The sequence below is a fragment of the Mesorhizobium sp. ISC25 genome, assembly GCF_042295465.1.
Taxonomy (GTDB): Bacteria; Pseudomonadota; Alphaproteobacteria; order Rhizobiales; family Rhizobiaceae; genus Mesorhizobium.
Window position 1 is genome coordinate 731206 of record NZ_CP135441.1, and the last position, 54798, is coordinate 786003.

Below are 54798 nucleotides of genomic sequence, written 5' to 3' on the forward strand. Positions count from 1 at the left end.
GATCGGTGACGCTGCGCGCGTCGAAGCCGAGATCGGTCAGCATCTTGGCGATGTCGCGGGCGTCGTTGGCGGGATTGGGAAGAGCCGCTATGTGCTGGTATTTCGACTGGCCGACAATCAGCGCCACGCCCTTGAGGCTTGTTGGCTCCGCACGAAGCAAGGTCGTGACCAGGCAGAGCAGGGCGGCTACGAAAGCCGTCCGCCACGCCTGCTTGAAGAAGTGCCGATTTCCGACAGCGCCCATTCGCCGCGTGTCCCCCTGACAGCCCTGTATAGCGCGGGCATCCAACCATGAGCAAATTCGGGCAAGAGCCGAGCGGCCGGATTGTTGGCCGGTACATTCGTCAGGGAAGGGCGATTGCGCCGCCGCCGGGGCTCGCCTATCACGGGAAAAATGTCTCCGCTTACCGAAACCGTCCTCTTCGTCTTCTGTCTTGTCGGGCTCGGCTATCTTGCCGGGTTCACCGGCTATCTGAAGCCGGCGAGCGGCGAGGGCGTATCCGAATTCGCCATCAACGTGGCAATGCCGCTTTTGCTGTTCCAGACCATGGTAAAGGCCGATTTCCACGGCGTGGCGCCGTGGTCGCTATGGGGCGCTTATTTCGCGGCGGTCGCGCTCACCTGGGCCGCCGGCCATCTGGTCATTACCCGCATCTTCGCACGAGACGCCCGCGCCGGGGTCGTCGGCGGCGTGTCGTCGTCCTACTCCAACGTCGTCCTGCTCGGCGCGCCCTTCATCATCGGCGTGTTCGGGCCGGCCGGGTTCGAGGTGCTGTCACTGCTCGTTTCCATTCACCTGCCGGTGATGATGATGGCCTCGATCATCCTGTTCGAGATGTTCGGCCGCGGCGGCAGCGAGCCTGTGCATCCGCTCCGCGTCGTCAGGAGCTTTCTCAGGAGGGTATTCATCAATCCGCTGATCATCGGCATACTGGCCGGGCTGGCGTGGCGCTTCACCGGTGCGCCGCTGCCGGTGCTTGCGACGCGGCTGAGCGACGCGCTGGCCGGCACGGCCGCCCCGGTGGCGCTGTTTGCCATGGGGCTCAGCCTGCGCCGCTTCGGCATCTCCGGCAATGTAAGGCCGGCGCTGGCGCTGTCGGCGCTGAAACTGTTCCTGATGCCGGCGCTGGTTCTCGGCCTGGTCTGGCTGATCGGCCTGCCGCCATTGACGGCCAAGGTGGCGGTCATGGTTGCGGCGTTGCCGTCCGGCATCAATTCCTATCTCATCGCGGTGCAGTTCAACACCGGCCAGGCGCTGGCATCGAACCAGATGACCATAGCCACCGCCTGTGCGGTCGTGACCACTGCGTTTTGGCTGACAGTGGTCGTCCATGTTTTTGGATAGGAGCCCGGCTGCATCCCTCTCGCTTTGGCTGGCCCAAACCCTATATGCCATCTTGTGATTGCTTGCGGGGCTTGCCCTGGGCTAAGAGCAGTGGCTCTAGCGATGCTATCGCGCACGTCCATTCACGAAATCAGCGACCGGCCCGCCAGGTGCCGAACGGAGGCGAGATCATGCTTCAGAAAACCAGCCATTTCATGCGGCAGGCCAATCTCATCAATGGCGAATGGGTGCAGGCCGATTCAGGCCAGACGGTCGACGTCAACAATCCTGCCACCGGCCTCAAGATCGGCACCGTGCCGAAATCGGGCAAGGCCGAGACCCGCCGCGCCATCGAAGCCGCGGACACAGCCTTCCAGACATGGCGCAAGACCACCGCGCTCGAACGCTCGAAGCTGTTGCGCAAGCTGCACGACGCAATGATGGACAATCAGGACGTGCTGGCCGAACTGCTGACTATCGAGCAGGGCAAGTCGCTGTTCGAATCGAAGGGCGAGATCGGTTCGGCCGCGTCCTACATATTGTGGTTCGCCGAAGAAGGCCGCCGCACCTATGGCGACGTCGTGCCGTCGCCCTGGGCGGACCGCCGTATCCTGGTGACCAAGGAACCGGTCGGCGTCATCGCCGCCATCACGCCGTGGAATTTCCCATCCTCGATGCTGGCCCGCAAGCTCGGTCCGGCGCTTGCCGCCGGCTGTACCGCCGTGGTCAAGCCGGCGTCGCAGACGCCTTATTCTGGCCTTGCCTGGGGCGCCCTTGCCGAGGAAGTCGGCTTCCCGAAGGGCGTGATCAACATCCTGACCGGTGCCGCCGGCGAGATCGGCGACGAGATCTGTGCCAACCCGCTGGTCAAGAAGATCACCTTCACCGGCTCGACCGAGGTCGGCAAGATCCTGATCCAGAAGTCGTCGGTCACCGTCAAGAAAGTGTCGATGGAGCTGGGCGGCAATGCGCCGTTCATCGTCTTCGACGACGCCGACATCGACCGCGCCGTCGCTGGTGCCATCACCGCCAAATACCGCAATTCCGGCCAGACTTGTGTCTGCACCAACCGCTTCCTGGTGCAGGCCGGCATCTATGACCAGTTCGTCGAAAAGCTGGCCACTGCGAGCAACGGGCTGAAGGTCGGTTCCGGCCTCGAGGACGGCGTCCAGCAGGGGCCGCTGATCGACGAGAAGGCGGTGGAGAAGGTCGAGGAGCTGATTGCCGACGCTACCGCCAAGGGCGGCAAGGTCGTCGCCGGCGGCAAGCGCCACGCGCTCGGCGGCTCGTTCTTCCAGCCGACGGTGATCGCCGATGCGACGCCGAAGATGCGCTTCATGAAGGAAGAGATCTTTGGCCCGGTAGCGCCGGTGTTCAAGTTCGAGACCGAGGAAGAGGCCGTGGCACTCGCCAACGACACTGAGTTCGGCCTGGCCTGCTATTTCTACACCGGCGATCTCGGCCGCGCCTTCCGGGTCATGGAAGGGCTCAAATACGGCATGGTCGGCGTCAATGAAGGGCTCATCACCACCCCTGAGGCGCCGTTCGGCGGCGTCAAGGAATCGGGCCTCGGCAAGGAAGGCGGCCATCAGGGCATCGAGGATTATCTCGACACCAAATATGTCTGCATCGGCGGACTTGGTCTCTAGAAACCGAAAACGATCCTGGGCCGCTTCGGAAGGCCAGGCTGGCATCGAGCAACGAACTTGCGAGCATGGCGATGAAGGACGGCGAGGTTTTCGGCACGACGCAGGCGGGCGAGGAAGTCCGCCGCTTCACCATCCGTGGCGGCGGCCTTACCGCCAACATCATCGGGCTGGGCGCGATCATCCAGGATCTGCACCTGGCCGGGCACGAGGCGCCATTGGTGCTCGGCTATGATCGTTTCGAGCACTATGAGACGGATACCGCCTTCTTCGGCACTGTCGTCGGGCGCTACGCCAACCGTATCCGCGACGGCCGCTTCACGCTTGCCGGCAAACGCTACCAGACCGAGCGTAATTTCCTCGAAAAGCACACGCTGCATGGCGGTTCGCAAGGTTTTTCGCGCCGTGCCTGGGCGGTTTCGCTGCATGGCAGGGATTTTGTCACGCTGACCCTGCATGACCCGGATGGCACGATGGGCTTTCCCGGCGCGCTCGACGTGACCTGCACCTACCGGCTGAAGATCCCCGGCACACTCAGCGTCGAACTGACTGCCACCTGCGAGGAGCCGACGCTCTGCAATCTCACTCAGCATTCCTATTTCAACCTGGATGACGGCGGCACCGGCGACATTCTCGACCACCGGCTGATGCTGAATGCCGGCGCCTATCTGCCGGTCGACGCCGATCTGATCCCGACAGGCACGGTCAAGCCGGTCGACGGCACCCCCTTCGATTTTCGCCAGGCGCGGCCGCTGCGCATGGAGACCGAGGGCGAGCAGCTCCCCTACGACCAGAATTTCTGCCTCGCGTCGACGCGCGGGCCGCTGAAGCAGGCGTCGTGGGCGCAGGGCGCGAATTCCGGCGTCGAGATGGAACTCTGGACCACCGAGCCGGGCGTCCAGCTCTATACCGGCCAGTATCTGGCGCCGTCCTCGCCTGGATTGGGCGGACGCCAATACAGGGCGTTTTCAGGCTTCTGCCTGGAACCGCAAATCTGGCCGGATGCGCCGAACCGGCCGTATTTCCCGCAAGCCACGCTATGGCCGGGCCAGATCTACCACCATGTGACGGAATACCGGTTCAGGCTGCCTTAGGGCGGGAGAGCCGCTGCCGAAGCGTACAACTCGACCGTCGCGAGGAGGCCGAGATGACGCAGGCCATCCAAGGAACTTACCAAGGGCAATCAGTAACGCACTTCGTCGACCCGCAAACCGGCTTGAGTGTCATTCGCGACAGTTCAGGAAATCTCCTGTCTGGATGGAAGCTCAGTCCCAAGCAGCTAGAATAGTCTTGACGACCGGAAAAATGCGAGGCGGACTATGAGCGGCGTATCTGGCGAATACCGTGCGTTGGTTGAAACCTTTCTCGCAGGGGAAGTAGATGCTCCTAAGCTGGTAGAAATTTACTTAAAAAAATTTAAGGATGAGACGCGAGCCATCCCAGATCAGGAGTTTAGGGTGCTAGATGAGATCTTTGCTGACATTGACTCATACACTTCCGATATCAGCTTGATCAGAGAGAATCCTAGATTCTATCTTGACGAAGCACAACTGAGAGTAAAAGTCGCGGAGGCCCTAAACCGGCTCCCATGAGGCTTACCGGGATAACCGAAAGCAATTATCTCAATCCCGCTCTACAGCGGCGCGAGTTCGTGACAGAGCTCAAGCGGGCTCGCCGGCGTCGAGTTCGTCGTCTCCGACGACCATCCGGGGCTCAGGGCGGCGATGCGCGAAGTGCTGCCCGAACGGCCTGGCAGCGCTGCTACGTGCACTTCCTCAGAGACGCGCTCGACTACGTGCCGCGCAAGGTCGACGACGATTGCCTGATGGAGCTGCGATGGTTCTATGACCGGCGCGATCTAGTCTGCGGCAGAGCTTCAGCTATCGGGCGGGTTATCTCAGAACCGGCTGGAGCGTTCTTTCGGCTGAGGCGACTTCAAGCCCTGACACGAGCATTCCGGGTCAGCGGGAAGTCGCGCTGCGGTCTCCAGCGCGACCCGCGAGGCTGTCATGGAGAGATTGGGCAGCACGTCCTCCTGCAGCAATTTCTGGCGGTTGCGATCCATATAGTCGTTGAAGCCCGCCGTCACGAATGCGCAAGGCACGAAACATGCGCCGATCTCGCGCGACAAGGTCGCCTCGGGGGCGATGGAATGGTTGAGTACATCCGCCCCCATGCCCCGATACGCCAAGGCTTCGGCAGGCGTTGTCAGCCGGGGCCCATAACAATGGGCAGCCACCAACTGCTGTTCGATGCCATAAACGCGGCATTCGGCTGGCCAATGACGGCGGGCCGTTTCGACCAGAACCGCCGCACATCTTGGACACACGATTTGCTTGCCCGAACAGTCAAAGCTCTGGCGGTCAGGAAGCAGTGAAAACGGGGTCTGCGTCAGTTCGATGATATCGGCGGCCACCACCATGTCGCCCGGCTGGATCGCCTTGTTGACGGCGCCCACAGTCGAGCAGGCGAGAACTTGCCGTACACCCGCCCGCATCAACACCCAGAACGCGCGGCGATGGCAGGAATGGTCGATACGGTCGCGGGGATTGCCGTGCGAATACATGCACAGAGCGCGCTTCGCTCTCCCTTCGGCTGTGATCGACGCATCGAACTCGAGCAGCTTCCAGTTGTCGGTACGACCGAAAGGTGTTTCAAAACTCATGTCGCGCCGCAACGTGCGCACGCCATCGAATTCGACATCTTCGGGGAAGGCAAGCCCCCAATTTGCCGACCCGGTGATGATGGCCAACCCTACCTGAGGGATGTCCGTCGAATGATCCGTCAGATCGTCGGCCGCGTGGTAATTGGTGGGCATGTTTCCAGTCTCGGTCAGGATTTTTGCCGAAGGGTCACAATCAGGACCACGGCCACGACGATGACGGTCCACAATGTCGAGATCGCCGCAATGGTCGGATCGATCTGATCGCGCAGCGACAGGAACATAAGCTTCGGCATTGTGCTGTTGCGACCGCTTGCGACGAAGATCGAAATCACAGACTCGTCGAGCGAAGTCAGGAACGCCATCAATGTCGCCGACAGCAAGCTGATCCGAAGTTGCGGAACGATTATTTCGCCAATGGCCCTGGCCCAGTTTGCACCGAGGCTGCGCGCCGCCTGAACCTGGTTCCAGTCAAAGCGGGCGAGCGCGGGTAGCAACACAATGCAGGCGACCGGAACGGCCAGCACCACATGTCCGACCAGCACACCGAATAGCGTTCCGATCAGATGTTGTGCGGCCAACACAAAGAAGAGACCGATCGCAAGCAGGATCCCTGGGGTGATCGAGGGGGTCAGCAGGACGCTCTGGATCGTCGCAGCGGTCTTTCCGCCCAGCCGATTCATCGAAATGCAGGCGAGCAGCGCAAATGGCACCGCGATCAACGCCGTCAACGTCCCAAGGATCAAACTCGTTCTGAGCGCGGCCATCCACGTTGCCGAGCCGAAGAAGTTCTCGTACCAGCGCAACGAGTAGGCGTGCGGCGGAAACTCAAGGAGATTCGACGCCGAAAAGGAAAGCGGCACCACCACGAGCGTCGGCAACATCAGAAATGCCATGACAAGAGCGGCAAAGCTCCAGAGCAAAATGCGGGCGAGCCTGTTTTGCGGATAGGCTTCAAGCATGGGAGGCTTCCACCGTGTTCTGGGCCACCAGGCGGCGTGCCGCCAGCAACATCACACCGATCAGCGCCATAAGAACGAGGAGCAGAATGCCCAGGACGCTCGCCGACCCCCAGTCCTGAAAGGTCGATAGTGTACGCTCGATCCGGGTAGACAGAGGATTTACCTTGCCGCCGCCAAGCACCGCCGGCGTGATGAAAAAACCTATGGCGTAGATGAGGACGATGATCGAACCCGAGAAGATGCCGCTCGCCGAAAGCGGCATAATGACTGTGCGGACGACCTGCCTGAGAGTGGCTCCCATGCTCGCAGCCGCGCGAATGAGATTTGGGTCGATATCGCGCATCGCAGCATAAACAGGCAGCAGGAAGAGTGGCAGCATGTAGTGCACCATGCCGATGAGCGTTCCCGTGAAGTTGTACACGAGCGGCAATGGCTCCGCCGTCAGGCCTGAACCGGTCAAAGCCGCGTTGATCAGGCCATCGCGCCGCAAGAGCACGAGCCAACCATAGGTACGCACCAGAATGGAGGTCCACAGCGGCAGCATGACGAACGCCATGAGCACGTTGGCCAGCCTTGGTCTGACGCTGGCCAGCGCCAGCGCCAGAGGGGTGCCGAGAAGAATGCAGGCCGCCAGCGTACCCAAGGATAGTTCGAGGGTCGTGACGAGCGCCGACCACGTCAGTCCGCTCGAAAGGACCTTCTGGTAATTGCCGACGGTGTACTCACCCGCGGTGGTCAGGAAGGATTGCCGGATGATCCAAAGGATGGGCAGTATCGCCGCCAGCCCAACGATGAACAGCGCCGGGAGCGAAAGTGAAAGAAAAAACCGCCGCTCGCGCCGCGCATCCGCCGCGAGCGCCGGATCCCGGACGACGGTCACGCCATCGCTCCCGGTATCGCGTGAACCTTCGCTGCTGGGGCATATGCGGTCATCCGCTGACCGGCGGCAAGCTCGGCGCAGCCGCCGGCCAGCGCTGCCGGAATGCAGACAAGAACCTCTTGCCCACCGTCAAGCGCCAGCGTCAAAAGCCAGTTCTCGCCGCGGAACGCTTTGGCGCGCAGTATTCCTTCGAGAGCCACTCCGTCTCCCCCGACGAGCTTCGCATCAAGATGGAAACTTTCGGCGCGGATCATCAGAGTTTCGCGTGATGCTTCGGCGCCGTCGATTCTGCGTGCCGAGCCCGGGGCCACAATGTTGGCCTCGCCCATGAACTCCGCGACGAAGCGGGTCGATGGACGATCATAAATCCGCTGCGGCGTATCTATCTGCTGGATGCGGCCAGAATTCATCACCGCAATCCGGTCAGACATAATCAGCGCTTCGCGCTGGTCGTGGGTTACATAGATTGTGGTGATCCGTAGATGATCATGCAGACGCCGGATCTCATACTGCATGGTCTCGCGCAGGTTCTTGTCGAGCGCCGACAGCGGCTCGTCCATCAACATCACGCGCGGTTCGAAGACGATAGCCCGCGCCAATGCCACCCGTTGACGTTGGCCGCCGGATAGTGCGGCAACATTGCGCTCCGCCAGACCATCCAGCTTCACGCGGGCCAAGGTATCAAGCGCCCGCTGACGCGCCTCCGCTCTCGGTACCTTGCGCAGCACCAGCGGGTACGCGACGTTCGCCAGGACATTCATGTGCGGAAACAAGGCGTAATTCTGGAATACTATGCCAATGTCTCGTTTGTTGGGCGGCAGGCGGGTGATGTCTCGATCACCCAAGAAAAGTTTACCGGAATCCGGCCGGACAAAACCGGCCAGAGCCATGAGTAAAGTGGTCTTGCCCGATCCCGATGGCCCTAGCAGCGTGAGGAATTCGCCAGCCTGAATGTCGAGCGAAACATTGTCCAGCGCGACGTAGGACCCATAAGCCTTGTGCACGCTTTCGATGGTGATCGCGAGCGACTTCATCATGTGCTCCAGCCTTGAAGCCCGTCGCGTTCGACCGGCTTCACGCGACGCGCTTTAGGTTCTTGTTTTCATGCATGTCGTTGTCGCGCGCTGCACATTTTTGCGCGACATGCGTCAGAGCTGAAAGTCAGCGGGCCATCATTTCATCGAAGGCTCTTTGGGCAGCCTCGCCATTCTTGACCCACCATTCTGAATTGGAAAACACCGAAGTGCCAGCATTTTCAGGCGCGGTCGCAAGGGTCTTCAGACGGTCCGCGGGAATAAGGCCACCCTCATATGCCGCAGGATTGACTGGGCCGTAGGCAATGAAATCGGTCAGCTTGGCAACGCGCGCGGGTTGCGTCATCGCTGCGATGAGCTTCATCGCGGCTTCCTTGTTCGGCGCTCCCTTCGGCACCCCAAGGCAGTCCGTGCCGATGACCGAACCCTTGAACGTGTAGTCAGCCGCGCCGCCATCTGCTTTCACGGTTTGGGCGCGTCCGTTCCAGGTAATGACCAAATCCGCTTCACCGTCTTTCAGCAACTGCGCGGATTGAGCGCCCGAAGTCCACCACACGGCGACGTTTGGTTTGATCGCTTCAAGCCGCTTGATGGCGCGCTCTAGCCCTTCCGGCGTGCTGAGCACGGAATAGACGTCCGCCGGTGCCACGCCGTCGGAGAGAAGCGCGATCTCGATCGAGTCTTGCGCATTGGCGCGCAACGCGCGACGGCCAGAAAATTTGGCAACATCCCAGAATTCCGCCCACGTCTTCGGCGGGTTCTCGCCATAGGTCTTGGTGTTCCACGACATGACCGTGCCATAGGAGTCGAACGGATAGCAGTAGTCGGACTTTGCACCCTCCGGCACGGATTTCGGATCGATGATCTTGTAGTCGAGTGGCTCAAGCAGCGACTGTGCGGCAGCCTGCGCGCCTTCCGGTGAGCCCAGGTGAATGACGTCGGTCGTGACCGCACCCGAGGTGACCTGCATCTTCAAGGCGGCCAGGCCGTCGCTTAGGGTCTCCTCGCGGACATCATAGCCAAGCTCTTTTGCAGCAGGGCCCCACATGGCTTCCTTCATGGCATTGCCATAATCGCCACCTGCGGTCGTGATGGTGACTGTTTGCGCATGGACGGGCAGGGCAGCCGAGATTGCGAATGCTGTTAAGGAAATGCGTAGCCAGGACATAGGTTCTCCTCCCAACTTTATCAAATATCGCTCAAAAGAGCCATTATTTTGTAATCGTAACGTTACGATTGCATCTCAATGCGCTGGAGTCAAGCTGCTTCCTACGGGAGTTTCGATTGACCGGGATGTCGAATTCGGCAACGTTATGGCGGTCAGCAAATCAGCCGGCGCTTTCGCAAATGAAGTCGGGCGAACAATGGCCAATCTAAAGCAGATCGCCGCGGAACTTTCCCTCTCGGTGACCACGGTATCCCGCGCTCTGAAGGATGGGCCGGAAGTGCAGCCCTCGACCATAGCCCGCGTCAAGGAGGCGGCTAAGCGGGTCGGCTATTTACCAAATCATCATGGTCGCGCGCTCAAAACCGGTCGAACGCAGACGCTGACGGCCGTACTCCCGATGGAAACCCGAGACCATCTGTCCGATCTGTTGAAGCTTCCTTTAATCGAAGGCATGACGCTGGCGGCGCGGCAAGCCGGTTATAGTCTGTCCATCTATTCCACCACTCCCGACGACGATCCCGTTGAGAGCGTGCAGCGGCAGCTTCAGGCGCGCAGCGCAGACGGCCTGGTCATCACGCGCCTGGTGTCGGCTGATCCGCGCGTCAAGCTGCTGCTCGATAAACGCATGCCATTCGTCGCGTTTGGAAGAACCGACCTGGATATCGCGTATCCCTATGTCGATGTCGACAATGAACAGATTGCTTACGAGGCGACCCGGCGGCTGATGGATAAGGGCTGTCGACGCATTGCGCTGCAACTTCTCGTTCCGGAGGACCAGGCGAGTGCCATGCGTCTTTCCGGGTATGGAAGGGCAATGGCCGAGGCCGGTATTCCGATCGACCAATCGTTGATCGGTCATGGCATGTTCACCATGGAATCGAGCGCAGGCTGGTTCGATCGCCTGCTGGCGTCGTCGGATCCGCCGACGGGCTTGGCGTGCGCCAACGAACTGGGCCTTCTGGGAGCATTGCACGCTCTCGGCAAGCGGGGTCTTACACCAGGCCACGACGTCCACATCGTCACCCGTGACAGCACGCGGCTGGCACGCTTCCTGCCGGCAAAGATCGGAGTTCATTCCGTGGATATGGCGGGTGTTGGACGCAAACTTATCGAAGTCCTGGAGAGCCGGATCATCAATCCGCTTGGGCCGGTGGAGACAGTCTTGGTGCAAGGCAGATTCGAGCCGGCCGAATAGTCCGGGCTGCCCTCAGGAGGCCACCTCGTCTTGAACCGGCCGGATCAGCGCCTTTGCGGCAGCAGCTCCCGCCGCTAGGATGCGATCCGATAATTCCGTCCCTTCCACGGCGCGCGCGAGTTGAAGCGTGCCGATGAGCGTTGCAAACATGCCCAACGCAGCGCCTTCTGGATCATTGGTCTGCGGCAGAGCTTCAGCTATCTGGCGCACCAGGGATTGAACGCGCTCGGCGTAGAGGGCCCGCGTTTCAGGCGGCTGCCGCGCTATTTCCGGCAACAACGCGGCCGAAGCGCAGCCCTTTCCAGGATTGTCCCGGTGCTCGGCCGATAGATAGGCCTCTATGGCCATTTCCGGGCCGCCGGCGTCCAACGCTTCCTGCACTTGATGCGACTGCGCGTCCAACGCCGCCGCCACGCTTTCACGGACGAGCTCCGCCTTGGACTGGAAGTGCGGATAGAAGGCGCCGTTCGTCAGCCCGGCGTCGCTCATGATGGTCGCCAGGCCGGACGCCGCGATGCCGTCAGATCGAAAACGTTCGGCGGCGACCTCCATGATCCGGCTGCGTGACGCGTCTTTTCGGCCCTTTTCGTAGCGCATGGTCTTTCTTTCCTGTCCTGCTATTGCATTATGCCCATAATCTGATATTACGACCATAATTCAATTCGTGGAAATAAGCTAGACCTCTCGAACCTGGAACATCAAAAATGAATGGGAATTCTGAAAAAACCGCAATCGTGACCGGAGCCTCCTCCGGCATCGGCCGCGCCAGCGCCGAGGCCTTGGCGCGGGCGGGGTTCACTGTCTTCGGGACAAGTCGCCGCAAGACCAGTAATAGCCCAAATGGAGTGACCATGCTGGCATGCGACGTGACCGATGATGCGGCCGTCAATGCGCTCGTTGCCACCGTGCTCGCGCAGACCGGCCGGATCGACCTCCTGGTCAACAATGCCGGTGTCGGCCTGCTAGGAGGCGCCGAGGAATCCTCCGTCGCACAGGTACAAGCGCTGTTCGACGTCAATCTGTTCGGCGTCATGCGGATGACCAATGCGGTATTGCCGTCGATGCGGCGGGCGGCGAAGGGCGCATCATCAATATCGGCTCGATTCTGGGACTGGTACCCGCGCCATACTCAGCTCATTACTCGGCGGTCAAGCACGCGCTCGAAGGCTATTCGGAATCGCTCGACCACGAGGTGCGTGCCTTCAACGTCCGCGTTTCCGTCATCGAGCCGGCATTCGTCCGCACCGTCTTCGACCAGAACGGCATCGAGCCGGATTTGCTGTTGAAGGAATACGATCGGGCTCGAGCCGGGCTCAAGGCGCTGCTGGGCGATGTGATGCCGATAGCCGATCGGCCGGAAGTGGTGGCGAATGTCGTCGTCAAGGCGGCGACCGATGCCAGTCCGCGACGGCGTTATACCGCTGGCAAGGCAGCGCGCCAGGTCAGCCTGCTGCGCCGCTTCGCCCCCGCGGGGATTTTCGACAAGAGCCTGCGCAAGCAGTTCCGGTTGCCGGTATGAACGACAGCGAGCCAGAGGATTTCACGCACGTGCGACTAGCAACAACGACACATTTGGCCAGGCCCTACGAAACGGAGGCGCCAAGCATGACACATACATCCAATCGGTCGCCGCGTTCACCGGCATTGTTCCAGGACGCGCCAACACGCTCGGTCGATGTCGGCGGTACTGCCTTTGCCTACAGGGAACTCGGGCCCAGGACGGGCGTGCCGGTGATCCTGCTCAACCATCTGGCTGCTCAGCTGGACAATTTTGATCCGCGCATCGTCGATGGCCTCGCTGCGACCCGGCGGGTGATTGCCTTCGACAATCGTGGCATCGGTGCTTCGGGTGGCAAAACTCCGTCGACCATTTCTGGCATGGCGCGGGATGCAGTCGCCTTTATCCGGGCGCTGGGGTTCGAAGAAGTCGATCTCTTCGGCTTTTCACTCGGCGGCTTCGTGGCGCAAGAGATCGTGCTGACCGAGCCCAAGCTTGTGCGCAAACTCATCCTGGCTGGCACGGGGCCGGCCGGTGGGCAAGGCATCGACAAGGTGACGCCCCTGACGATCGTGGACATGATCAAGGGCGCACTGACTTTGCGGGATCCGAAATACTATCTCTTCTTCACAAGGACGCCGAATGGGCGCCGCGCCGCAAACGCGTTTCTGGGACGGCTGAAGGAGCGCCGGAATAACCGGGACAAGGCGGTATCGCTGAGCGCGTTCGGCGCGCAACTCAAGGCGATCAAGGCCTACGGACTGCAGGCGCCACAAGACCTGAGCACCATCCGCATTCCCACTTTGGTTGCGAATGGCGACCAGGACAGGATGGTGCCGAGCAGCAATACCTACGATCTCGCCGGGCGTATCCCTGGGGCGCATCTGGTTGTCTATCCGGATGCCGGGCATGGCGGGGTATTTCAGAACTACGCCGATTTTGTCCCGAAAGCCCTGTCCTTCCTCGAGGCTGAGGCCTTGCCGCAGGGCGGGTATGCAGCTGAAAACGTTCGGCTTGTTTCGCCCCGAACAGCAACAGACATTCCTAGAAAGTAACTGCCATGAAGGCATTCGTTGTCGATAAGTATAATAAAAAGGGCATTCTGCGGTTGGCCGAAATGCCGGAGCCGGAGCTCCAGGACAGCGATGTTCTGGTCGAGGTCCATGCCGCAGGGGTGAACCTGCTCGATTCCAAGGTCAGAACCGGAGAATTTAAACTCATCCTGCCCTATCACCGGCCCTTCATCCTGGGCCACGACGCGGCCGGGAAGGTTGTTCGCGTGGGATCGAAAGTCCGCAAGTTCAAAGCCGGCGACGAGGTCTATGCGCGGCCGCGCGATGGCCGGATTGGGACATTCGCCGAATTCATTGCCATCAATGAAGCCGACGTAGCCTTGAAGCCTGCGAATCTCAGCATGGAAGAGGCGGCGTCGATTCCCCTGGTCGGTCTCACCGCCTGGCAGACGCTCATCGAACGGGCAAACCTGAAGAAGGGACAGAAGGTCTTCATTCAGGCTGGTTCCGGCGGCGTGGGAACATTCGCCATTCAGTTGGCCAAGCACCTCGGCGCGACCGTTGCGACAACAGCGAGCGCGGCGAGTGCCGATCTGGTGAAAAGTCTCGGCGCCGACGTCGTCGTCGACTACAGGAAAGACGACTTCGAGAAAGTTCTGTCGGGCTACGATGTCGTCTTGAACAGCCAGGACGCCAAAACACTGGAAAAATCCCTGAGCGTGCTGAAACCGGGTGGGAAGCTCATCTCCATCTCGGGTCCGCCGGATCCCGAATTTGGCAGGGAAAAGGGACTGAATTTGATGCTGAGGCTGGTGCTGCGCTTCCTGAGTCGCGGAATTCGGGCCAAAGCCAAGCGCCGCGGCGTGCAGTTTTCGTTCCTCTTCATGTGGGCGCAGGGCGATCAGCTGAGCAAAATCACCTCCCTCATCGAAGGCGGCGCGATCCGCCCGGTTGTGGATCGGGTTTTTCCATTCGAAGCGACCAATGACGCTCTGGCCTATGTCGAAACAGGACGCGCCAAGGGCAAGGTCGTCATCAAGGTCAGATAGCAGTTGCCTCGAACGCAGCCCTCAGCGTCTCGAACGGCGCCAGCGCGCCACGCACCTGCACGACGGCGGCGGCGACGCGATGGGCGCGCAGCACGGCTTCTGCCGGGGCATGGCCGGCAAGGCGAGCGGCGAGATAGGCGCCGTTGAAGGAGTCGCCGGCGCCGGTGGTGTCGACCGGGGTGGCGACGTGTACCGCCGGAATCGATTGCAAGGTTCCGTTTTGCGCGATCAGCGCCGGTTCCTCGCCGTTCTTGACGACGACTTCGCCGACCAGCTTTCGCAGCCGTTCGGCTGTTTCCTGCGGTGTCGTATCACCAAACAGCATCTGCTCATCGGGAAAGGTGGGTAGTGCGATGTCGGCGACGGCGAGCGCCTCGAGGATCGCGGCCTGCGCTTCCTCGCGCCGGCGCCACAGCCGCAGCCGGTAGTTGGGATCGAAGGCGATCAGCGAGCCGGCCGCGCGCGCCTTGGCCACGGCCGTTAGCAGTACCTTGCGTGCATCCTCGTCGAGGATTGCCAAAGTAATTCCGGAAAAATAGACAAGCGCCTGGTTTTCAAGGCTTTTCTGCAAAGCGGCTGGGTCCGAAGCCAACTGCCTTGCGGCCGCATCGGCCCGCCAATAGGTGAAAGAACGTTCGGCGCCGGTCAGCGTGATCGCATAGAGGCCGGGGCGGGCGCCCGCTATCACCGGGCTGGCGCCGATGCCGATGCCGTTCTCGGCCAGGAACTTGATCTGGTCCCGTGAGAACGGGTCGTCGCCGAAGGCCGACACATAGGTCGCCGGCCGCTCGCCGCTCAAGGCATGCAGCGCCCACAAAGTGTTGAACGTGTCGCCGGCAAAGCCCATGCGCCAGTTCGGCCCGACCTGCCCCGAAAGCTCGAGCATGCACTCGCCGATCGAGGCGATGCCGTTTCCTGCCATGAAGTACTCCTCCATCCTGCAATTGCGGTGCTGTAGCTTTTTGCTGCCGGCAGCGCCATGCTTGGCGACGGCGGATTCTTGCACTGGGCGCAATTTCCCACAGGGGCGTGGGACGCGATCTGCCCAGCGAAACGTTATCCGCAGAACAGGAATAGGTTTGGCATCGTTATGGCGTTATCTTCTTGGAGGCCTCGGCTTGGCTACCTTGCTCGCCGGCGTGCTGGCAATCGTCTATCTGACGGCGCCGCATGCGCCGCAACCAAGCTCGGACGTAGGCCGTTCCAAGACGACAGCGAACAAGCTGTTCGTGGCGACTTTCGAGCCCGAGAAGGGCGTCATCCGGCAGGGCGAACTGGAATCCTGGCTGCTGACGCTGAAAACCGTCGAGGGTGCGCCGGTGGAAGGTGCTGCGATAACGATTTCCGGCGGCATGCCGCAGCACAAGCACGGTCTGCCGACCAGCCCGCAGGCGACCGATTACCTCGGCGAGGGGCGCTATCGCATCGACGGCGTGAAATTCACGATGAGCGGGTGGTGGCAGTTGCATTTTGCCATTTCCGCCGCTGCCGGTTCGGACACTGTCGTCTTCAACGTGGTGCTGTGAGCCACTGATGGGCCGGTTTTCCAGTCTTCTCGCGTTGGTGATGGTGGCCGTGCTCGCCGGCTGCGGCAGGCCGCAGTTTTCCGACGCCGAGAAGCAGACCGTCGCCTCGCTGGCCCTGTCCAAGCTGCCGCCGCTGAAGCGCGACACCACCAATCGCGTCGCCGATGTGCCGGCCGCCGCGGCACTCGGCTCGACGCTGTTCTTCGACACCGGGATGAGCGGCGACGGCACGGTATCGTGCTCGACCTGCCACAAGATCGACCGCCAATTCCAGGACGACCTGCCGCAAGCGGTCGGCGTCGGCCGCACCAACCGTCGTACCATGCCGTTGGCCGGCGTCGCGCATGATCCCTGGTTCTTCTGGGACGGGCGGCGCGACAGCCTGTGGGCGCAAGCGCTGACACCGCTCGAAAATCCGCTGGAGCAGGCCGGCAACCGCGCCGCCTTCGCGCATTACATCAAGGCCCGCTTCGGCGAGCGTTACGAGCGCATCTTCGGGCCGCTGCCCGACCTTTCGGGCGTGCCGGCCGATGCCAGCCCGCTCGGCACCGATGCCGAGAAGGCGGCCTGGAACGCCATGCCCGCCAGCCAAGCCGAGGAGGTCAACCGCGTCTTTGCCAATATCGGCAAGGCGATCGCCGCCTTCGAGCGCTCGATCGCGCCGCCGCAGACGCGCTTCGACCGCTTTGCCATCGACCTGGCTGCGGGCGCCGAGCCGAAAGGCGACGCCGCCTTTTCGCCGGAGGAAATCCTCGGCCTGAAGCTGTTCATCGGCAAGGCCAATTGCGTGACCTGCCACAACGGCCCGCGTTTTACGGACGGCAGCTTCCACAACACCGGCGTGCCGCCGGTCGCAGGCCTGCCGCCGGATCGCGGCCGCGTCGACGCGGTGGCGCAGGTCGAGGCCGATCCGTTCAACTGTTTCGGCGCCTTTCGCGACGGCGATGCCACCGCCTGCCGCGAGCTGCGCTTCATGGTCAAGGCCGGGCCGGAACTCGTCCGCGCGTACAAGACGCCATCGCTGCGGGGCGCGGCCACCCGGTCGCCCTACATGCATGCCGGGCAGTTTTCCTCGCTGGACGAGGTGGTGGCGCATTATTCCAAGGCGCCGGCAAGTGTCGAAGGCACATCCGAGATCCATCCGCTGCAGCTTTCGGATCGCGAACGCGCGGCGCTCGTGGCGTTTTTGAAGACGGTGGCGGAGTGAGGTTGGGTTTGCCGGGACGTGAAGATAGATTTCGACTTTCCCGACTTGAAGCAAATTAAAAAGGTGGCAATCACAAAGCCTCGAGATTAGCTGAGACATCCCTCCACTTCGTCATCCCAGGGCGGAGCAAGGAGCGAAGCGACGCGGCGCAGACCCTGGGATGACGAAGGGATGGTGGGGATAGGCTAATCGCCAGCGTTGGATCGGCCGCTGACATCGGTCTGTATGCAGAGATACTCACCGGTCCTTCACCGTCTCCATCGCGACAAACGTCGAGGTCTGGGCGACGTTCGGCAGGGCGGAGATGCGCTCGCCGAGCACGAGGCGATAGGCGGCGATGTCGGTAGTGCGGACTTTCAGGAGATAGTCGAAGCTCGACGCCATCATATGGCACTGCTCGATCTCCGGCACCGCCTGCACGGCGCGGTTGAAGGCGTCGAGCGCGGCCGAGCGGGTGTCGGACAGTTTCACCTGGACGAAGGCGACATGGCCTTCGCCCATGCGCTCACGGTCGATGATCGCCTGGTAGCCCCTGATAAAGCCGTCCTTCTCCAGCCGCTTCACCCGTGCCTGCACCGGCGTCTTCGACAGGCCGACTTTCGCCGCCAGTTCCGACATAGAAAGCCGGCCATTGCTGCCCAGGGCCAACAGGATGTTCCTGTCGATCCGGTCCAATTGGTCTTCTGCCATCGGATTCCTGGTCGAATTGGAGGTTATCCGTCCTAATGATAGATCAATCGACCTGTCCTGTCGATTTCTTTGGACCGACTGGACTCCCTACTTATGTTAGCTTGCGCCATTCGGTCCGGTAACGGCCGGCCCGCTCTCTTATGCTCGCTCTACAGGACCGCCATGCCAGCGCTCGACACCATCCGCCAGCAGATCCGTGCCAATTATTTGCCCGACGAAGACCAGGCGGTGAAGCGGCTGGCCGAGGCGACGGGGCTCTCGGGGAAAGACCGAAAGGCGATCTCGGCCCGCGCCGCCGACCTGGTGCGGGCGGTGCGCGGCTCGTCCGATCCGCGGCTGATGGAGGTCTTTCTGTCCGCCTACGGCCTTTCCACCAAGGAGGGCGTCGCGCTGATGTGCCTGGCCGAAGCGCTGCTGCGGGTGCCCGACACCGAGACGATGGACGACCTCATCGCCGATAAGATCGCGCCGCATGACTGGTCGGCGCATTCAGGCGGCTCGAGCTCGATCTTCATCAATGCGTCGACCTGGGCGCTGATGCTGACAGGCCGGGTGCTCGACGAAGGCGAGGGCGGCATCGAAGGCACGCTGCGCGCCATGGTGCGCCGGCTGGGCGAGCCGGTCATCCGCAAGGCGGTCGCCGCCGCCATGCGTGAAATGGGCGAGCAGTTCGTGCTCGGCCGCACGATTGCCGAGGCCGTCAAGCGCGGCCGGCCGATGACGCAGAAGGGCTACCTCTATTCCTTCGATATGCTGGGCGAAGCGGCCCGCACCGAGGCCGACGCCCTGCGCTATCTCAAGGCCTATGCCGACGCCATCTCGTCGCTCGATGCCGGCGCCAACGGCCCCGACATCCGCCAGAATCACGGCATCTCGGTAAAACTGTCGGCGCTGCATCCGCGCTATGAAGTGACGCAGAAGGAAAAGATGCTGCCCGTCATGGCCGAGCGGCTGCTGTCGCTGGCGCTGGCGGCGCGCCATTCGCGCATGGGGCTCAACATCGACGCCGAGGAAGCCGACCGTCTCGATTTGTCGCTCGACGTCATCGAGCGCGTGCTGGCCGAACCGGAGCTTGCCGGCTGGAACGGCTTTGGCGTCGTCGTGCAGGCCTATGGCCCGCGCGCCGCCTTCGTCATCGACTGGCTCTACGAACTGGCGAGGAAATACGACCGCAGCATCATGGTGCGGCTGGTCAAGGGCGCCTATTGGGACACCGAGGTCAAGCGGGCGCAGACGCTCGGGCTCGACGGCTATCCGGTCTTTACCCGCAAGGCCAACACCGACGTCTCCTACCTGGCCTGCGCGAAGAAGCTCTTGTCGATGACCGACCGCATCTACCCGCAATTCGCCACCCACAACGCCCACACCGTCGCCGCCATCCTGTCGATGACGACGGAGCGCGATACATTCGAGTTCCAGCGGCTGCATGGCATGGGCGAAGCTCTGCACGAGACGGTGCGCAAGGCCGAAGGCACGCGCTGCCGCATCTATGCGCCGGTCGGCGCTCATTCCGACCTGCTCGCCTACCTGGTCCGCCGGCTGCTCGAAAACGGCGCCAACTCCTCCTTTGTCCACCAGCTCACCGACGAGGAGGTCGAGCCCGAGGACATCGCCCGCGACCCGCTCGAGACGGTGGAGAAACAAGGCCCCGCCGCCAATCCGGCGATCGTGCCGCCGTCGGCGATCTTTGGCCCCGGCCGGCGCAATTCCAAGGGTTTCGACATCACCGACACGCTGACGCTCGCGGCGATCGACAAGGCCAGGGCCGAGTTCGCCGGGCCGGACCGCTGGCACGCCAAGCCGGTCAGCCGCGCCGCCGGCTACGGCAAGCAGCGTCCGGTCGTCAATCCGGCAAAACCTTCAGAAGTGGTCGGCACGGTCAGCGAGGCCGGCGCCAAGCAGGTCGAGACCGCCGTGCGCATCGCCGTCGAAGCACAACCGGCATGGGCAAGACGCCCGGTCGCCGAGCGCGCTGCCATTCTCAACCGGGCGGCCGATCTCTATGAGGCGAACGCCGTCGAGTTCTTCGCGCTGGCCGCCCGCGAGGCCGGCAAGTCATTGGCCGACGGCGTCGCCGAGGTGCGTGAGGCGGTCGATTTCCTGCGCTACTATGCTGCCGAGGCCGCCAATGCCGAAGCTGGAACGGAGGCGCGCGGCGCCATTGCCTGCATCTCGCCGTGGAATTTTCCGCTGGCCATCTTCACCGGGCAGATCGCAGCAGCGCTCGTCACCGGCAATTCCGTCATCGCCAAGCCTGCCGAACAGACGCCGCTGATCGCCTTCCGCGCTGTCCAGCTGCTGCGCGAGGCCGGCGTGCCGGAAGACATCATCCAGCTTCTGCCCGGCGACGGCCCCACGGTCGGCGGCCCGCTGACCGCCGATCCGCGCATTGCCGGCGTCTGCTTCACCGGCTCGACCGAGGTCGCCAAGCTGATCGAAAAGCAGCTCGCCGACACCGCCGCGCCTGACGCCATGCTGATTGCCGAGACCGGCGGCCTCAACGCCATGATCGTCGATTCCACCGCACTTCCCGAACAGGCGGTGCGCGACATCCTCGCCTCCGCATTCCAGAGCGCCGGCCAGCGCTGCTCGGCATTGCGCATGCTCTACTTGCAGAAGGACGTCGAGAAGAAGATGCTTGAGATGCTGAAGGGCGCGATGGAAGCGCTCAGCCTCGGCGACCCCTGGCGGATCTCGACCGACGTCGGCCCGGTCATCGATGACGAGGCGCAAGCGTCGATCCGCGACTATTGCACCAAAATGGGCCTGCAGGGCCGGCTGATTGCCAAGCTCGAAGCGCCGAAGGACGGCCGCTTTGTCGCGCCGCACGTCTTTCGGGTCAAGGGCATCGAGGAGTTGGAGCGCGAGGTGTTCGGGCCGGTGCTGCATGTCGCCACCTTCGATGCCGACGAGATCGATGCTGTGATCGCCGCGATCAACCGCAAGGGCTACGGCCTGACCTTCGGCCTGCACACCCGTATCGAAGGCCGCGCCCAGCATTTCGTCGACGGCATCCATGCCGGCAACATCTACGTCAACCGCAACCAGATCGGCGCCGTCGTCGGCGCGCAGCCGTTCGGCGGCGAGGGGCTTTCCGGCACCGGGCCGAAGGCCGGCGGCCCGCATTATCTCCGGCGCTTCCGCAAGGGACCGGAGGCCGGCACCCATCTCGCCGAAGGCCGCAAGGTGACGGCGACCGAGCTCGCCGACAATCTGCCGGATCCGGCGTTTGGCGGCTGGTCGACGCGTCCGGATCGTGTCGCCATCCTGAGGAAACATCTGCGCGGCAAGGGTGCCGCAGCCATCGGCACTGCAGCCGCGATCGATTTCGGCCAGGTCGACCTGCCCGGGCCGACCGGCGAGGCCAACACGCTGTCGCTGTCGCCGCGCGGCCGCGTGCTGTGCCTCGGTCCCGACGCGGATACGCTGCTTGCTCAGACGATCCAGGCGCTGGCCGCCGGTAATGCGGTGCTCGCCGTCGCCCCCGGCGCGCCGGCGGCGCTATCGGCGCTTACTGGCAAGGGCCTGCCGCTGGCGGCCATCGACGGCAGACCGGACCCGGTCGAAGCGCGCTCGCTGCGGGTCGATGTCGTCGCCTTTTCCGGCACGCCCGAGGCCGCGCGCATCGTGCGCAAGGTCATCGCCGAGCGCGCCGGCCCGATCGTGCCGCTGGTCAGCGAAGTCTATTATCCGGCCGCCTATGCGCACGAGCGCGCCGTCTGCGTCGACACCACGGCGGCGGGCGGCAACGCCAGCCTGCTGGCTGCGGCCTGAGGGTTTCGCTACGGCTCGCTCATCGCGGGCAGGGGCGGCGCCGACTTTGGTGCCCGCATGGGGACGATCTTACCTGATACCGAGCGGCACCTGGAATTGCCAGGACGAGCGACCGGCTCCGTCTGGAATCGGGGGAAACGGAGAAGCCCGGCGGACTGCGTCGAGTGCGGCCTTGTCCAGCGCGGCAACACCCGAACTGCCCGTCAGCCTGGCTGACCGGACGTTGCCGTTCGAAGCGACAGTAAAGGCAACCGTAGCTGTGCCGGTGGCGCGCGTGCGTGTCGAATTGAAGGCCCGCACCAGCTTTGATCGGATCTTGCCGGGATAATTCGTGACGGCTGCATTGCCGACGCCTGATTTGCCGCCCCTGCTGGCGGTCAGGATCTTGCCGTCCTTCCTGCCGTCGGCCGTGCCGCGCGCGACATCCGTTTCGTCACGGCCGCCGGAGCCGGTCTTTCTCTTCTTGGAATCGGCTTTGGCAAGTGCCTTGCCCGCCTTCTTGCGCAGGGCCGGCTTTTCAGGCTCGTTTGGTTCGGCCTTCCTGGCCGGCTTGTTCTTAGCGGTTGCCTTCTTCGGCTGCTTGGGCTCCGGCCTGTCCGGCTTCGGTTCTTCCGCCGCGCCGACTGTCTCGGTCGTCTGAACTGTTTCGGCCGGCGCCGGGTCGGCTGGTGCTGGTGCATCTGTCTCGGCAGGCTCGGCAGTTTCGACCGCGCTGACTGGCGGCGGCACGGCCTTGTCGTCAGTGGGCACCAGCCTGTCGATCGCAAGGATGTCGGGCGATGGGTGCTGGCGGGCAGGCTGGACGGCTTGGGCAGGTGCTGGCTCGGTGGGATCGGCAAGGGCAGCAGTTTCCGTGGCGGCCTCGCTGACCGGCTCGACCACTTCTGTTCCCAATGCTTCGGCCGCGTCAGTGACCGGCTGGAGCGTCTCCTCGGCCGCGGTCGCCTGTGCCTCGACCGTTTCGACGGGCCTGGCGTCGAGCATGGTCACCATCGTTATGTTGGTCACTTCCGGGTCGTCTGCGGCATCGCCGGCCGCCTGCTGCGGGTCGGCGCCGAAGAGCATTTCGCCTTGCTGGTCGGCACCTTCGATCCTTGGCCGGTCGTCCGGCAGCGTGAGAAAGGCCAGCGCCACTGCTACGTGGAATGCGCAAGAGCAGGCGATCGCCACCGTCCAGGTGCGGCGCCGCTGCTTCTGTCGTGCCTGCCGCGATGGCTCCCCAGGCACCGTAGGCAAGTCGCCGTCCGCATCGGCGATGTAACTGTCTTCCGGCCTGTCGCGCGGCGAAACACGCAGCGCCCCGCGCGGGATGGCGAAATCCGGATCGTCCGGTTCCGGCGGCAGGAAACCGGCTAGCGGCCACGCCACGGTGTTTCGCGCGAATGCGGGTTCCAGTCCCAAATTCAGACCCCGAAGGCGATGCCGGTCCTGGTCTGCGTCTTCAGCCCGCGCATGCAGGCATTTGGCTCGGCACCGGCGCATTCCGTGGCGCTGTTGATCAACACGCGGCTGACCTTGCCGCAATCGGTGCCGGCAAGGTCGAAACGCGTCACCTTGGTCTTGCCTGCCGGCAGCTCCTTGAAATCGAGCACGGTCAGCCGATCGACGACGCCGGCCTCGTTGAACAATGCGATCTCGAACGCCGCCTTGGAAAGACCGGCGCCGAGATTGTTGGTGACCACGAAGGTCAGGCGGCAGCCCTTGTCGGATGGCTGTGCGCCGTTCAGCTCGAGGATCAGCGCCGGCGCTTGCTGTTGTGTCCACGCCTGAGCTGCCGCAAGCGACATTGCCAACACAGCGGCGAACAGACGAAGGGGTGCTGTCACGCCTTGCATCATCGTCAGCCTCCAAACCTCATGGTCGCCGCCAGCTTCAGCGTAACGCCGGGCTCGTAGACGACACTCGTGGTCGACGCGTTCAGCGGGTTGGCATATTTGACGTCGAACAGATTGTCGGCGCGGAAATCGACCTTGAAATTGTCGATCGCCTGGTAGCTGGCGAAGGCATTGACCAGCGTATAGTCCTTGGCCACCGCGTTGCCCTGCGGCTTGCCGTTGTATTGCACCTCACCGCCGATGGTCAGCCTGTCCTCAAGGAAGCGAAAGCCGAGTTGCCCGGTGACCTGGGAGGAGGGGACGGTGACAAGGTCCGCCCGTTCGCCTTCATAGGAAATTGTGTGGCCATCGGTGAACGAGGCGGAAAGGCCGGCAAAGCCCCACGCTGCGTCATAGACGCCCTCCATCTCGAAGCCGTGGATCTTGGCCTTGGCGAAATTCTGATACTGGAAGCAGATCGGGATGCCCGGACCGAACGGGCAGCCGCTGGTCGGGTCGAACGCCGATAGCGTTACGCCGTCGATGTAATCGTCGACATTGTTGTTGAAATAGGCCGCCTTCAGCCGCAGCGCGTCGTCGGCCTCAATGACACCGTTGGTGCTGTAATTGACGCCGATTTCCACGGTCTTGCCGGTTTCGGGCTTGAGATTGGGATTGGGGAGGAACGGGAAGCTGACGCCGGCTGGATGGTTGCCGCTGATCAGGGTCTCCGACAGCGACGGAGAACGATAGCCTTCAGCGTAGGTGCCGTAGAATTGCAGCCCGGAAAGGCTGGCGGTTTCGAAGGGCGAAACGCCTACTGTGATGCGTGGCGACAGCCGGTTGCCAGAGGTTTCGCCGACATCGCTGTCGAGCTTGTAGCTGTCGTAACGCAGTCCGGCGATGACCTCGAGCCAGTCCCAGGTGAGCTTGTCCTGAACGTAAGCGCCGGAGACGTTTCTATCGCCCGAGGGCGTGTAGAAACTATCGCCGCCCGCCGTGCCGCCTGTCTCGACATCGTCGCCAACCCAGTCGCCGCCATAGGTCAGCTCATGCGCAAAGCCGCCGGTCTCGAATCTCGACGTGTTCCAAATGTCGATGCCGGAGGTGCCGATGTCGAACGTCGATTTCGAACCCGCCGGCAGAACCACAGGCAGACCGGTGACCGGATCAAACCGGTTTTGCGCGACAAGGGTCGTCAGATCGAGCTTGGTCTTGTTGTACGAGGCGTTGATGTGGAGATCGAGCCAGCTCTTGTCCTCGTCGGTGATGTTGTAGCGGGCCGTGAAGGTATTCGCCTTCAGGTCGGCGTCGTTCACCGGCGTACTGCCGCTTGTCTCGGTCCATCCGTCGTTCGAGCCGATCCAGCCGAGCTTCAGCTCGCTGTTTTCGCTGGGGCGGATGGTCGTCTTGAGCAGGCCGCTCAAGACGTCGAAGCCAGTGCCCGCTACAGTGTCGCCGCCGCCATGCTTGTAGTCGTCATAGTTGCGGTAGACGATGTTGCCGAGCACGTCCCAGTTCTCGTTGATCCGATAGGCGCCGGTGGCGCTGGTGCTCCAGCCTTCACCGTTGGTTTCATAACGTCCGGTCGCTGATGCCGCCCAGATCTCGTCCGGCTTGAGGAAATCCTGAGCATCCTTGGTGTCGAAAAAGACGACGCCACCGATCGCTCCGGAGCCGTAGGTGTTGGCGACCGGGCCGCGGATCACGTCGACGGATTTGATCAATTCGGGATCAATGTAGAAGGTCGATTGCGTGCCATGATCCGAGCGCTGGAAATTCTGGCGGGCACCGTCGACGATGACGGAGACGCGGCCGAAGTCCTGCAGGCCGCGGATGTTGATGCTGGAACTGACACGCCTTGCGTCGGCCTGGACGGCGACACCCGGCACACCGAACAGCATTTCGTTGGGCGTCGTCGCCATGCGGCGCTCGAGCTGTTCCTCGTCGACATGGCTGGCTGAAGCAAGCGACTCGATCGCCGTCTCGCCGGTACGGCTGAGGATCAGGATCTTGTCGAGCAGCGTGGTACCCGCCGGGGCCGGCTTTACCTTTTCGGGCTGTTGAGACGGGTCAGTCTGCTGCTGGTCGGCTGCCGGTTGGGCGGCCTGCTGGGCGCCGGCCGGTGTGGCGAGCAGCGGGATCGCCGCCGCGCCGGCCAGCAACGCGGCCATTTTGCTTGCCATAGACCCCATTTTGCTTGCCGTCGACCAGTGTGCCAGACCGCTGCCCGCCGGCCGTCCCCAATTCGCCAACCCCATGCTGCAACTCCAAGAATCCATGTTCGCTGCTGGCTGGCTTGGGGCTCGCTGGCATTTTTCATCGCGTCCGGCGTCTTAAATGTTGACTCATTTACTCCTGTATTGCACTGCTAGATAACATGATCATTCGAGTCAAGAATTGAATCGGCATTTCACGCAGGCGCCGAGCCAGATGCCCGGCACAGGAAAGGGATCGAACCAATGAACACGCACAATCCCAGCGACTTTCGCTATCGCGTCCGCCGTTCCGACGAAAATTCCGTCCGTTTCGACCGGGTCCAATCGGCCGTGAGAACGCTGTCCAGCAACACGCTGTTCCAGGGCGAGCACGAGATCGGCATCGAACATCACGGTGCGCTGTATCGGCTGAAGATCACCCGGCAGGGCAAGCTCATCCTCAACAAGTAGGTGGTGGAAATGGACCAGCGCGTAAAACCCGCCCCGCACGAGATCCGGCGGGCACGGGCAGACAATCCGAAAATGCGCGAGCGCGACCTCGCCGCCCAGCTCGGTATTTCGGAGGCCGAACTGGTCGCCGCGCATTGCGGCGACGGCGCCGTGCGCGTCGAGCCGCGTGTCAACGACCTTTTGACTGGCCTCGAAGCTGTCGGTGAGGTGATGGCGCTGACCCGCAACGAAAGCGCGGTGCACGAGAAGATCGGCGTCTACGACAAGGTCGTCACCGGTAATCACAATGCCATGGTGCTCGGCGAAAACATCGACCTGCGCATCTTCCCGAAAGTCTGGGCGCACGGCTTTGCCGTGGAAAAGCGCGATGGCGCCGACATCCGCCGCAGCCTGCAGTTCTTCGACACCGCAGGCGAGGCGGTACACAAGGTGCATCTCAGACCCGCATCCAACCTCTACATCTATCAGAAGCTGGTGGCCGGGCTGGAATCGCCGAACCAGGAACCGACGGTGGCAATTTCAGCGGGCGCGGCTGACGACGAGGCCGAGACTGCGGACAATTCGGCGAGCGTCGACGATCTGCGCGACCGCTGGAGCCAGCTGACCGACGTGCACCAGTTCTTCGGCATGTTGAAGACACTGAAGATCAGCCGCCGCCAGGCGGTGCGCATGGTCGGCCAGGACTTCGCCTGGCTGGTCGACAAGGATGCGGTGAGCGCCATGTTCGCCCACGCGGCCGCTGGCGCCATGCCGATCATGTGCTTTGTCGGCAATCGCGGCTGCATCCAGATCCATTCCGGCCCCGTCGCCTCGATCAAGCCGATGGGACCATGGCTCAATGTACTCGACAAGACCTTCCATCTGCACCTGCGGACCGATCACATCGATGAGGTCTGGGCCGTGCGCAAGCCGACCAAGGACGGCCATGTCACGTCGCTCGAAGTCTATGGCGCCGACGGCAAGATGATCATCCAGTTCTTCGGTAAGCGGCATGAGGGCGAAAGCGAGCGCGAAGACTGGCGCTTTCTGGCCGAAAATCTGCCGCGTATCCCAAGCCCGACCGCAGCCTGAGAAAACGATGATGATTCTTTTCTCCAGGCTGGCATCGGTCTCCAAGTCGACGCTTGGTCCTGCGGCCGCTGTTTTGCTGGCGTTCGCCGCGCTGATGCCGGCTCAGGCCGCCGAAGGCATCGCGACTTTCACCGACCGCTCGAGGATCGTGGCCATTGGCGGCTCGATCACCGAGATCGTCTACGCGCTCGGCGAACAGGATCGCCTTGTCGCGCGCGATTCGACCAGCCGCTATCCGCAAGCGGCGGCGGAACTGCCTGATGTCGGCTACATGCGCCAGCTGTCGCCGGAGGGTGTGCTGTCGGTCAATCCGTCGGGTATATTGGCCCTGCACGGCAGCGGACCGAAGGAAGCCGTCGACGTGCTGAAGAAATCGAGCATCCCGTTCATCGAGGTGCCCGAGCGCTATGATAATCAAGGCATTCTGGAAAAGATCCACATCGTCGGCAAGGCGCTCAGCGTCGACGCCAAGGCCGATGCCCTGGCAGCCGAGATAGACGCCAAGCTGAAGGCAGCCGAAAAGCAGATCGCCTCGATCAAGGAGCGCAAGCGCATCCTGTTCGTTCTGTCGATGCAGGGCGGCAAGCTGCTTGCCGCCGGCAGCGACACCGCCGCCGACGGCATCATCAAGCTTGCGGGCGGCATCAACGCCATCGACGGCTTTGCCGGCTACAAGCAATTGTCGGACGAGGCAGTCATCACCGCCAGGCCGGACGTGATCCTGATGATGAACAATGCCGGACCGGCCACCGCGGATGACGAATTGTTTTCGAACCCTGCCGTGGCTTCGACGCCGGCGGGTGCCGCCCGCAAGCTGATCCGCATGGACGGCGGCTATCTGCTCGGCTTCGGCCCGCGCACGGCCGACGCCATCCACGACCTCGCCGTCTCGCTCTATGGCGGCCAGGTCACGGATTGAGCGCGATGGCGGATCATTCGATCGCTGGTGCGGCGGGAATCATGGTGACGGCAGCCGAGGGTGACCGCTCGCGGCGCGCCCACCTCGTCATCGTGCTGCTCTGCGTCGGGCTGACTATCGCCGTGCTGTTGTCGCTGACCTCCGGCGCATCCGATGCCTCGGCCATCGGCGTCATGCGCGACTGGCTGTTTGGCGCGCCGCCCGGCGATGCGGCGTTGAGCGCCCGCGACCACCTGATCATCCATGACATCCGTCTGCCGCGCATCATCCTGGGCGTGCTGATCGGCGCATCGCTTGCCGTGTCCGGTGCTGTCATGCAGGGGCTGTTCCGCAATCCCCTGGCCGACCCCGGCCTGATCGGCGTTTCGGCCGGATCGAGCCTCGGTGCGGTCGCCGTCATCGTGCTTGGCTCGACCATGCTGGCGCCGCTGACTTCGGCGCTCGGCACGCTGGCGTTGCCGCTGGCTGCGTTCTGCGGCGGGCTGGCGACGACATTGCTGCTCTATCAGGTCGCGACACGGCAAGGCCGGACCTCGGTCGCGACCATGCTGCTCGCCGGCATCGCGCTGGCGGCGCTTGCCATGGCGCTGACCGGCATCCTGATCTTCATGGCCGACGATCGGCAATTGCGCGACCTGACCTTTTGGCAGCTCGGCTCGCTGGGTGGCGCAACCTGGCAGAAAATCGGCTCGGTCGGGCCGGTCATCGTGCTGGCGCTGACGGCACTGCCGTTCCTGGCACGGGGCCTCAACGCGCTGGCGCTTGGCGAGGCCACGGCCGGCCATCTCGGCATTCCGGTGCAGCGGCTGAAATACACCGCGATCGTCGGCGTCTCGGCAGCGGTCGGCGCGTCGGTCGCCGTCAGCGGCGGCATCGGCTTCGTCGGCATCGTGGTGCCGCATTTGCTGCGCCTGTTGATCGGCCCCGACAACCGTTACCTGCTGCCGGCATCGGCGCTGCTCGGCGCCGCGCTGCTGCTGTTGGCCGACGCCGTTGCCCGCACCATCGTTGCCCCGGCCGAATTGCCGATTGGCATCGTCACCGCGGTCGCCGGTGCGCCGTTCTTCCTGTGGATCCTGCTGCGCAAGCGCGGCGTCATCGACTTGTGAAAGTTTGCTTATGATCGAAGCGCGCGATGTCTCGGTGGCGATCGGCGGCAAGCGCATTGTCGCCAATGTCGATTTCGAGGCGCGGCCCGGCGAAATCGCGGCCATCGTCGGCCCCAACGGTTCGGGCAAGACGACATTCCTCAGAGCACTGTCCGGCGATCTTGGCTATTCGGGAGAGGTCAACATCAACGGCCGCAATCTATCGGCGATGAAGCCGGTCGAGGCGGCGACGGTGCGCGCGGTGCTGCCGCAGGCAACGACGCTGTCCTTCCCGTTCACCGTGCGTGAGATCGTCAGTCTAGGCCTGGTCGGCGGGCGCTCCGGCGTGTTGCCCGGCGAGGACCAGCGCCTGGCCGAACGCGCGCTGGCTCGCGTCGATCTCGACGGTTTTGCCGGCCGCTTCTACCAGGAGCTGTCCGGCGGCGAGCAGCAGCGCGTGCAGCTTGCCCGCGTGCTCTGCCAGGTCTGGGCGCCGGTGCTCGACGGCAAGCCGCGCTATTTGTTCCTCGACGAGCCGGTGTCCAGCCTCGACATCAAACACCAGCTGATCATCATGGACATCGCGCGTGATTTCGCCAGACGGGGAGGCGGCGTGGTCGCCATCCTGCACGATCTCAATTTGACGGCGATGCATGCCGACCGGATTTTCGTCATGCATCGCGGCAGGCTCGCCGCTACAGGTTCGCCGCAACAGGTGCTCAGCGACGAGCTGATCGAAAAGGTCTTCGATTGTCGGCTGAAGGTCGGTGTGTTGCCGGCCGCAAACACGCCGTTCGTATTGCCGCAATCGGCAGCGTAGGCAATCAGAGAAATCAGGCGGCCGGCGCCCTTTGCACCAGCATGTCGATGCCGAGCAGGTGCCTCACATTCGGGCGCGCCGCCACCAGATCGGCGATCGTGTAGCGCGACAGCACGGCGAAGAAGGCGTTGAGCGCTTCGCGCAATGCCGAATTCAAGGCGCAGCTGTCGATCAGCGGGCATTCGGCGGCGTCGTTCTCGAAGCATTCGGCCATGGCAAAGCTTTCCTCCGTCACCCGCACGACATCGAACAGGCTGATTGATTCGGCCGCACGGCCGAGCCTGACGCCGCCATTCCTGCCGCGCACCGTTTCGATCAGGCCGTTTTCGACCAGCGGCTGCAGGATCTTGAATAGGAAAAGTTCCGATACCGAATAGGCGGCGGCGATCTCGGGGATGCGGCTCAACCGCTCGGTGTTGGCGGCGCAATACATCAGAATGCGCATGGCGTAGTTGGTCTGACGGGTAAGCCGCATTGTGTCCTCACATAACAGTGGTTGGCGTCAATATGGCCTATAGTTTGGAACAATTCCAGACTGGCGCTGCATAATAGATGAATTCCGGCGTCAAGTTTGCGTGCACGATTGCGCGCACCGGAACCAGCGGCGCGCTTTCTGGGGCAGGCGACACTAGATAAGTTCGCATACACGATCAGGAGCGGCCCATCATGTCACGACCAGCCCCGGCATTTGCATCCGTCGCATCCGTCCGGTTCGACGCCGATGCCGATGCCAAGCTTTCAGCGCTCAGGCGCACCAAGTTCGTGGCTACCGCGGCACTTGCGTTTTGCGTGCTGGTCTTTGCGGTGGCGAAATCGCTCGAGAGCCGGCATGCGTGGCTGGGCTTCGTCGCCGCTTTCGCCGAGGCGGCGACGATCGGCGGGCTGGCGGACTGGTATGCGGTGGTGGCGCTGTTTCGGCGGCCACTTGGCCTGCCGATCCCGCATACGGCCATCATCCCGGAAAACCAGAATCGCATCGCCGACAATCTCGGCCGCTTCATCGAGGTGAATTTCCTGGCGCCGGAACCGGTGCGCGAAAAGCTCGCCGAGGTCGACTTTTCCGCGCTGGTCGCGGACTGGCTGGCCGACCCGAACCGTGCCGCCGACCTGTCGCGCTTCGTCGGCCGGCTGGTGCCGCAGACGCTGGCGGCGGTCGAGCAATCCGGACTGCGCGGCTTCTTCACCAGCCGTATGCTGGAGCAGATCGAGAAGGTGCCGCTGGCGCCGCTCGCCGCCGAGCTGCTGTCGGCGCTGACCGACGACCGTCGCCACCAGAAACTGTTCGACGAGTTCACCAAGGTGGTCGGCCGCTTCTTGAGCGACGAGCAGGCGCTGGCGACGATGCGCGAGAAGATCCGCGAGGAACTGCCGTCGCTGTTCAACCTGTTTCGCGCCGACGCCTATCTGTTGAAGAAGATCGTTGCATCGGCCGGCTCGCTGCTCGATGAAGTGCGCGCCGATCCGCACCATCCGATGCGAGCCGAATTCGACCTTTTCGTCGGGACCTTCGTCGAGCGGTTGAGGACATCCAAACAATATGCCAGGCGCGCCGAAAAGCTGAAGCGCGATTTCCTTGCCCGGCCAGAGCTCAGCGCGCTGGCCGGCGATATGTGGGACAGCCTGCGGCTGTTCATCGAACAGGACGCCAAGGCGCCGAATTCGATGATCCGCGACCATCTCGCCACCATGTTCGTCGAGGTCGGCCGCCATCTTGCCGACGACGCGCAGATCAGGGCCGACATGAACCAGGGGTTCATCGTGGCGCTTGCATCCTTTGTCGAAAGCCAGAAGAGCGGCGTGTCCAAATTCATCGCCGACCAGGTCAAGCGCTGGGACCTCGCGCAACTGACAAGGCTGATCGAAATGAACATCGGCAAGGACCTGCAATATATTCGCTTCAACGGCATGATCATCGGTGGCCTTGCCGGGCTCGTGCTCTACACCGCCGAACGGCTGTTTCTCGTCGGCTGACTCGTCCGAATGGACCGCTGAGCTTTGCTGCACTATCTTCCGTGCAGTGGTGGCGTTCACGGCAACAGGGGGAGAGAACCAGCATGGCAAAACGACCGGAGTCCGAGTCCTTCATCGACATGTTCAGCAAGTTCGGCCGCGACCTGAAGCTGCCGAATGTCGACGTCGAGGCGATCCTCGCTCACAACCGCAAAAACTTAGAAGCGCTGGAGAAGTCGGCCCGGGCGAGTGCCGCCGGAGCGTCGGCGCTGTTGTCCAGGCAACGCGAGATGCTGCAGGACACGCTGCGCGAAATCACCGACATGGCACAAAACTACAGGGCGCCCGGCAATCCCCAGGAAATGATGGAGAAGCAGGCGGCGTTCGCCAGGAGATCCTTCGAGACCGCGCTGAAGAATGCCGGCGAGATGGCCGAACTGGCGAGGGCGTCCGGCACCGAATCGATCGAAATCCTGCGCAGCCGCATCAAGGAGGCGATGGAGGAGATCCGCGCCGGCCACGACAAGAAATAAGCTGTTTCCCAGCAGCACGCTTGCCGGCGGCGAAGACCGGCGGTTCGGCCGAAGATTATGCGTTGGAATCGCATTGGCGAATTGACAGGGGCGGCCCGTCGTGGTCCGGAACAGGCAAGCGATCGGGAAAGCAGGAATGACGCAGATACGGCCGAGGACGCCGCCGACCTTCGAGCAACTCAGGGCGATGGCCGGGCAGGAGTTGGGCGTCTCGGACTGGACACTGGTCGATCAGCACCGCATCGACCAGTTTGCCGAATGCACTGGCGATCATCAATGGATCCATGTCGATCCGGAGCGGGCGAAGCGGCAAAGCCCGTTCCGCACCACCATCGCGCATGGCTATCTGACCCTGTCGATCATCGGCGCGCTTGCGCTCGAGATGGGCATCGTACCCGAAAACACGCAGGCCGCGTTCAACTACGGTTTCGACAAAGTGCGTTTCGTGGCGCCGGTCAGGGTCGGCTCGCGGATCAGACTGCGCACCACGCTGTTGTCGATGGAAGACAAAGGCCCGGGCCAATATCTGATGAAAGCTGCCAATACGGTCGAGATCGAAGGCGAGCAGAGGCCGGCGCTGACCGCCGAGACGCTCGTCATGCTTTACGCACGCCGCAAGCGGGCCGGCACCTGAGAGACCGTTTGGAAACTCTACTCTGGCGGCCATCTGATGGCGTTTTCTGCGCTTCCGGTGCTCACGGACCTAAATGTCCGCTGCGCTCCGGTTCTCGAAACCACCATCATATGACTCGTCAGAGCGAATTTCGAAACGGTCTCCGAGGACACGGCCTCAGACAGGTGCGCGGCAGCGCAATCAACGCGACATCGCCTCTTCAAGCGCCCTGAAAATCCGGTCGTCTCCCGATTGGGCGACGTTGAAGCGCATGTAACGGCTGGCCGACCGGGACAGGCTGAACGCATTGCCGGGCGCAAGCACGACATTGGCCGTCAGTGCGTGGCGGGCGACATCCGCGGCATCTATCCCCTCCGGCAGCCTGCACCATAAAAACATGCCGGCGGGCTGATCTATCCATGGCACGATGCCGATCGCCCTGAGGCGGGTGCTGGTTTCTTCCATGGCGCGCGAGAGCCGCGCGCGCAGCAGGTCGACGTGCTTGCGATAGAGGCCATCCTTCAGCAGCGTCAGTACCAGTTCGGATGCAAGCCGACCGCTGCCAAACGATGTGGCGATCTTGAGATCGGTCAATCCTTCTATCCAGTCGCGAGGAGCGGCGATGAAGCCGCAGCGCACCGATGCCGACAGCGTCTTGGAAAAGCTTCCGATGTGGATGACCCGGCTGAGGCCGTCGAAGGCCGCCAGCCTGGGCGCGGGCGTGTGTTCGAAATCGGCGAAGATATCGTCCTCGATGATCGTCAGCCCAGACTGGTCGGCGAGCTTCAGCACCCGATGAGCAACGACCGGCGACAATATCGCGCCGGTCGGATTGTGCAGCGCCGAATTGGTGATGTAGAGGCGCGGCCGGTGCTCGTTCAGCGCCTGCGCGAACAGTTCGATGTCCGGACCCGAGCGCGTGTAGGGGACGCTGATCACCTTGGCCCGATGGGCGCGCAACAGGGCATGGAAGTTGAAATAGCAGGGATCGTCGACCAACACCGTGTCACCCGGTTCGAGCAGGAACCGGCACAGCAGGTCGATCGCCTGAGTGCCCGACTCCGTCAGCATGATCTGGTCCGGAGAGGCTTCGATGCCGTGCTCGGCCATGCGCCGCGCCAGCAGATGGCGCAGCGCCGGCAACCCGAGCGGCGTGCCGTAGTCGGTCAGCGCGGCGTCGTCGGCGCGGGCCATCGTCCGCAGCGCCCGGCGCAATCCGGCCTCGGGCATCCATGCGGCCGGCAGCCAGCCGCAACCCGGTTTCAGGACGCCGTCGCCGGCTTCCAGCGATTGGCGCGAGACCCACAGCGGGTCGACAGCACGGTCAAGCCTGGGGCCGATCTCGGCCAGCGACAGCCGAGCCAACTGTCCGGCGGCATAGAAACCCGAGCCTGGCCGCGAGCGGATCATGCCTTCCGCCGCTAGACGCTCATAGGCTTCGACCACGGTGGACTTGGAAACCTGCATGGCCTTGGCGAAAGCCCGGATCGAAGGCAGCCGCATTCCCGGTGTCAGGCTGCGCGCGGCGATCCTGTGCCTGATCGTCGCCATGACGCTTTCGACAAGCGTCCGGCTGCCCTCATCTGTTGTCGTCTGCTCATCCATCCGTACTGCTCAGTCTACCATGACGGTTTTGTCAAACTGTACCTCATTGTCTCTGGCGGAGCCATACGCCCGGCCCGATAGAGGGCGAAAACGAGCGGGGCATCGATGGACAAGGCGGCGAGTAGTTGGGCGGCGAGTGGTTGGGCGGCGAGTAGCTGGGCGGCGAGTGGCTGGGTCAACGGGTTCATAGGCGTGCTGATCTTCAGCGGTTCGCTCCCGGCGACGCGCGTGGCGGTGATGGATTTCGATCCGGTGTTCGTAACGGTCGCCCGTGCGGCTTCGGCGGGCATCCTCGGCCTGGCGCTGCTGCTTCTCTTTCGCCAGAAGCGCCCGGAGCGGCGAGATCTGTTCCCGCTGGCGATCGTGGCGCTTGGCGTCGTGGTCGGCTTTCCCCTGCTGACGGCGCTGGCGCTCAAGCACATCAATTCGGCTCACTCCATCATTTTCGTCGGCCTGTTGCCGTTGGCGACCGCGATCTTCGGCGTGGTTCGAGGCGGTGATCGCCCGAAGCCGGCGTTCTGGCTGTTCTCGTGCCTCGGCAGCGGCCTTGTTGCCGGTTTTGCAGTCACGCAAGGCCTGTCGGTCTCGCCGCTCGGCGACATCTTGATGCTGGCCGCCATCATCGTGTGCGGATTGGGCTATGCGGAAGGAGCGGCGCTGTCGCGTAAGCTCGGCGGTTGGCAGGTGATCTCGTGGGCGCTGGTGCTGTCGCTGCCGGTCATGTTGGCGCTGACGTTCATCACCATGCCGCCGTCGCTCGGAAGTGCCGGCAGGGGCGCCTGGATTGGCCTGGCCTATGTTTCGCTGTTCAGCATGCTGATCGGTTTCGTGTTCTGGTATCGCGGCCTGGCGCAAGGCGGCATTGCCGCGGTCGGGCAGTTGCAACTGCTGCAGCCCTTCTTCGGCCTGGGGCTGGCGGCAGCGCTGCTGCATGAGCAGGTCAGTCCCGCGATGATCGCCGTCACCGCCGCCGTCGTGCTTTGCCTCGTCGGTGCCAAGAGATATGCGAGATAGGTGCGCCAGCTGCCGGAGTTGCATGCGAACCGGGTGGAATCCTCAAGGATGCTTGGCAACGATATCTGTTCGCCCGGCAGTGGTGCGGGCTGAAAATACCGCAAGGATCAGCGCCATCAGCATCAGGCCCGTCGCCACCTGGAAAGTGACCTGCATCCCTCGTGCCGCTGCCGCAGGCGCCAACACTGCCAAGCCAGTGCCTTCCCCAGCCGATGCGAAGGCGAACACCGCGCCCATCACCGACGCACCGGTGATCAGGCCGAGATTGCGCGACAGATTGAGCAGGCCGGAGACGACGCCGCGCTGGTCGGATGCCACATCGGTCATCACGGCTGAATTGTTGGAGGTCTGAAACAGGCTGTAGCCGGTGCAGACGATGATGATCGGCACGACATAGCCGGCAATACCGAATTCCGCCCGCGACAGAGCAAAGGTACCGATAGCGAGATCGAACAGGCCGACGATCATCATCCGGTTCGCCCCGAAACGATCGACCAGGCGTCCGGCCGGCAGCGCCGCCAGTGCGGTAACCAGAGGGCCGGTCGACAGAACCAGCCCGACCATGGCAGCGTCCAGCCCGAGCGCGCGCGACAGATAGAATGGCGCGACCACCAGCGTCGCCATCATCACGGTGGCGACGATCAGGCTCATGACGAGGCTTGCGTTCAAGGCGCGGTCGCGGAACCTGGCAGGCTGGATCAAAGGGTTCTCGGCCCTTGTCTGAGCAATAACGAACAGCAAGCCACCCATGGCGGCGGCAATCAGCAAGCCGACATTGAGAGAACCAAAACTGCCGCGTCCAAGGGTCATGGCGAGCGCATAGGCGGCCAGCGTCAGCGCGAGCAAAGCCGTGCCGATGCCGTCGAAACCGCGCCGATCCGGTTCCGCTGTCCTTTTTCCGGCCGGCAGGACGCGCCAGGCGAGCGCGAAAGCCAGCGCCCCCAATGGCAGATTGATGAGGAAGATCGCGCGCCAGCCGAGGCCGGCGATCAGCAGTCCGCCAACCGAGGGGCCAAGCGTGGTGCCGATCGCCGACATGGCGCCGAGCAGGCCCATGGCACTGCCGGTTTTTTCCCGGGGAACCGAGTCGGCGACAAAGGCCAGCGTCAGAGCCATCATGACGGCCGCGCCGAGCCCCTGTGCCGCCCGCGCGGCGATCAGCAGCCAGAGCGTCGGCGCGAGCCCGCAAAGCACGGATGCGAAGGTGAACAGGGCAATGCCGCCGAGCAATAGCGGGCGGCGGCCGAATATATCGGCGAGCCGCCCGGCGCTGACAATCAAGGTGGTGATGGCGAGCAGATAGGCCAGGACGACCCATTGGACGAGCTGGAACGATGAGCCGAACGCCTGCATCAGCGATGGCAGCCCAACGCTGGCGATGCTGGTGGCGAGCGACGACAGCAGCGTCGAAAGCGACAGGCTTGCCAATGCCCATCGGGTCGAGCGGGCGCTCACCGGGGCAACTTCGTCCCAGGTCTTTTCAGCGGTCGATGCCACGGTGAACTCCTCTGCCGGTAAGCCCCCAATCGGAGCTGTCGGACGCTATTCTCTCGCCTGATGTGGCGGAAGGCGCAGCGTTTGCATCTTAGTCATGCATGAAACGCCACATCGCGGCCGAGCTGTGCTACGGTCCTTCCATGTCGTCGCCCGATCTCAATCTGCTTGTCGCCCTCGATGTGCTGCTGACCGAGGGCAGTGTGGCGCGCGCCGCCGGGCGGCTGCGCCTCAGTCCCTCGGCGATGAGCCGGACGTTGGCGCGGTTGCGCCAGGCGACAGGCGACCCATTGCTGGCCCGGGCCGGCCGTGGCCTGGTCGCGACGCCGCGCGCGCTCGAATTGCAGCAACAAGTGGGCCGCGTCGTGCAGGATGCGGAAGCGCTCCTGCGCCCGGCCAGGCTCCTCGAGCTCTCCGGCCTCGACAAGGTCTTCACGCTGCGCGCCAATGAAAGCTTCGTTGAGGAGTTCGCGCCGCGTCTTGTCGCTCGCATCGAAGCGGACGCGCCCGGCGTGCGGCTGCGTTTTGCGCCGAAATCCGACAAGAACGACATGGCGCTGCGCGACGCTGGGATTGATCTCGAAATCGGGGTTGCCGGTGAACCCGGTCCCGAAATGCGTATTCAGGCGCTGTTTCGCGACCGCTTCATCGGTGCGGTGCGAACGGGACATAGACTGAGCGAGGGCCTTGTGACGCCGGAAGGCTATGCCGCCGGCCGCCACATCAGCGTTTCGCGGCGTGGCCGCGAAAGAGGCCCGATCGACGAGGCCTTGAAACTGCTGGGTCTCCAGCGGACGATTGCGTGCATGGTTTCCAGCTTCTCGGCCACGCTCGCCATGGCGCGCGCCTCCGATCTGATCGCCAGCGTCCCCGAACGGCACACGCAAGGCGCGCGCGCATGCATGTACAGCTTCCCGTTGCCGGTCGATGTTGCCGAGGTCACGATCTCGATGCTCTGGCATCCGCGGCTCGACGCCGATCCGGCGCAGCGTTGGTTACGCGCCTGCGTGCGGGAGGTCTGCGCCTTTCTCCGCTAATCCAGGGTCGGGTCGCTGATCTAGAATCGGGTCACCACGCCGATGCCGATGCCTTCGAAGCCGCCCATCGCCATCAATGCGGCCGGCGCCTCTTCGAGGCTGATCTTCTTGCCGACCAGCAGTTCGGGTTTAAGCTTGCCGGTGCGGATCATCTCCATCATCGCCTGGTAGCGGAAGGCCTGCATGCCATGGCTGCCGCGGATCTCGAGCTCGAAGGCGATCACTTTGTCCATCGGTATCTGCGGCCGGGCGTGCTCGCCGAGCATCAGGCCGACCTGCACGTGGCGCCCGCGGCGGCGCAGGTTCGCGATCGAGTTGAACGAGGTTGTCGGGTGGCCGAGCGCGTCCATCGACATATGCGCGCCGCCATCGGTGATCTGCTTGACCGCCTTGACCACGTTCGGCGTCTTTGCGGCATTGATCGTCGCCACCGCGCCGATCTTTTTGGCGAAGTCCAGCTTCTCGTCGGTGAGGTCGATGGCGACGACATTGGCGCCCATGGCGCTGGCGATCATGATCGCCGACAGGCCGACGCCGCCGCAGCCATGCACGGCCACCCATTCGCCTGGGGTCACGCGGCCCTGATCGACGATGGCGCGGAACGAGGTGACGAAGCGGCAGCCGAGGCTGGCGGCAGTGGCGAATTCCATCTCGTCGGGCAAGCGCACGAGATTGGTGTCGGCATGGTCGATGGCGACATATTCGGCGAACGATCCCCAGGCGCTGAAGCCGGGCTGGAACTGATGCTCGCAGACCTGGTGGTTGCCCGAGGTGCATTCGAAGCAGCGACCGCAGCCGACGGCAAACGGCACGGTGACGCGCTCACCGCCCTTCCAGCGGGTCACCTGGTTGCCTGCGGAGACCACGACGCCGGCCAGTTCGTGGCCCGGCACATGCGGCAGGCGGATACCGTCGTCGTGCCCCATCCAGCCATGCCAGTCGCTGCGGCAGAGGCCAGTCGCCTCGACCTTGATGACGACGCCTTCCGGCGAAGGCGTCGGATCCGGCACCGTCTGGATCGTCGGCGCCTCGCCGAATTTTTCGAAGACGACGGCTTTCATCGGCAGTTCCTCATCACTTCACGCAATTTGCGGCTATTCGGCATCGATTTGGTTCTCCGGCGCGGCCTTCTGGAACGCCGGCAGCGCCATGCAGGCGGCATTGATGCGCGAGATCGTCGGATAGGGCGTCATGTCGACGCCGAAGCGGGCATTGCTGGTGACCTGTGCGATCAGGCAGATGTCGGCCAGCCCCGGCGTGTCGCCATGGCAGAATGTCTTGGTCTCGGGCGAGGAAGCCAGAATCTTTTCAAGCGGCTGGAAGCCTTCGTTGACCCAGTGCCGGAACCAGTTGACGACATCCTGGTCGCCGGCGCCGAACAGTGTGCGCAGCGAGGTCAGCACGCGCAGATTGTTCACCGGATGAATGTCGCAGGCGATCATCTGCGCCAGCATCCTGACGCGGGCGCGGCCAGGCGCATCCTTGGGCAGCAGCGGCGGCTCAGGCGTGGTCTCGTCGAGATATTCGATGATCGCTAGCGATTGCGTCAGCAGCGTGCCATCGCTGAGGACCAGCGCCGGCACCAGCCCTTGCGGATTGACCGCGAGGTAGGCGGGATCCAGATGCTCGCCGTGGCGCAAATGATGCGGCACGTAGTCGTAGGCCAGGCCCTTCATCTCCAGCGCGATTCGCACCCGGTAAGAGGTCGAGGAGCGGTAGTAGTTATGGAGGACGATGTCGCTCATCGGATCACGGGCTCGGTTGGCCGATGGTCAGTTCGATTTCGCCGATGCCGTCGACGGCACCGGTGATCTTTTCGCCCGGCCCAACGGCGCCGACGCCAGCCGGTGTTCCGGTGAAGATCAGGTCGCCCGGCCGGAGTTCTACCGCCTCGCTGCAAATCGAGACGATGTCGGGAACCGGCCAGATCAGTTCGGCGAGATCGCCGTCCTGCCTGATCTCGCCGTTGACGGCGAGCCAGATGCGGCCCTTTTCGGGATGACCGGATTTTTGCGTCGGGACCAGCGGGCCGCAGGGCGCTGAACGGTCGAAGGCTTTCGACCAGTCCCACGGCCTTGCCGCCTTTTTCGCCTCGTCCTGAAGGTCGCGGCGGGTCAGGTCGACGCCGACGCCGTAACCCCAGACATGGTCCAGCGCCCGTTCGCGCGGTATGCGAAAGCCGGCTCTGCCGATCGCGACGACCAGCTCGATTTCGTGATGCAGGTTTTGGGTCAGCGGCGGGTAGGGGATCGTCGTGCCCGAACCGGCTACTGCGTCGACCACTGCGTCGCCCGGCTTGGTGAAGAAGAAGGGCGGGTCGCGCTCATCATTGCCGAGCTCGCGGGCATGGGCGGCGTAGTTGCGGCCGACGCAGAAGATCCGGCGCACGGCAAAACGCTCCGGCGAGCCGGCGACGGCTACCGACGGGGTTGCAGGCACGGGAAGGACGAAGCCGGTCATGCACGTCTCTGTTCAGCGGATCTGTCCGCGGCACATTCGGCCGATTTGGGCGGACGGGCAAGGCATTGGATGGCGGAAGAGCCAGGCCTGTCGCATGGCGCCGCGGAAATCATGGGCACATTCTGCTTTAGCAAGCCAGGATGGCAATGTACTATTTGCCAATAAGCTGGCCATGGTTGCAGGACTATTCTAGGCCAGACCAAACCGAAATGAAGCTGATGACCGATCGCGCCAGGTTCCTGATCATTGACGACCATCCGCTGTTTCGCGAGGCGCTGCACAGCGCCGTGCAGATGGCCTATCCGGAGGTCGACACGGTAGAGGCGCGCTCTATTGCCGAGGCGCTCGAGCTTCTGACGGATGCCAAGCCGTTCGATTTGGCGCTGCTCGATCTCAGTATGCCCGACGTGCATGGCTTCGACGGACTGCTGCAGCTCAGGACGCGTTATCCGCGCCTGCCGGTGGTCATCGTCTCCGGCTATGAGGAACCGAAGATCATTTCCGAGGCGCTGTCCTACGGTGCGGCAGGCTTCATCCCGAAATCGGCGCGCAAGAGCGACCTTGCCGCCGCCATCCGCTCGGTGATGGAGGGCGCGATCTATGTTCCTGGGAGCTATGAGGGCCGGCCGCCCGACGCCAACAGCACCGACCGCGCCGAGATGGTGCAGCGCCTGGCCACGCTGACGCCGCAGCAGCTCAAAGTGCTGCAGATGCTGCGCCAGGGCCTGCTCAACAAGCAGATCGCCTACGAGCTGCAGGTCGGCGAGACCACCGTCAAGGCGCACGTTTCCGAAATCCTGCGCAAGCTCAATGTCTACAGCCGCACCCAGGCGGTGATCGAGGTCTCGAAGCTCGACAATGCCGAGCTGTTTCGGGACCATGCGGGGTTTTGAGAGGGCTCGCTAAAAAGCGCACCGTCACCGTAGTCGACCGCACTCGTGTCACCGCAATCGGACTAGCCACGGCTCTCACGTTCCCGACACCAGCTACGCAACCCGCGCCTCTCTAGTCAGATCAAATTCACGCGGCGATTGCTCTGCAGCAGTTAGCCGCTTTCCCGCGTCTAGTAAAATGGCGGCCTGTGGTCCAACGTAGAATGCTTTAATTTTACTAAATTGCTTTTTGAATGCTCTATTAAAAGTTTTCATTAGCTCCTGAGCGAGCGGCGTGTCGGAGACCGTTGCCACGCGGCCATTTATCACAACATCTTCAGTCCATCGCCCACCAGGGGAAAAAGTTACTGTGTCCGGATTGCCAAGCTGATCTAGCGAATACCGGATGCCGGAAGGTGTTTTTATCGGCCTCACCTCAATGGGCACAGCGTGGCCAGTGACAAGAAATGATCGACCGCTAGAAGCCGATTCAGTGGTTGATTGCCCAAGAGCTGGAATTTGCATTCTATTGCTAAAAGAGCCGAACTCCATCTCGGGAAGATGACCCATGAGGATGTATTTTATCGAAATTTCACGTTCTACTGCCTCCAATACGGGAAGAAGATCGTCCTTTACCGCGAAGAAGTGAATCTGCTTCATATGAATTACCGCCTAGGCACAAGTAATGGCTGGAATACGGTGACCCGTGTGCCGGGAAGATACGACCAGTTCAAGCCAGCAGATGTGCCAGCAACGCCCTCAGCTGCGCTGGCTTCAGCGGCTTGCGCATCAGCTCGATGCCGGCGGCGCGGGCGGCCTTGGCGACTGTCTCCGAACCGTCGGCGGTGACGATCAGCGCCGGCACGGCGCGACCGAGATAATCACGGACCTCGGCGATTGTGGTGGTGCCGAGGTCGCCGCCGTCGAGATGCTGGTCGGCTATGACAATATCTGGCAACCAGTCGGTATCGCCAAGCATGTCGAGCGCGTCACCGGTCGAGGTGGCGGGGCGCACCAGGCATTGCCAGCGCTCGAGCAGGGAGGTCATCGCCTGCAGCACGTCGATGTCGTTCTCGACCAGCAGCACCTTTGTGCCGAACAGGCCGTAGCCGCGCGGCCGCTCCATTTCGGCGGTGCTGGCGATTGGATCGGCTGTGTCGCCGATCCCGACCGGAACGTCGATATGGAAAATCGTGCCATGTCCGACCTTCGACGAAAACGTGACGGGATGGCCGAGTGCCGCGGCGATGCGGCGAACGATGGCCAGCCCCAACCCCAGCCCGCCTGCGGCAAGCCCGGCATCCGTCGGGATCGCGCCGCGATGGAATTCCTCAAACACCGCCTCGCGCTGGTCGTCGGGGATGCCGCAGCCGGTATCGGCGACGTCGATGCGGATCGTGTCGCCGCGATGCCTGGTGCCGACCAACACGCCGCCCGAGCGGGTATAGCGCAGTGCATTGGACAGGATATTCTGCAGGATGCGGCGCAGCAAGGTTCGGTCCGAACGAACGAGCGCACTGACCGGCCGGAACTTCAGCGTCAGCCCCTTCATCTCCGCAACCGGCTGAAAATCCGAGCGCAGAGACGAAAACAGCGTCTCCAGGCTGACATCGGTGATGTCGGGCTGCACGACGCCGGCATCGAGCTTGGAAATGTCGAGCAAGGTGCGAAGCAGGTCCTCCATCGTCTCAAGTGATCGCTCGACCTGGCGGACCAGGTTTCTGCCTTCCTCGCTGGTCTGTACTTCGGCAAGCGCCGAGACCGACAGATGCGCGGCGTTCAGCGGCTGCAGCACGTCATGGCTGGCGGCCGCCAGGAACCTGGTCTTGGACAGGTTCGCCAGCTCGGCGTTTTCCTTGGCCGCGTTCAAGTCGATGTTCGACTGCTCCAGCCGGCGCAAGGTCGAATGCAGCTCTTCGGTGCGGCTGCGCACCCGGCTCTCGAGCGAAATGGCGGTCTGGAACAGCGAAAAGGCATTGCCTTGCTGGTCCATGGAACGCTCGACGCGGCTGATCAGCGCGGCGTTGATCTTCTTCAGCCTTTCCAGGTCGTCGATGTTCCTGAGCGGCATCCCGGATTTCCTACTCCGCCGCTTCGGCCGCGTTGCGTTCACCGAAGGCGATGCCGGTGAAGGTTTGGTTCAGATGCATCGAACGGTACTGTTCGCCATAGGTGCCGAAGCCGAGGACGTTGTTGACCTTGTAGAGTTCCGAAATCTCGCGATAGACTTGGCGGTTGCGCGCGTCGAGCCGGCGCAGCACGCAGTCGAAGCCGAGGATCAGGTCGATGCCGCCAAGCCTTTGGCTGACGTCGCTGAGCGCGGCGCGGGTCGCCTCGACCATGTCCTTGGGCTGGGCGACGGCAAGCACGACACCATCGTCGATGGCGCAGAAGAACGACAGCGAGCCGTCCGCGTGCATCTTCTGGATTGAACGGCAGTAAAATTCGCCGCCCACTTTCACCACCACCGGGTGCGAGGCAAAACTCAGTGGTGTCAGCATCTGCGCGACGACGCCGACCGAGGCGGCGTATTCCTCGGCGGCATTGGTGGCGTTGAATTCGCGCACGATGCGGTGGTCGGGATCGGATGCCGTCACCACCAGCTTCTCGTCGGTGGGAACGAAATTGTCGGTCTTGAACACGTGGAAAGGAATTTCCGTGGTGATCAGCACGATGATGGCGCTGTCGGAGGTCACTTTGCCGTTCGAGATCAGCCGCGTTGTCTCGAATTTCAAATCATCGCCAGCCGACCCGCCGATCAGTGGAATATCGTCGAGCCCCCAGTGGATGGCGGAGGTCACCGCTTCTTCGGCATAGGACAGCCCGTCGATCAAGCAGAGCGCGAAAGTGGTGTCGGCTCGCTCGTGCCCGAGGCGCTCGCGTAACGAACGTCTCAGCGCCTCGACTTCGCCGGTAATCCCGTCCATGCCCGATGAGGACAGATTTTCGACCATGGTGCTGGCTGCCGAAAACGATGCGGAGGGAAACAGCATAGCCAGGATCTGGCCTTCCTCCAGCCCTTTGGGCGTTATCTCACCGGCCGTCGAGCAGCCGGCATAGTGGAGCGCCGGCGCGTGGGTCTTCAGCGCTTCCGACAGGGCGACGGCCTCTATGAGACGCTGCGAGAAAAACAGGAGGGCAAACCCGGCGTCGATGGCCACTGCTTCCGCTGCCACCGCCCGGGCGAACGCATCCGCGTCAGATTCGTCGGTGGTGAGCACCGAAAGGCCGCATGCATAGCGCGTCCGTGACTTGGCCAGCGGCTTCCTCCTCCATTTCCTCCGACGCTTTTTTTTGTGCGCGTCTGGCGCGCCGGCGTCGAGGTTATTGTTGTCTTGAAGCGGCGCTTTGGCAATGAGCCAACATGATGGATTTGAAGTTTCTGCCGTTTGACGGTGTCCGCGCAGCCGCTCCCAGACGGAAGGCGACATCGCACCGCGATGGCGGTGGCTGCCGCCAACGCCTGAGACTGCAGACCGTCGGTTTTGGGAAGGGGACTTATTGGCCCCTTTTTGTGCGTCCCGTACTTCGGGCGTGTCGTTATCTCGCACTTGCACAAAATTCTGGTGCGCTGCAATATAGCTGGAGGAATGCGGCCTCCGGCCCGCCTTTCGCAGGTTCAATGAAGGGACCGGCATGACGGACATCTCCGCGACGCGTCTTGTCGTGTCCAGGCCTGTCGCCGATAGCTCGGCAAGAACCAGGCTTGCCTATCTCGACGGCTGGCGCGGCCTGTCGATCGCGCTGGTGCTGATCGGCCATTTCTTTCCCGTTCCCGGCATCAATTTCGGTGTCGTGGGCGTCGAATTCTTCTTCGTGCTCAGCGGCCGGCTGATGGCCGAGATCCTGTTTGTCGAATACTATCCGCTGAAGAAATTCTTCAAGCGCCGGTTCTCCCGCATCTATCCAGCACTGCTGGTTTTCGTCGTCGCCGCGATGGTTGCCTTGTCCGGCACATTCATCGCCTTCAAGTGGAAGGCGGCGCTGACGGCGCTGACGTTCACCTACAACTATGCCGGAATTCTCGTCACCCGTGCCGGCGCGCTCGACCATATCTGGTCGCTCTGCGTCGAAGAGCATGCCTATATCATCCTGGCGCTGATCAGCGTTGTTGTCTCGGGGCGGTCCCGGGTCATCGTGCTGCTCGCCGCATTGTCGGTGCTGGCCATGGCAAACGGCGCCAGTTCCTACTGGGTGCTCGCAATCGGTTACGAGGGCACCTATTGGCGCACCGACGTGCACATCGCCTCGATCCTGCTGTCGGCGGTGATATGCCTGCTCAAGGCCGACGACAGGCTGCCGGCGCTGCTCAAGGGTCCGCATCTCGCCCTGGGGGCCTCAGTCATAGCAGTGCTGCTTTTCATGGCTGCCGTGCCAATCCCGATCCACTATCTGGTCGCGGTGCCGCTCTTAGCGCTCGCCGTCAACTCGCTCGACTTCAGCAGCCGGTACCTGACCGGGTTTCTGTCCTCCCGGCCGATGACGATGCTGGGGCTGTGGTCGTATTCGCTCTATCTTTGGCAGCAGCCCTTTTACCAATTCGTCGACATACAAGGCAGTTCGCCGTGGCTGATGCTGGCGGCGGCGTTCGCTTGCGCGCTGTGCAGCTACTACATCGTCGAAAAGCCGGCCCGCTCCTGGCTGAACCGCAATTGGTAGGACGAGGCGGCTGCCGTTCAGCCGGCGATCCGCCTTGCATAATACCGTACCGCCTTCTTGCCGCCGTGGATTACCGCGTCGCCCACTTCCACAAAGCCGAGTGCGGCATGGAAAGCGTCCGAAGCCGGATTGGGCGGCTCGGCATTGACTTCGCAGGTGACGATCGCCTGGCCGGCGCGTGACGCCTGCTCGAACAGATCCTCATACAGCCGGCGGGCATGGCCGCGGCCGCGCGCTTTGGCGTCGACCACGACACGATCGACATAGACGAAGCGCGGGTAGCGCTGGCGAAACCACAGGAAGTTGGGGCTGTCGTAGCTGGTGTCCTGATGGAACGTCATGATGAAGGCTTCGAGCGCACCGATGCGGCGCGCGTAAAACGCTTCGCCGAGCAGGAAGGAGAGGCGCTCGGGTTCGAGCCATGACAATTCGGCAGCATGCTCGTTGTTGAGCGCGAGGATTGCGGGCTCGTCCTGCGGTGAAACCCGCTCGATCGGCAAACGCATTTCGATCATGTTTTTCTTTCGATCTTCCAGGATCATGTCCGGGCAGCGGCGATGGTCGCCGCCACCATCGCCTCGTCGGTCACGGTGTTGCGGTATTCGCGGTCTAGGTCGGTGCCACCCATGCCGACTTTCGGGTTGCGATAGCGCATAGCGCTCGGCACGTCCTTGAGCGCGGCGAAGTGCATTTCGCCCAATCCGGTTTTCCTCCGCACCTCAGCGATGTTCTCGGGGGCGAGCCCGCCACAGCCGAGGATGATGATACGGTCGCCGGCCTGCCTGACCAGATCGGCGAGCAGGTCGACGCCCTCCAGTGCCGTGTCGCGCTGGCCGCTGGTCAGCACGCGGCCGACCTTGCAGCGGATTAACGCCTCCAGCGCCTCTGTCGGATCGCGCGTCATGTCGAAGGCGCGATGGCAGGTGACGTTCAAGCTCGCCGCCGCCTGCGCCAGTTCGCTCATGCGCTGCTCATCGATCGTGCCGTCGGCAGCGAGGCAGCCGACGACGACACCGGCGACGCCGAGCTCGGCAAGCGCGCGGACATCGGCGAGCATCGAACGATATTCGGCTTCGCTATAGAGAAAATCGCCGCCGCGCGGCCGCACGATGACGTGGAACGGGATCGTCGCTAATTCAAGCGCCGTGCGCACCGTGCCGAAGCTCGGCGTGATGCCGCCCTCGATCAGGCTGGCACAAAGCTCGACACGGTCGGCGCCTGCGGCTTGCGCGGCCAGCAGGCCGTCTATGCCTTCGACGCAGATCTCGATCAGCGGCAGGCGAGGGCGTTCGGTCTCGGTCATGGGCGATCCGTCGATGATTTGGCTGGCCAGCGGTAGCATCGGGTCTGGTGCGATGAAAGCCGGAACTGTTGGCTCAATGTGCTTGCGGGCGCGCCTGCCATTCCGCCGCTTGACACATTCATAACTTAAGCGTTATACGTAACTCATAGCTGATGGGTTATTGGTTCTCATGGAGAGCGCGTTGTTGAATAGCCCAGCCAAACCGCAAACAACGGGTCCGAAGTCATGACTGAAGCAACCACAGTCGAAACCAAATCCATTGTCGTCGAGCGTCTGATTCCGCACGCGGCTGAAAAGATATGGCGCGCACTGACCGTGCCGCATCTGGTTGCCGAATGGCTGATGGAGAACGACTTTGCGCCTGAGCAAGGCCATCACTTTACCTTTCGCGCGACGCCGGTGCCTGGCTGGTCCGGCGTGACGAACTGCGAGGTGCTGAAGATCGAGCCGCCACGCCTGCTCGCCTACAGCTGGGGCGACGGCACCGAATCCGACAGCGGTCTGAAGACAGTGGTGACATGGTCGTTGACGCCCGAAGGTACGGCGACGCGGGTGCGCATGGAGCATTCCGGGTTCCGGTCCGAGGACGAGCGCGGCTACATCGGCATGGGAAGCGGTTGGCCGCGCATTCTCGAGCGGCTTGAGCGGGTGACTGCCTCGCAAAGCTGAAGATCCCGGCGCTCGCCTTGCCGCAACGCGGCGGCCGGCGAACTGACAGAACCAAGAAATATCGAGACCCCGGATGTTCGTCGTCCGGGCTTGAGAAAACACGTCCGAAGGAGACCATTATGCAAGCACGATTGAAAAACCCGGTGATGCTCATTAGCGGCGCCCTGCAGGCGCTGCTGGCGCTGGACAAGTCGACCGAGACTGCCGACCTGTCCTATGTGACGCGCAAGCTCGTCCATTTGCGCGCCAGCCAGATCAACGGATGCAGTGTCTGTATCGATATGCATGCGCGCGAATTGAAGAAGGCCGGCGAAAAGGATGAGCGCGTCTTCACCGTGTCCGCCTGGCGGGAGACACCTTACTTCACCGACGCCGAACGCGCCGCGCTGGCGCTGACCGAGGCGGCAACCCGGTTGGCCGATCGGCCGGATCCGGTGCCGGATGCGGTCTGGGACGAGGCAGCCCGGCACTATGATGAAAAGGCGCTTGCGGCCCTGGTCGTCCAGATTGCCCTGATCAATGCATTCAACCGGCTCAACGCAACTACCAGGCAGATGGTCGGCGCCTGGGGCTGAACGGGGCCGGGTTCCCGCAAAAGCCACATCAGATCCGCAGCTTGTGCGAATTCGCGCGAACGAAGTCGATGAAGGCCCGCAGCTTCGGCGGTACGAGGCGGCGGCTGGGATAATAAAGGTGGAGCGGCTCGTAAGCGGGACAGAAAGGCTCCAGCACCTTGACCAGCGCGCCTGAGGCAACAAGCGGCGCGGCGAGGCCCTCGACCGCGAAGGCGAGGCCAAGCCCCTGCGCGGCGGCATTAATGCACAGCGGAAGCGTGTTCACGACCAGACATGCGTCCGGCGTGAATGCGACTTCACGTCCCTCCACGATGAACTCCCAGGGCGAAATCGTGCGGGTGCGGGTGAGAGCGAATGCGATGCAGCGATGGGCGGCGAGGTCGGCCGGCAGCTTCGGCGTGCCGTTGCGTGCCAGATAATCGGGGCTGCCGACCACGACCATCTGCAGGGGCCCGCCCAGGCGCGCGCCGATCATATCTTTCTCGAGAAGCTCGCCGATGCGCAGGCCGGCGTCGAAGCCCTCGGCGGCGATGTCGACGAAGCTGTCGTCGAAGATCAGGCTAAGCCGCACTTCGGGATAAGCATCCATGAACGACCGCATCAGCGGTTCGATCAGCAGCGGGGCGGCGATCCAGGGCAGGCTGAGGCGCAGCGTGCCGGCGGGACGGTCGCGGGCCTCGCGCAGTGCCGCACCAGCCGCCCGGATATCTTCGGCTGCCGGGCGCACATGATCGAGGTATTGAGCGCCAGCTTCGGTCAAGCCAACGCTGCGGGTCGTGCGGTTGAGCAGCCGCACCCCCAGACGCTCCTCGAGCCCCTTGACCGCCTCGCTCAACGAGGCCGGAGCGACGCCGAGCTCGGCCGCGGCGCGGGTGAAGCTCCTGGCCTCCGCAACGTTTACGAAGGCGACGATGCCGCTGAACTGGTCAAGGCGCATTGTAAGGTTTTTCCAAATAGCCCTGTCGGATTCTACTGGTTTTTCCGGTGAACAAAAGGCCTCATGTTGGATCCGACGAAGGGCCTCGCTGTTGCGATGGCTCGGAACTGGCAAGGAGACAGGACCGATGACCAGGCTCGCTTCACTCGCCGCCGGCGCTCTTCTGGCGGTGTCTGCCGCCCCGGCGAATGCCGGGCCGCTGGAGGACAGCAACATCCAACTCATCAAGGACTATTACGCAGCTTACGCGACCGGAAATCCCGAGGCCGTGCGGCCCTTCCTCGCGCCCGACATCGTGTGGCACATTCCCGGTCATCATCCGCTCGCCGGCGACAAGCGCGGGCCGGACGAGGTGGTCGCCTTCTTCCGCGGCCTGGCCGACGGCAAATTCAAGGCCGAGCCGATCTTCTTCCAGGCGCAAGGCGACCTCGTCGTCGATGTCCATCGCGGCTGGTCGAATGTCGGCTCAGGTCCGGAGATTGACCAGCTCTACGCGCTGACGTTTCGCATCCAGGACGGCAAGATCGCCGAGGCACAGAATTTTTTGACCGACATGTACCAGTCGGACGCCTTCTACTGGGCGCATTACCCGCTGACGCGATTGCCCGGCCGACTGGCTGGCGAGCGTTGAGACGGCGGTCTTATCGCAACGCCGCGCTTCTCGCTCCAATCCAAAGGAGACTTGCGATGCTTAAAACCCTGACACTTGCTGCAGCAACCGCCGTGGCGCTCGCCGCCTCCAATGCCTTCGCCGCACCGCGCATCGAGCGCGTCGCTTTCGCCTCGAACGGTGAGCAGATCATCGGCGAGCTCTATCTGCCGGAGGATCTGGACGCGGCGAAACCTCGGCCCGCGCTGGTCGTGACCGGCGCCTGGATGACGGTAAAGGAGCAAATGCCGGCCCGCTACGCGCGCGAGATGGCCGACCGCGGCTTCGTCGCCTTGACGTTCGATTTCCGCGGCTGGGGCGAAAGCGGTGGCATACGCCGCCAGTACGAGGATCCTAAGGCCAAGACCGCCGACATCGAAGCAGCGGTCGCCTATCTGGCGAGCCGGCCCGAAGCCGATCAGCACCGCATCGGCGGGCTCGGCATTTGCGCCAGCTCCGGCTACATGGTCACCGCTGCGGCCGAAGACACCGCGATCAAATCGGTCGCCCTCGTTGCGCCCTGGTTGCAGGATGCCGAAGTGGTCGAGCAGACCTATGGCGGCAGGGACGGCGTCGCCAAGCTTGAGGCCGCGAGCAATGCGGCAGAGGCGGAATATCGCCGCACCGGCAGACAGGGGTTCCTGCCGGCCGCCAGCCTGACCGACGAGCACGCGATCATGTTCAAGATGCCCTATTACACCGAGCCCGATCGCGGCATGATCCCGGCCTGGCGAAACGAGGCCGATCCGGCCTTCTGGCGCGGCTGGCTGAGGTTCGACGCCATCCAGGCTGCCCCGCGCCTGCACCAGCCCTTTCTGATGGTGCATAGCGAGGCGGCAGCCATTCCGCAGGGTGCGCACAAGTTTTACGCGCGGCTGACCAGCTCCAGGCAGGAGCTGTGGCTCGACAACGTCACCCAATTCGATTTCTACGATCGTGCCGCGCCGGTGAAGGCGGCGAGTGATGCCGTCGCCGCGCACTTCCGCGCGACGCTGGGCAGTGCGGGGGAGGCGGGACAATGAGCCTCGTCACGCGCCGGCAAGTCCTGGTCTCGGCTGTTTCCGCTGCGATGGTTTCCGCCGTCTCGGCGCCCGGCTCGAGCGCTCCGGGAGATGCACTGACGGTCGAAGACAGGATCGCAATCGCCGAGGCGATTGCCGGGATCGGCCTCTATGCCGATCTGCGTGAGTGGAACCGGGTCAGATCCTATTTCGCGGCCCGCGTCACGACCGACTATACCAGCCTTTTCGGCGGCGAGGCGACAACCAGCGACCGCGACGCGCTGATCGCCCTGTGGCAAGGGCTGCTGCCGGGCTTCGACGCCACCCAGCACCTCATCACCAACATCACCGTCGAAGGCGCGGGCAATGACGCGGTTGCACGCAGCCATGTCCGCGCAACTCACTGGATCGGCGGCCGGTTCTGGACGGTCGGCGGCAGCTATCTCCACCGGCTGGTGCGGACGCCGGAAGGCTGGCGCGTCAACGCCATTGCCATCCATCGGTTGTACGAGGAGGGGGATCGCGCCGTTCTGCCGCCGCCGCCGACCGGGTGAAGCGGCGGAGTGAATTCGGACGTTGCTTGCTGCAGTGCCCGACGACCGCAGCTACTGGCGCAATACCGTGTTCTTGGTGCCTTCTTCAACCTGATCGATGACGAGCAGTTTGACCGGATCGGCGCCGACATTGGTCGCTTGATGCCATTGCCCGATCATTTCGATGATGAAATCACCTGTTTGATAGGTGTTGCTCTTGCCGGTCTCGACATTGGTGACCTGAAGCGTGCCGGCCTCGACATAGGCATAGCGCGGAAACGGATGCTTGTGGACCGGCAAGGTCACGCCCGGCGCGATCTGATAGGCCGAGACCAGGACCTGCACGTTCTTCTGCGGCAGCGTGATCGGCTGGCCAGACGCGGTCTCGGTGCGAGAGGCAAGCGGGGTCACGACAACCGGCGTCCCGCTGGCATCGAGCGCCTGGGCGTTGTTTGCAAACAGTGCAGCCGCGAGCAGCAGCGTCGGCGCCAAGATTTTTCGCATGATTCCCCCCGAGCTGCGTCAGCATTGCGCAGCACGCATTGGCGCGCAAGCTGTCTGTTCAGGAGCGCCTATCCCGCTCTTCTGAACATGCCCGGCGTCATGCCATGCATCGCCCGGAATGTACGGGACAGATGGCTCTGGTCGGCGAAACCGGCCGTGATAGCGGCGTCGGCGAGGCCAAATCCCCGCTCGATCAGCGCGCTCGCCCGGCGCAATCGCCGGTCGCGGATATAGGCCGCCGGCGTCAGGCCAATTACCTTGTTGAAGTCGCGGATGACCTGGAACCGGGTCACGCCAGCCGCGCCGGCAAGCCGCTTGAGGTCGAGCTGCGAGCCAAGTTCGCTTTCGACAAGATCGCGGTAGAGCGAAAACCTTCGCCGTGAACTGGAGCTTTCGAGCTCCTCGGGACGCCCGTTCCAATCGCCATGCCGAACGATCAGCCGTCGCAGCGCCACGAGCAGGGACGTCTCGGCCGTCATTGTGTCCGGGGATGTCGAGCCCTGGTGTGCTGCCGCCAACGCTGCAGCAAGACCACTGTCTTGGATAGTCGCGCGCGAAAAGGCCGGAGCGCCATCGCGGCCGAGTTCGCGGGCAAGCGCGGTCATCAGCGGCACCGAAGGATAAAACGTCCGGTAGGCCCAGCCTTCGTCCGCGCCGCGTTCGCCGTCATGCCACTCCTCTGGATTAACGACGGCAATGGCGCCTGCCAGAGCAAGAACGCTTTGACGGCCGATGCGAATCCGCTCGCAGCCGAAGGTGATCAGGGCGATCACATAGGTCGGGTGCGTGTGCAGTTCGTAGCGGTGCTGGGTGAAGCGCGCCTCGAACAGGCCAAGGTCGGGGAAGCACGGATGCCGCCAGTATTTCCCGGTCTCTGCCGCTTCGTTTGTCCTTGCCATGGTCAATCCGGTTCAAGACGCCTCTCGTCCGGCCTTGTATGCCTGGCAGGATCAAATCGCGCCGCCTTTGCCGGCGTGAAAGGAGGCATCATGCTGCATAATGACCCCATCGCCGCGCTGACACCAGACGTCATAGGCTGGCGACACCATATCCATGCCAATCCGGAGCTCGGATTCAATGAATACGAAACGGCGCGTTTCGTTGCAGAGAAACTACGCTCCTTCGGCCTCGACGAGGTGCATGAAGGGATCGGCGGCACCGGGGTCGTCGGTGTCCTGCGCAGCGGTGGTGGCGCGCGCGGCATCGGCCTGCGCGCCGAGCTGGACGCGCTTCCGGTGCTGGAGAAAACCGGCTTGGCCTATGCTTCGAGGAGAGAGGGCCTGATGCACGCCTGCGGCCACGACGGCCACACCGCCATGCTGCTCGGCGCCGCCAAACTGCTCAGTCAATCCCGCACCTTCGACGGCACCGTCATTTTCATCTTTCAGCCCGCCGAGGAGAACGAGGGCGGCAGCATGCGCATGATCGAGGACGGCCTGTTCAAGCGCTTTCCGGTCGAGGCGATCTATGCGGTCCACAACTGGCCGGGCGTCAGGCTGGGGACGATCGCCGCCCGCGCTGGTGCGCAAATGGCGGCCGTGGACAATTTCGAACTGACCTTCGAGGGTCTTGGCGCGCATGCCGCGATGCCGCAGCTCGGCGACGACCCGATCCTGGCCGCCAGCGCCTTCGTGCAAGCCGTCCAGCGCATCGTCAGCCGCTCGGTCGACCCGCAAAGCGCGCTGGTCGTCAGCCTCACGCAGATCCATGGCGGCAATGTCGGCAACATCGTGCCGGGCAAGGTCTGGCTGCAAGGCACCTGCCGCTTCTTCGAGCACGGCCTTTCCGACCATTGCGAGACGCTGATCGGCGAGATCGCACAAGGCATTGCCGCCGCGCATTCGCTCAACGCCAGCGTCGACTACAGGAGGGGCTATCCGCCGCTGATCAACACCGCGGACGCGACGGCCCGCGCCGTCGAGGCGGCGGCATCCGTCGTCGGCCGGGAGAATGTCTTGACCGAGTTCAGCCCCAGTCTCGGCTGCGAGGATTTCGCTTTCATGATCCGCGACGCCGGCGGCTGTTATGCGTGGATCGGCACCGGCGAGGTCGGCCCGGGCGAAGGCCTGCACGGCGACCGCTACGTCTTCAACGACGAGATCGTGCCGACGGTGATGCGCTATTATGTCAACCTCGTCGAGCAGACGCTTCCGCGGGCCGGCCCTTCTACAGCAGTTTTTCCGGCGTGATCGGCAACTCCCGGATCCGCTTGCCTGTAGCGTCGAAGACGGCATTGGCCACCGCAGCGGCAACGCCGGTGGCGCCGAGCTCGCCGATGCCCTTGCCGCCGATCGGGCTGGCATGCTCGTCCACCTCGTCGACGAAGTGGATTGTGATATCGCCGGGAATGTCGGCGTTGACCGGAATGGCGACCCCGGAAA

Annotated in this window: 56 protein-coding genes and 2 pseudogenes (2 of these 58 cut by a window edge); 31 read left to right on the top strand and 27 right to left on the bottom strand. The window is 63.2% G+C overall.

Annotated elements, in window-relative coordinates; all coding sequences use genetic code 11:
* Positions 1-244 carry the beginning of a caspase family protein gene (locus RQ479_RS03645; RefSeq protein ID WP_376704132.1) on the bottom strand. Its footprint begins 2765 nt before the window's first position, so only the first 244 of its 3009 coding nucleotides appear in the window; it begins with the start codon at positions 242-244; its stop codon lies beyond the left edge, outside the window.
* A gap of 150 nt (positions 245-394) precedes the next feature.
* Here RQ479_RS03645 and RQ479_RS03650 point away from each other — a divergent pair, with 150 nt between their 5' ends.
* The 6 genes and pseudogenes from RQ479_RS03650 to RQ479_RS03675 form a co-directional block, all read left to right on the top strand.
* Positions 395-1345 carry an AEC family transporter gene (locus RQ479_RS03650; RefSeq protein WP_376704133.1) on the top strand — a complete coding sequence of 317 codons (951 nt, stop codon included), beginning with the start codon at positions 395-397 and terminating at the stop codon, positions 1343-1345.
* Between the two features lie 170 nt (positions 1346-1515).
* Positions 1516-2973: an NAD-dependent succinate-semialdehyde dehydrogenase gene (locus RQ479_RS03655; RefSeq protein WP_376704134.1), complete on the top strand. Its 1458-nt coding sequence runs from the start codon at positions 1516-1518 to the stop codon at positions 2971-2973.
* A 65-nt stretch (positions 2974-3038) separates the two neighbouring features.
* Complete coding sequence (locus RQ479_RS03660) at positions 3039-4064, top strand: aldose epimerase family protein (protein ID WP_292659711.1); 1026 nt, start codon at positions 3039-3041, stop codon at positions 4062-4064.
* A gap of 53 nt (positions 4065-4117) precedes the next feature.
* Positions 4118-4258, top strand: coding sequence for a colicin D domain-containing protein (locus RQ479_RS03665; protein WP_352665985.1), 141 nt, complete (start codon positions 4118-4120; stop codon positions 4256-4258).
* 31 nt (positions 4259-4289) lie between these two features.
* A complete protein-coding gene (locus RQ479_RS03670) occupies positions 4290-4562 on the top strand; it encodes a colicin immunity domain-containing protein (RefSeq protein WP_376704135.1) in 273 nt (90 codons plus the stop codon).
* A gap of 75 nt (positions 4563-4637) precedes the next feature.
* Positions 4638-4831: pseudogene (locus tag RQ479_RS03675) on the top strand (transposase); the annotation flags it as partial.
* A gap of 36 nt (positions 4832-4867) precedes the next feature.
* Here RQ479_RS03675 and RQ479_RS03680 read toward each other — a convergent pair.
* From RQ479_RS03680 to RQ479_RS03700, 5 genes are all read right to left on the bottom strand, one after another.
* Complete coding sequence (locus RQ479_RS03680) at positions 4868-5788, bottom strand: 5'-methylthioadenosine phosphorylase (protein ID WP_376704136.1); 921 nt, start codon at positions 5786-5788, stop codon at positions 4868-4870.
* Between the two features lie 14 nt (positions 5789-5802).
* The gene (locus tag RQ479_RS03685) at positions 5803-6594 is read right to left on the bottom strand and encodes an ABC transporter permease (RefSeq protein WP_376704137.1); all 792 of its coding nucleotides are present in this window, start codon (positions 6592-6594) and stop codon (positions 5803-5805) included.
* Positions 6587-7474 carry an ABC transporter permease gene (locus RQ479_RS03690; RefSeq protein WP_376704138.1) on the bottom strand — a complete coding sequence of 296 codons (888 nt, stop codon included), beginning with the start codon at positions 7472-7474 and terminating at the stop codon, positions 6587-6589. The genes RQ479_RS03685 and RQ479_RS03690 overlap by 8 nt, the downstream gene beginning before the upstream one ends.
* Positions 7471-8508, bottom strand: coding sequence for an ABC transporter ATP-binding protein (locus RQ479_RS03695; RefSeq protein ID WP_376704139.1), 1038 nt, complete (start codon positions 8506-8508; stop codon positions 7471-7473). The genes RQ479_RS03690 and RQ479_RS03695 overlap by 4 nt, the downstream gene beginning before the upstream one ends.
* Positions 8509-8635: 127 nt before the next feature.
* A complete protein-coding gene (locus tag RQ479_RS03700) occupies positions 8636-9676 on the bottom strand; it encodes an ABC transporter substrate-binding protein (protein ID WP_376704140.1) in 1041 nt (346 codons plus the stop codon).
* A 145-nt stretch (positions 9677-9821) separates the two neighbouring features.
* Between RQ479_RS03700 and RQ479_RS03705 the strand changes: the two genes are divergently transcribed.
* Complete coding sequence (locus RQ479_RS03705) at positions 9822-10871, top strand: LacI family DNA-binding transcriptional regulator (RefSeq protein WP_376704141.1); 1050 nt, start codon at positions 9822-9824, stop codon at positions 10869-10871.
* A 12-nt stretch (positions 10872-10883) separates the two neighbouring features.
* On the opposite strand, the gene RQ479_RS03710 is transcribed toward RQ479_RS03705, so the two are convergent.
* On the bottom strand, positions 10884-11468 hold the full coding sequence (locus tag RQ479_RS03710; protein ID WP_376704142.1) for a TetR/AcrR family transcriptional regulator: 585 nt from the start codon (positions 11466-11468) through the stop codon (positions 10884-10886).
* A gap of 107 nt (positions 11469-11575) precedes the next feature.
* Here RQ479_RS03710 and RQ479_RS03715 point away from each other — a divergent pair.
* From RQ479_RS03715 to RQ479_RS03725, 3 genes and pseudogenes are all read left to right on the top strand, one after another.
* Positions 11576-12390, top strand: a pseudogene (locus tag RQ479_RS03715) (oxidoreductase).
* A gap of 86 nt (positions 12391-12476) precedes the next feature.
* Positions 12477-13424 carry an alpha/beta fold hydrolase gene (locus RQ479_RS03720; RefSeq protein WP_376704143.1) on the top strand — a complete coding sequence of 316 codons (948 nt, stop codon included), beginning with the start codon at positions 12477-12479 and terminating at the stop codon, positions 13422-13424.
* Positions 13425-13429: 5 nt separating this feature from the next.
* Positions 13430-14431, top strand: a complete 1002-nt coding sequence (locus RQ479_RS03725; RefSeq protein WP_376704144.1) for an NADP-dependent oxidoreductase — start codon at positions 13430-13432, stop codon at positions 14429-14431.
* On the opposite strand, the gene RQ479_RS03730 is transcribed toward RQ479_RS03725, so the two are convergent.
* On the bottom strand, positions 14424-15353 hold the full coding sequence (locus tag RQ479_RS03730; protein ID WP_376704145.1) for a sugar kinase: 930 nt from the start codon (positions 15351-15353) through the stop codon (positions 14424-14426). The two genes, RQ479_RS03725 and RQ479_RS03730, sit on opposite strands and share 8 nt — an antisense overlap.
* Positions 15354-15510: 157 nt before the next feature.
* On the opposite strand from RQ479_RS03730, the gene RQ479_RS03735 reads away from it, so the two are divergent.
* Positions 15511-15957: a FixH family protein gene (locus RQ479_RS03735; RefSeq protein WP_376704146.1), complete on the top strand. Its 447-nt coding sequence runs from the start codon at positions 15511-15513 to the stop codon at positions 15955-15957.
* A 7-nt stretch (positions 15958-15964) separates the two neighbouring features.
* Positions 15965-17164 carry a cytochrome-c peroxidase gene (locus RQ479_RS03740; RefSeq protein WP_376704147.1) on the top strand — a complete coding sequence of 400 codons (1200 nt, stop codon included), beginning with the start codon at positions 15965-15967 and terminating at the stop codon, positions 17162-17164.
* 237 nt (positions 17165-17401) lie between these two features.
* Here RQ479_RS03740 and RQ479_RS03745 read toward each other — a convergent pair whose 3' ends face one another.
* A complete protein-coding gene (locus tag RQ479_RS03745) occupies positions 17402-17854 on the bottom strand; it encodes an Lrp/AsnC family transcriptional regulator (RefSeq protein WP_376704148.1) in 453 nt (150 codons plus the stop codon).
* Positions 17855-18016: 162 nt separating this feature from the next.
* Here RQ479_RS03745 and putA point away from each other — a divergent pair, with 162 nt between their 5' ends.
* The gene (putA, locus tag RQ479_RS03750) at positions 18017-21628 is read left to right on the top strand and encodes a bifunctional proline dehydrogenase/L-glutamate gamma-semialdehyde dehydrogenase PutA (RefSeq protein ID WP_376704149.1); all 3612 of its coding nucleotides are present in this window, start codon (positions 18017-18019) and stop codon (positions 21626-21628) included.
* Between the two features lie 69 nt (positions 21629-21697).
* Here putA and RQ479_RS03755 read toward each other — a convergent pair whose 3' ends face one another.
* Genes RQ479_RS03755 through RQ479_RS03765 form a run of 3 tightly spaced genes read right to left on the bottom strand, consistent with a single transcriptional unit; the run spans position 21698 to position 25616 of the window.
* The gene (locus RQ479_RS03755) at positions 21698-23029 is read right to left on the bottom strand and encodes a TonB family protein (protein WP_376704150.1); all 1332 of its coding nucleotides are present in this window, start codon (positions 23027-23029) and stop codon (positions 21698-21700) included.
* A gap of 2 nt (positions 23030-23031) precedes the next feature.
* Positions 23032-23463, bottom strand: a complete 432-nt coding sequence (locus tag RQ479_RS03760) for a hypothetical protein (RefSeq protein WP_376705860.1) — start codon at positions 23461-23463, stop codon at positions 23032-23034.
* A gap of 5 nt (positions 23464-23468) precedes the next feature.
* The gene (locus RQ479_RS03765) at positions 23469-25616 is read right to left on the bottom strand and encodes a TonB-dependent hemoglobin/transferrin/lactoferrin family receptor (RefSeq protein ID WP_376704151.1); all 2148 of its coding nucleotides are present in this window, start codon (positions 25614-25616) and stop codon (positions 23469-23471) included.
* A 288-nt stretch (positions 25617-25904) separates the two neighbouring features.
* Between RQ479_RS03765 and hemP the strand changes: the two genes are divergently transcribed.
* From hemP to RQ479_RS03790, 5 genes are read left to right on the top strand one after another with little or no spacing between them, the layout of a single operon-like run.
* Complete coding sequence (gene hemP, locus RQ479_RS03770; RefSeq protein ID WP_352451949.1) at positions 25905-26111, top strand: hemin uptake protein HemP; 207 nt, start codon at positions 25905-25907, stop codon at positions 26109-26111.
* A gap of 9 nt (positions 26112-26120) precedes the next feature.
* Positions 26121-27182: a hemin-degrading factor gene (locus tag RQ479_RS03775; RefSeq protein WP_376704152.1), complete on the top strand. Its 1062-nt coding sequence runs from the start codon at positions 26121-26123 to the stop codon at positions 27180-27182.
* Between the two features lie 10 nt (positions 27183-27192).
* Positions 27193-28101 carry a hemin ABC transporter substrate-binding protein gene (locus tag RQ479_RS03780; RefSeq protein ID WP_376705861.1) on the top strand — a complete coding sequence of 303 codons (909 nt, stop codon included), beginning with the start codon at positions 27193-27195 and terminating at the stop codon, positions 28099-28101.
* A gap of 5 nt (positions 28102-28106) precedes the next feature.
* Entirely contained in the window at positions 28107-29210 is a 1104-nt protein-coding gene (locus RQ479_RS03785) for a FecCD family ABC transporter permease (RefSeq protein WP_376704153.1), read from the top strand.
* A 10-nt stretch (positions 29211-29220) separates the two neighbouring features.
* The gene (locus RQ479_RS03790) at positions 29221-30009 is read left to right on the top strand and encodes a heme ABC transporter ATP-binding protein (RefSeq protein ID WP_376704154.1); all 789 of its coding nucleotides are present in this window, start codon (positions 29221-29223) and stop codon (positions 30007-30009) included.
* A gap of 13 nt (positions 30010-30022) precedes the next feature.
* On the opposite strand, the gene rirA is transcribed toward RQ479_RS03790, so the two are convergent.
* Complete coding sequence (gene rirA / locus RQ479_RS03795; protein ID WP_352721072.1) at positions 30023-30484, bottom strand: iron-responsive transcriptional regulator RirA; 462 nt, start codon at positions 30482-30484, stop codon at positions 30023-30025.
* Positions 30485-30675: 191 nt separating this feature from the next.
* Here rirA and RQ479_RS03800 point away from each other — a divergent pair, with 191 nt between their 5' ends.
* From RQ479_RS03800 to RQ479_RS03810, 3 genes are all read left to right on the top strand, one after another.
* Positions 30676-31980: a DUF445 domain-containing protein gene (locus RQ479_RS03800; RefSeq protein ID WP_376704155.1), complete on the top strand. Its 1305-nt coding sequence runs from the start codon at positions 30676-30678 to the stop codon at positions 31978-31980.
* A gap of 83 nt (positions 31981-32063) precedes the next feature.
* Positions 32064-32492: a phasin family protein gene (locus tag RQ479_RS03805; protein ID WP_376704156.1), complete on the top strand. Its 429-nt coding sequence runs from the start codon at positions 32064-32066 to the stop codon at positions 32490-32492.
* 136 nt (positions 32493-32628) lie between these two features.
* Positions 32629-33126, top strand: coding sequence for a MaoC family dehydratase (locus RQ479_RS03810; protein ID WP_292664992.1), 498 nt, complete (start codon positions 32629-32631; stop codon positions 33124-33126).
* A gap of 180 nt (positions 33127-33306) precedes the next feature.
* Here the strand turns inward: RQ479_RS03810 and RQ479_RS03815 are convergent, their stop codons facing one another.
* Positions 33307-34710: a PLP-dependent aminotransferase family protein gene (locus RQ479_RS03815; protein ID WP_376704157.1), complete on the bottom strand. Its 1404-nt coding sequence runs from the start codon at positions 34708-34710 to the stop codon at positions 33307-33309.
* 105 nt (positions 34711-34815) lie between these two features.
* Here RQ479_RS03815 and RQ479_RS03820 point away from each other — a divergent pair, with 105 nt between their 5' ends.
* Positions 34816-35724 carry a DMT family transporter gene (locus RQ479_RS03820; RefSeq protein WP_376704158.1) on the top strand — a complete coding sequence of 303 codons (909 nt, stop codon included), beginning with the start codon at positions 34816-34818 and terminating at the stop codon, positions 35722-35724.
* 42 nt (positions 35725-35766) lie between these two features.
* Here the strand turns inward: RQ479_RS03820 and RQ479_RS03825 are convergent, their stop codons facing one another.
* Positions 35767-37221 carry an MFS transporter gene (locus RQ479_RS03825; protein WP_376704159.1) on the bottom strand — a complete coding sequence of 485 codons (1455 nt, stop codon included), beginning with the start codon at positions 37219-37221 and terminating at the stop codon, positions 35767-35769.
* A gap of 140 nt (positions 37222-37361) precedes the next feature.
* Between RQ479_RS03825 and RQ479_RS03830 the strand changes: the two genes are divergently transcribed.
* Complete coding sequence (locus tag RQ479_RS03830) at positions 37362-38255, top strand: LysR family transcriptional regulator (RefSeq protein WP_376705862.1); 894 nt, start codon at positions 37362-37364, stop codon at positions 38253-38255.
* Positions 38256-38275: 20 nt separating this feature from the next.
* Here RQ479_RS03830 and RQ479_RS03835 read toward each other — a convergent pair whose 3' ends face one another.
* Genes RQ479_RS03835 through RQ479_RS03845 form a run of 3 tightly spaced genes read right to left on the bottom strand, consistent with a single transcriptional unit; the run spans position 38276 to position 40715 of the window.
* Positions 38276-39316 (bottom strand): zinc-dependent alcohol dehydrogenase family protein, encoded by a 1041-nt coding sequence (locus RQ479_RS03835; protein WP_376704160.1) that lies wholly within the window; start codon positions 39314-39316, stop codon positions 38276-38278.
* Between the two features lie 33 nt (positions 39317-39349).
* Positions 39350-40000, bottom strand: coding sequence for a maleylacetoacetate isomerase (gene maiA, locus RQ479_RS03840; RefSeq protein ID WP_376704161.1), 651 nt, complete (start codon positions 39998-40000; stop codon positions 39350-39352).
* A 4-nt stretch (positions 40001-40004) separates the two neighbouring features.
* Complete coding sequence (locus RQ479_RS03845; RefSeq protein WP_376704162.1) at positions 40005-40715, bottom strand: fumarylacetoacetate hydrolase family protein; 711 nt, start codon at positions 40713-40715, stop codon at positions 40005-40007.
* 209 nt (positions 40716-40924) lie between these two features.
* On the opposite strand from RQ479_RS03845, the gene RQ479_RS03850 reads away from it, so the two are divergent.
* On the top strand, positions 40925-41608 hold the full coding sequence (locus tag RQ479_RS03850) for a response regulator transcription factor (protein ID WP_292662956.1): 684 nt from the start codon (positions 40925-40927) through the stop codon (positions 41606-41608).
* Between the two features lie 93 nt (positions 41609-41701).
* Here RQ479_RS03850 and RQ479_RS03855 read toward each other — a convergent pair whose 3' ends face one another.
* The 3 genes from RQ479_RS03855 to RQ479_RS03865 all read right to left on the bottom strand — a co-directional run bounded on the left by RQ479_RS03855 (position 41702) and on the right by RQ479_RS03865 (position 44808).
* Positions 41702-42247: a hypothetical protein gene (locus RQ479_RS03855; RefSeq protein ID WP_376704163.1), complete on the bottom strand. Its 546-nt coding sequence runs from the start codon at positions 42245-42247 to the stop codon at positions 41702-41704.
* A gap of 70 nt (positions 42248-42317) precedes the next feature.
* A complete protein-coding gene (locus RQ479_RS03860) occupies positions 42318-43658 on the bottom strand; it encodes a hybrid sensor histidine kinase/response regulator (protein ID WP_376704164.1) in 1341 nt (446 codons plus the stop codon).
* A 10-nt stretch (positions 43659-43668) separates the two neighbouring features.
* Positions 43669-44808 carry an FIST N-terminal domain-containing protein gene (locus RQ479_RS03865; RefSeq protein ID WP_376704165.1) on the bottom strand — a complete coding sequence of 380 codons (1140 nt, stop codon included), beginning with the start codon at positions 44806-44808 and terminating at the stop codon, positions 43669-43671.
* 415 nt (positions 44809-45223) lie between these two features.
* Here RQ479_RS03865 and RQ479_RS03870 point away from each other — a divergent pair, with 415 nt between their 5' ends.
* Positions 45224-46246, top strand: a complete 1023-nt coding sequence (locus RQ479_RS03870) for an acyltransferase family protein (RefSeq protein ID WP_376704166.1) — start codon at positions 45224-45226, stop codon at positions 46244-46246.
* Between the two features lie 17 nt (positions 46247-46263).
* Here RQ479_RS03870 and RQ479_RS03875 read toward each other — a convergent pair whose 3' ends face one another.
* Together RQ479_RS03875 and RQ479_RS03880 are read right to left on the bottom strand one after the other, a co-directional pair.
* On the bottom strand, positions 46264-46752 hold the full coding sequence (locus tag RQ479_RS03875; RefSeq protein ID WP_376705863.1) for a GNAT family N-acetyltransferase: 489 nt from the start codon (positions 46750-46752) through the stop codon (positions 46264-46266).
* A gap of 32 nt (positions 46753-46784) precedes the next feature.
* On the bottom strand, positions 46785-47549 hold the full coding sequence (locus RQ479_RS03880; protein WP_376704167.1) for a copper homeostasis protein CutC: 765 nt from the start codon (positions 47547-47549) through the stop codon (positions 46785-46787).
* Between the two features lie 225 nt (positions 47550-47774).
* Between RQ479_RS03880 and RQ479_RS03885 the strand changes: the two genes are divergently transcribed.
* Together RQ479_RS03885 and RQ479_RS03890 are read left to right on the top strand one after the other, a co-directional pair.
* The gene (locus RQ479_RS03885; protein ID WP_376704168.1) at positions 47775-48218 is read left to right on the top strand and encodes an SRPBCC domain-containing protein; all 444 of its coding nucleotides are present in this window, start codon (positions 47775-47777) and stop codon (positions 48216-48218) included.
* Between the two features lie 119 nt (positions 48219-48337).
* Positions 48338-48793, top strand: coding sequence for a carboxymuconolactone decarboxylase family protein (locus RQ479_RS03890; RefSeq protein WP_376704169.1), 456 nt, complete (start codon positions 48338-48340; stop codon positions 48791-48793).
* Positions 48794-48821: 28 nt separating this feature from the next.
* Here the strand turns inward: RQ479_RS03890 and RQ479_RS03895 are convergent, their stop codons facing one another.
* A complete protein-coding gene (locus RQ479_RS03895; protein WP_376704170.1) occupies positions 48822-49730 on the bottom strand; it encodes a LysR substrate-binding domain-containing protein in 909 nt (302 codons plus the stop codon).
* 127 nt (positions 49731-49857) lie between these two features.
* On the opposite strand from RQ479_RS03895, the gene RQ479_RS03900 reads away from it, so the two are divergent.
* Genes RQ479_RS03900 through RQ479_RS03910 form a run of 3 tightly spaced genes read left to right on the top strand, consistent with a single transcriptional unit; the run spans position 49858 to position 51934 of the window.
* Positions 49858-50361 (top strand): nuclear transport factor 2 family protein, encoded by a 504-nt coding sequence (locus RQ479_RS03900; protein WP_376704171.1) that lies wholly within the window; start codon positions 49858-49860, stop codon positions 50359-50361.
* Positions 50362-50417: 56 nt separating this feature from the next.
* Complete coding sequence (locus RQ479_RS03905) at positions 50418-51401, top strand: alpha/beta hydrolase (RefSeq protein ID WP_376704172.1); 984 nt, start codon at positions 50418-50420, stop codon at positions 51399-51401.
* Positions 51398-51934, top strand: a complete 537-nt coding sequence (locus RQ479_RS03910; RefSeq protein ID WP_376704173.1) for a nuclear transport factor 2 family protein — start codon at positions 51398-51400, stop codon at positions 51932-51934. The genes RQ479_RS03905 and RQ479_RS03910 overlap by 4 nt, the downstream gene beginning before the upstream one ends.
* A 51-nt stretch (positions 51935-51985) precedes the next feature.
* Here RQ479_RS03910 and RQ479_RS03915 read toward each other — a convergent pair whose 3' ends face one another.
* Complete coding sequence (locus RQ479_RS03915; protein ID WP_376704174.1) at positions 51986-52417, bottom strand: cupin domain-containing protein; 432 nt, start codon at positions 52415-52417, stop codon at positions 51986-51988.
* Positions 52418-52485: 68 nt separating this feature from the next.
* Entirely contained in the window at positions 52486-53316 is an 831-nt protein-coding gene (locus RQ479_RS03920) for an AraC family transcriptional regulator (RefSeq protein ID WP_376704175.1), read from the bottom strand.
* Positions 53317-53406: 90 nt separating this feature from the next.
* Here RQ479_RS03920 and RQ479_RS03925 point away from each other — a divergent pair, with 90 nt between their 5' ends.
* Positions 53407-54606, top strand: coding sequence for an amidohydrolase (locus RQ479_RS03925; RefSeq protein ID WP_352468741.1), 1200 nt, complete (start codon positions 53407-53409; stop codon positions 54604-54606).
* Here RQ479_RS03925 and RQ479_RS03930 read toward each other — a convergent pair.
* Positions 54584-54798, bottom strand: the 3' portion of a protein-coding gene (locus tag RQ479_RS03930) for a xanthine dehydrogenase family protein molybdopterin-binding subunit (protein WP_376704176.1). It continues 2005 nt past the right edge of the window; only the last 215 of its 2220 coding nucleotides appear in the window; its start codon lies off the right edge, out of view — the gene reads right to left on this strand; its stop codon occupies positions 54584-54586. The genes RQ479_RS03925 and RQ479_RS03930 overlap by 23 nt on opposite strands.

What these genes read in the sequence shown, in the direction of transcription:
- RQ479_RS03650 (WP_376704133.1), top strand. Translation starts at nt 395, where the DNA reads ATGTCTCCGCTTACCGAAACCGTCCTCTTCGTCTTCTGTCTTGTCGGG.
- RQ479_RS03655 (WP_376704134.1), top strand. Translation starts at nt 1,516, where the DNA reads ATGCTTCAGAAAACCAGCCATTTCATGCGGCAGGCCAATCTCATCAAT.
- RQ479_RS03660 (WP_292659711.1), top strand. Translation starts at nt 3,039, where the DNA reads ATGGCGATGAAGGACGGCGAGGTTTTCGGCACGACGCAGGCGGGCGAG.
- RQ479_RS03665 (WP_352665985.1), top strand. Translation starts at nt 4,118, where the DNA reads ATGACGCAGGCCATCCAAGGAACTTACCAAGGGCAATCAGTAACGCAC.
- RQ479_RS03670 (WP_376704135.1), top strand. Translation starts at nt 4,290, where the DNA reads ATGAGCGGCGTATCTGGCGAATACCGTGCGTTGGTTGAAACCTTTCTC.
- RQ479_RS03680 (WP_376704136.1), bottom strand. Translation starts at nt 5,788, where the DNA reads ATGCCCACCAATTACCACGCGGCCGACGATCTGACGGATCATTCGACG.
- RQ479_RS03685 (WP_376704137.1), bottom strand. Translation starts at nt 6,594, where the DNA reads ATGCTTGAAGCCTATCCGCAAAACAGGCTCGCCCGCATTTTGCTCTGG.
- RQ479_RS03695 (WP_376704139.1), bottom strand. Translation starts at nt 8,508, where the DNA reads ATGAAGTCGCTCGCGATCACCATCGAAAGCGTGCACAAGGCTTATGGG.
- RQ479_RS03700 (WP_376704140.1), bottom strand. Translation starts at nt 9,676, where the DNA reads ATGTCCTGGCTACGCATTTCCTTAACAGCATTCGCAATCTCGGCTGCC.
- RQ479_RS03705 (WP_376704141.1), top strand. Translation starts at nt 9,822, where the DNA reads ATGGCGGTCAGCAAATCAGCCGGCGCTTTCGCAAATGAAGTCGGGCGA.
- RQ479_RS03710 (WP_376704142.1), bottom strand. Translation starts at nt 11,468, where the DNA reads ATGCGCTACGAAAAGGGCCGAAAAGACGCGTCACGCAGCCGGATCATG.
- RQ479_RS03720 (WP_376704143.1), top strand. Translation starts at nt 12,477, where the DNA reads ATGACACATACATCCAATCGGTCGCCGCGTTCACCGGCATTGTTCCAG.
- RQ479_RS03725 (WP_376704144.1), top strand. Translation starts at nt 13,430, where the DNA reads ATGAAGGCATTCGTTGTCGATAAGTATAATAAAAAGGGCATTCTGCGG.
- RQ479_RS03730 (WP_376704145.1), bottom strand. Translation starts at nt 15,353, where the DNA reads ATGGCAGGAAACGGCATCGCCTCGATCGGCGAGTGCATGCTCGAGCTT.
- RQ479_RS03740 (WP_376704147.1), top strand. Translation starts at nt 15,965, where the DNA reads ATGGGCCGGTTTTCCAGTCTTCTCGCGTTGGTGATGGTGGCCGTGCTC.
- RQ479_RS03745 (WP_376704148.1), bottom strand. Translation starts at nt 17,854, where the DNA reads ATGGCAGAAGACCAATTGGACCGGATCGACAGGAACATCCTGTTGGCC.
- putA (WP_376704149.1), top strand. Translation starts at nt 18,017, where the DNA reads ATGCCAGCGCTCGACACCATCCGCCAGCAGATCCGTGCCAATTATTTG.
- RQ479_RS03760 (WP_376705860.1), bottom strand. Translation starts at nt 23,463, where the DNA reads ATGCAAGGCGTGACAGCACCCCTTCGTCTGTTCGCCGCTGTGTTGGCA.
- RQ479_RS03765 (WP_376704151.1), bottom strand. Translation starts at nt 25,616, where the DNA reads ATGGCCGCGTTGCTGGCCGGCGCGGCGGCGATCCCGCTGCTCGCCACA.
- hemP (WP_352451949.1), top strand. Translation starts at nt 25,905, where the DNA reads ATGAACACGCACAATCCCAGCGACTTTCGCTATCGCGTCCGCCGTTCC.
- RQ479_RS03775 (WP_376704152.1), top strand. Translation starts at nt 26,121, where the DNA reads ATGGACCAGCGCGTAAAACCCGCCCCGCACGAGATCCGGCGGGCACGG.
- RQ479_RS03780 (WP_376705861.1), top strand. Translation starts at nt 27,193, where the DNA reads ATGATTCTTTTCTCCAGGCTGGCATCGGTCTCCAAGTCGACGCTTGGT.
- RQ479_RS03785 (WP_376704153.1), top strand. Translation starts at nt 28,107, where the DNA reads ATGGCGGATCATTCGATCGCTGGTGCGGCGGGAATCATGGTGACGGCA.
- RQ479_RS03790 (WP_376704154.1), top strand. Translation starts at nt 29,221, where the DNA reads ATGATCGAAGCGCGCGATGTCTCGGTGGCGATCGGCGGCAAGCGCATT.
- rirA (WP_352721072.1), bottom strand. Translation starts at nt 30,484, where the DNA reads ATGCGGCTTACCCGTCAGACCAACTACGCCATGCGCATTCTGATGTAT.
- RQ479_RS03800 (WP_376704155.1), top strand. Translation starts at nt 30,676, where the DNA reads ATGTCACGACCAGCCCCGGCATTTGCATCCGTCGCATCCGTCCGGTTC.
- RQ479_RS03805 (WP_376704156.1), top strand. Translation starts at nt 32,064, where the DNA reads ATGGCAAAACGACCGGAGTCCGAGTCCTTCATCGACATGTTCAGCAAG.
- RQ479_RS03810 (WP_292664992.1), top strand. Translation starts at nt 32,629, where the DNA reads ATGACGCAGATACGGCCGAGGACGCCGCCGACCTTCGAGCAACTCAGG.
- RQ479_RS03815 (WP_376704157.1), bottom strand. Translation starts at nt 34,710, where the DNA reads ATGGATGAGCAGACGACAACAGATGAGGGCAGCCGGACGCTTGTCGAA.
- RQ479_RS03820 (WP_376704158.1), top strand. Translation starts at nt 34,816, where the DNA reads ATGGACAAGGCGGCGAGTAGTTGGGCGGCGAGTGGTTGGGCGGCGAGT.
- RQ479_RS03830 (WP_376705862.1), top strand. Translation starts at nt 37,362, where the DNA reads ATGTCGTCGCCCGATCTCAATCTGCTTGTCGCCCTCGATGTGCTGCTG.
- RQ479_RS03835 (WP_376704160.1), bottom strand. Translation starts at nt 39,316, where the DNA reads ATGAAAGCCGTCGTCTTCGAAAAATTCGGCGAGGCGCCGACGATCCAG.
- maiA (WP_376704161.1), bottom strand. Translation starts at nt 40,000, where the DNA reads ATGAGCGACATCGTCCTCCATAACTACTACCGCTCCTCGACCTCTTAC.
- RQ479_RS03845 (WP_376704162.1), bottom strand. Translation starts at nt 40,715, where the DNA reads ATGACCGGCTTCGTCCTTCCCGTGCCTGCAACCCCGTCGGTAGCCGTC.
- RQ479_RS03850 (WP_292662956.1), top strand. Translation starts at nt 40,925, where the DNA reads ATGAAGCTGATGACCGATCGCGCCAGGTTCCTGATCATTGACGACCAT.
- RQ479_RS03855 (WP_376704163.1), bottom strand. Translation starts at nt 42,247, where the DNA reads ATGAAGCAGATTCACTTCTTCGCGGTAAAGGACGATCTTCTTCCCGTA.
- RQ479_RS03860 (WP_376704164.1), bottom strand. Translation starts at nt 43,658, where the DNA reads ATGCCGCTCAGGAACATCGACGACCTGGAAAGGCTGAAGAAGATCAAC.
- RQ479_RS03870 (WP_376704166.1), top strand. Translation starts at nt 45,224, where the DNA reads ATGACGGACATCTCCGCGACGCGTCTTGTCGTGTCCAGGCCTGTCGCC.
- RQ479_RS03875 (WP_376705863.1), bottom strand. Translation starts at nt 46,752, where the DNA reads ATGCGTTTGCCGATCGAGCGGGTTTCACCGCAGGACGAGCCCGCAATC.
- RQ479_RS03880 (WP_376704167.1), bottom strand. Translation starts at nt 47,549, where the DNA reads ATGACCGAGACCGAACGCCCTCGCCTGCCGCTGATCGAGATCTGCGTC.
- RQ479_RS03885 (WP_376704168.1), top strand. Translation starts at nt 47,775, where the DNA reads ATGACTGAAGCAACCACAGTCGAAACCAAATCCATTGTCGTCGAGCGT.
- RQ479_RS03890 (WP_376704169.1), top strand. Translation starts at nt 48,338, where the DNA reads ATGCAAGCACGATTGAAAAACCCGGTGATGCTCATTAGCGGCGCCCTG.
- RQ479_RS03895 (WP_376704170.1), bottom strand. Translation starts at nt 49,730, where the DNA reads ATGCGCCTTGACCAGTTCAGCGGCATCGTCGCCTTCGTAAACGTTGCG.
- RQ479_RS03900 (WP_376704171.1), top strand. Translation starts at nt 49,858, where the DNA reads ATGACCAGGCTCGCTTCACTCGCCGCCGGCGCTCTTCTGGCGGTGTCT.
- RQ479_RS03905 (WP_376704172.1), top strand. Translation starts at nt 50,418, where the DNA reads ATGCTTAAAACCCTGACACTTGCTGCAGCAACCGCCGTGGCGCTCGCC.
- RQ479_RS03910 (WP_376704173.1), top strand. Translation starts at nt 51,398, where the DNA reads ATGAGCCTCGTCACGCGCCGGCAAGTCCTGGTCTCGGCTGTTTCCGCT.
- RQ479_RS03915 (WP_376704174.1), bottom strand. Translation starts at nt 52,417, where the DNA reads ATGCGAAAAATCTTGGCGCCGACGCTGCTGCTCGCGGCTGCACTGTTT.
- RQ479_RS03920 (WP_376704175.1), bottom strand. Translation starts at nt 53,316, where the DNA reads ATGGCAAGGACAAACGAAGCGGCAGAGACCGGGAAATACTGGCGGCAT.
- RQ479_RS03925 (WP_352468741.1), top strand. Translation starts at nt 53,407, where the DNA reads ATGCTGCATAATGACCCCATCGCCGCGCTGACACCAGACGTCATAGGC.